Raw genomic sequence first — 55,930 nt, forward strand, 5'->3', positions numbered from 1 at the left:
GGAAGAGCGGCTGGATGGCGCCGCCGCGTACCGCCTCCTCGGTGAACAGATAGGCCGTGCCCATCAGTACGCCGAACGCGACACCGGCCCGCGTGAGCGGGGCCGCCAGCGCGGCGGCCATCGCGGCCGACCGCTCGTCGTGGATGCCACCGGCGAAGAGCACGGTCAGCTCGGCGGCCGTCTCCTGACCGCCTTCGGCGCCGGCCCCGGATTCGGCGAGGAATTCGAGCAGGACCTCGGTCTGCGCCTCCCACAGCGGGAAGCTGTTGCGCGGCCCGACATGGCCGCCGCACTCGGCGCCCTCGAAGATGAACCGGCGCGCGCCCGCCGCCAGGAACTGCCGCAGCAGTCCGGGGGAGGGCACATGCAGGAAGGTCGTGATGCCCTCCGCCTCCAGCGCCGCGGCCTGGGCAGGCCTGCCGCCCGCGACGATCGCGTGCGTGGGCCGCAACTCCCGGACGACGTCGAGCTGCGCGGCCTTGATCTCCTCGTCGGCGAAACCGAGGATCCCGACGCCCCACTTGGCGTCGCCGAGCGCGTCGCGGGTGCGCCGCAGCATCGAGCGGGTCCGGTCGGCGTTCGCCAGGGCGAGCGCGAGGAACGGCAGACCGCCGTCGGCCGCGACCGCCGCCGCGAAGGCCGGTTCGTCGCTGACGCGCGTCATCGGCCCCTGGGCGATGGGCAGTCGGGTGCCGAGTGCGCGCGCCCCGGCCGACCCGGCGGCCAGCGCGGCGGCCGGCGCGTCGTCGGTGAAGGTGTCCGCCATGGCGGACGCGATGCCGCGTACCGCCTCGGCCACCGTGGACCAGCGCTCGGTGAAGGAGGCGGCGAGGAAGGCGTCCTGGCCGAGGGGGACGAACTGGGTACGGAGATCGTCCGTACCGATCCTGGAGGCGAACTCGGCCCGGTCCGAGGGGAGTTCGGGGGCACCGGGGCCACGGCGGCGCAGCACGCGCGTCCCGTGGTGAAGCACGGTCTCCGAGCCGTCGAGCCCGGCCAGCACCCCGGCGAGCTCGGTCGGCAGACCTGCCTCGTCGAACAGCGCGAGCTGGGTGTCGAGCACGACACCGGCCGCGCCGCCGGCGACTGTCGCCGCGGCGGTGTGCGGTCCGATGCCGCCGCAGGCCCAGACCGGCAGATCCAGGGCCGGTTCGGCGAGCACCTGCTGGAGCAGGACGAAGGTGCTCAGCTCGCCCGCACGTCCGCCGCTCTCCGAGCCGCGCACGATCAGCCCGGCCGCACCGGCCTCGGCGGCGCTCAACGCCTCCGCCAGGCAGGTGACTTCGACCAGGACGCGGAGGCCGGCGAACTCGGCGGGCGACCGCGCGGGGTCGGCGAGGAGCACCGTGTCCACGAGTTCGGGCAGCTCGCCGGCGGTCGCGGAACAGCCTTCCCGTACGCGGACGCCGAACGGCACGGACGACCAGCGACAGGTGCGGTCGAGCAGGTCGACCGTCTCGCGGGGGTCCTCGACGGGGAGCTCGAGGACGCCGATCGCGCCGGCTGCCGCGGCCGTGGCGGTCAGTCGTGGGGACGGCCGTTGAAGAGGGTTGATCACGATGACCGAATGCGGCAGGGAAAAGTCGTTGGACCAGGAAGGTCCTGGAGTCCGCATGAACTCTCCAGTTGCGGGGGGGCAGTTGTGGGGATTGGCAGTTAAGTAGCCGCGCTTCCCCAGAGTCAACCGATCGCAGAGAGTCACCATCCCCATTTTTCGAACATCTGTGCGACTTTGACGCGCGGCGGATTCCGGCGGACGGGGGGTCAGGGGGCGTTCTTCATGCGCGTCATCCGTGGATCATGTTGTTGATATCGACCTGACATGCTCGCGGAACGTTCGCGGCGCGTCCGCGTCCGAGGCTGTGCTCCAGATCACAATAACTTTCTCGATGGGTGTCCGGTTCCGGCCTTATGGCTACGCAGCGTCATGATTTTCCGGCTGGTCGGCCCGATGACCTTCACGAGACCGTTTGGCCAGCTCAGCGCCGCGAAATGGTCGGCGGAGGCGCTTTTGGAAACCTTCTTTCGCAGCGTTCCGACACTCAATGTCCACGGAGAGACGAAAGATCTGGCGACGGAGCGCAGCCGAGAACCACCCCGGCGCACCGCCGCGAGGCAGCACTCCGCCCATGACCTCACGTTCTTCCGCTCCCACGCGTCTGCGTACCGAAGGTGAAACGCGGTACGCGAGGGAGGCCGACACCATGGGCATGGACAGAGCCACGGACACAGGCGCAGACGGGTGCGCGAGGGGCGGAACGGACATCGCTCACGCGGTCGTCGAGACGTCGCTCGGCGGGCTGACCGTGGTGGCGTCGGGCGGCGCGATCACCGGCCTGTACTTCCCGCACCACTGGTACATGCCGTCCGGGGCGAGCCTCGGCAGGCGCGTCGACGTGCAGGAGGACACCCTGCTCACAGAGGCGGCGGCCCAGCTCGGCGAGTACCTGGACGGCGAGCGGACCGCGTTCGACCTGCCGACGCGGACGGACGGGGACGCGTTCCAGGAGCGGGTCTGGGCGATGCTGCGTGAGATCCCGTTCGGCGAGACCACCACCTACGGCGAACTCGCCGAACGGCTCGGGAACAAGGCGCTCGCGCAGTCCGTGGGCCAGGCGGTCGGCCACAACCCGATCTCCATCATCGTGGCCTGCCACCGGGTGGTCGGCAGCAACGGGAAGCTCACGGGCTTCGCCGGCGGACTGGAGCGCAAACAGCGCCTCCTGGAGATCGAGGAGCCGCGGACCGTGAAGGAGGCCAGGCTCTTCTGAGGGCGGCCCACGGACGCCGGACCTCACGTTCCGGGGGGCTGGGACGTCTACGGAATGATGGACATGAAGAAGCCTTTCGAGCGGGTGGTCGCGGAGCACGCGGACACCGTGCTCCGCGTGTGCCGGGCGGTGGTGGGCGTCCACGACGCCGATGACGCCTGGTCGGAGACGTTCCTCGCGGCGATGCGCGCCTATCCGGACCTGCCGGACGACGCCAACGTGGAGGCGTGGCTCGTGACCATCGCCCACCGCAAGGCCATCGACCTCACGCGCGCCGGGCAGCGGCACGCGGTCCCCGTGGCGGACCTGCCCGAGCGGCCGTCGACCGTCGGCCTGCCGGGCGGGACCGACCACGACCTGTGGCGAGCCGTCAGGGCACTGCCCGGGAAACAGCGGCAGGCGGTGGCGTACCACCACTTCGCCGGACTGCCCTACCGGGAGGTCGCGGAGATCGTCGGCGGCACCCCCGAGGCGGCACGGCGCGCCGCCTCCGACGGCATCAAGGCGCTCAGAACCACCCTCGCGGAGCGGGACCGGGGCGCGTCCGGAAAAGCGGACGCCGACGCCGGTGCCTGCGCGGACACCGACCCGCGCGCCCGGCCCGAGCCCCGCGGGAACGCGAAGCCGAAAGGAGCGACACCGTGAACGACACCACCCGTGACCCGGACCTCTCCACACTCCTCGCCCGCGCCGGCGCGGACCCCGAGACCCTCGCCCGGCTGCACACCAGGCTGGAGGACGCGGCAGGCCGCGACGGCCTGCTGGACGTCGCGTACACCGTCGTCGACAGCCCCGTGGGCCGCCTGCTGCTCGCGTCGACCGAGCAGGGCCTCGTCCGCGTGGCCTTCGACAACCAGGACCACGACAAGGTCCTCGACACCCTCGCCACGACGCTGAGCCCCCGGGTGCTGCGCGCCCCCGGACGCCTGGACGACGTCGCCCGCGAGCTCGACCAGTACTTCACCGGCGCGCGCAGGACGTTCGACCTGCCCCTCGATCTGTCGCTTTCGCGCGGGTTCCGGCAGCTGGTGCAGCGTCACCTCCCGGAGATCGCCTACGGACGCACGCTGAGTTACGCCGAGGTCGCGCGTCTCGTCGGCAACCCGAAGGCGGTCCGAGCGGTCGGCACGGCCTGCGCGACCAACCCGCTCCCCGTCGTCGTCCCCTGCCACCGCGTGCTGCGCAGCGACGGAACGCTCGGGGGTTACGCGGGCGGTCCCACCGCCAAGTCGGTGCTCCTGGACCTGGAGGCCGCGGCCCGGCACCACGGTGGGTGAGCGGCGCGGCCGGGTCCCTGGCCGCGTTCGGCCACAAGATTGGCCGAGTCCAGCCACCCGCTGGCCGAGTCCGGCCCTGCTTGGCCGGGTCCGGCCGAATGGCGTCTTTCGGACTGCAACATCCCGCCCCGCCCCTCCAGAATGGCAGGCGCATGACATGTCATGACAGGGAATCGGGGAGGGAACATGAGTCCGTACCGCATCGAGAGACCGTTCCGAAGAGCGATCCGCACCGCCGCGTCCGCCGTCGCGGCGCTGACCCTGCTGCTCGGCTGGTCCGCCGCGACCGGATCGACGGCGTACGCGCAGGAGCCGGCCGCCGCGACCGCCCCGACGACCCTGAGCGGCAAGGTCGTCCAGGTACGCGGTGGCAATGTCATCTACAGCAGCGGCGGCATCCGCTGCACCGTCGGCTTCAACGCCCGCACCAGCGCCACCTTCTTCGGCCTGGTGTCCGGGCGCTGCGCCCAGGGCACCTCCAACTGGTACGCGGACGCGGCCCTGAGCGTGTTCGTCGGCACCACCGCCGGATCGAGCTTCCCGGGCAACGACTACGCCCTCATCCGCTACATCAACAGCTCGACGGTGTCCTTCCCCGGTGAGGTCGCACTCGGTGGCGGTGGCAACCAGGACATCACCGGCGCCGCGAATCCGACGGTCGGTCAGTCCCTCTGCCACACCGGCCGGACGACCGGCGTCCACTGCGGCACCGTCACGGGCGTGAACCTCACGGTCAACTATCCCGAGGGCTCGGTGAGCGGACTCTTCAGGTCCAACATCTGCTCCGAGCCCGGCGACGCGGGTGGTCCCGCGTTCTCCGGAACCACCGCACTCGGCATCATCGTCGCCTCGTCCGGAAACTGCTCATCGGGCGGCGTCACCTACTACCAGCCGGTCGTCGAGTGGCTGTCGGTCTACGGTCTGTCCCTCTACTAGGTCCGTGTCTTCGAACTGGCGTCGTCCGTCCGCAGGGCGGGGCCCGCGGCGTCCGGTGCGTGCGACCGCAAGACGGAGGATCGCATCCGCACCGGGCGTACTCGGGCGAGTCCGACAACGCGGCGGGCGGGCGTGCCAGGCGTCGTGAGCCAGACGCCGGTCTGAGGACAGGACCCGGGTCCGCCGGACAGGACCCAGGTCTGTCCAGGGGGCTCCAGGGCTACCGCGGGCGGCGGCGATCGGTGTCGCGTACGAGCGCCGGGCGCTTGTTGTCGAACCGCCAGTCCGGCACCAGATACCGCATCGCCGTCGCGTCGTCGCGGGCCCCCAGTCCCAGGCTCCGGTACAGCTCGTGCGCCGCCTCCACCCGCTCCATGTCGAGGTCGACACCCAGCCCCGGCCGCTCCGGCACCTCCAGCATGCCGTCCTTGATCTCGAACGGCCGCGTGGTGAGCCGCTGGCCGTCCTGCCAGATCCAGTGCGTGTCGATCGCCGTGATCTCACCCGGAGCGGCGGCCGCGACATGCGTGAACATCGCCAGCGACACGTCGAAGTGGTTGTTGGAGTGCGACCCCCACGTCAGCCCCCACGCCTCGCAGAGCTGCGCCACCCGCACCGAACCGTTCATCGTCCAGAAGTGCGGGTCGGCCAGCGGGATGTCGACCGCGTCGGCGCGTACGGCGTGACCGAGTTGCCGCCAGTCGGTGGCGATCATGTTCGTCGCGGTACGCAGCCCGGTGGCGCGGCGGAATTCGGCCATGGTCTCCCGGCCCGAGTAGCCGCCCTCCGCGCCGCACGGATCCTCCGCGTACGCCAGGACGTCGCGCAACTCGCGGCCCAGCGACACGGCTTCGGCGAGCGGCCAGGCGCCGTTCGGGTCCAGGGTGATCCGCGCCTCCGGGAATCGCTCGGCCAGTGCCCGTACCGCCTGCGCCTCCTCGTGCCCCGGCAGCACGCCGCCCTTGAGCTTGAAGTCCTGGAAGCCGTAACGCCGCCTGGCCGCCTCGGCGAGCCGGACGATCGCCTCCGGGGTCAGCGCCTCCTCGTCGCGCAGCCTCAGCCAGTCGTCCCGCTCGTCGCTGCCGTCCCGGTACGCCAGGTCGGTGCGGCCCCGGTCACCCACGTAGAAGAGATAGCCGAGCACGGGCACCCTGTCGCGCTGCCGCCCCTCGCCCAGCAGCGCGCTCAGGGGCAGCCCGAGGTGCTGGCCGAGCAGGTCGAGCAGCGCGGATTCGAGCGCGGTGACCGCGTGCACCGTGACCCGCAGATCGAAGGTCTGGGCGCCGCGTCCCGCCGTGTCCCGGTCACCGAAGCGCTCGCGCACGGCGCGCAGTACGGCGTGGTGGTCGCCGACGGACCTGCCCACGACCAGGTCGCGCGACTCCTCCAGCGTCGTCCGGATGCCCTCACCGCCCGGCACCTCACCGACCCCGGTACGCCCCTCGGAGTCGGTCAGGACGACCAGATTGCGGGTGAAGTGGGGGGCGTGCGCGCCGCTGAGATTGAGCAGCATGCTGTCCCGCCCGGCGACGGGCACGACACGGACGGAGACGACCTGCGGCGGGCGGGCACCGGATGCGGGGGCGCTCAATGGGAGTCCTTCCGGGATCGGTGCGGGATGCGGCTCTCGCTACCGAGGAAGCTAGGACGCGCACGCATACAGGTCAAACACTTGTTTCGTATGCTGCGATACCGAAATTGAATCGGACGTGCCGGCCCGGAGACTCACAGATGCCGGAGCAGGGCGTGCAGCGCCGGATTGTCGTTGCCGGTGCGCCAGGTGAGCGACAGCTCGACCGGCGCCGGGGATGCCAGGTGTACGTCCCTGAAGACCACGCCCGCGTAACGGAGTTGGGTGGCGGCCTCCGGGACCAGCGCGATGCCCCAGCCGCCGTTCACCAGGGCGAGGATGCTGTGGACCTGGCTCAGATACTGGCTGAAGGCGGGGGCGATGCCCGCGGCCCGGAAGACGCTGATGAGCAGTTCGTGGAAGTAGCGGGACTCCTTGGTGGAGTACATCAGTACGTCCTGCCGGTCGAACGCGGCGATGTCGAGCGCGCCGCCCCCCTCGGCGAGCGGATGGCCCGCGGGCAGCGCGGCCACGAGCCGTTCCTGAGCCGCGGGCCGGGAGCTCAGCTCCGGGCTGTTCACCGGAGGCCGTACCAGCCCCAGATCCAGGCTGGACTCCGTCAGCGCGTCGAGCTGGTCGCCGGTGACCATCTCACGCAGGACGATCTCCACCCCCGGCATGACCGCGCGGGCGGTGTCGAGGACCTTGCCGAGCATGGAGTACGCGCTGGCGGCGGTGAAACCGATGGCGATGGCGCCCGCCTCGCCCGTGGACACCTGACGTACGGCGATCGTTGCCTGTTCCGTCTGGCGCAAAATGCGGCGGGCCTCGTGCAGGAACGCGCGGCCGGCGGGCGTCAGCCGTACGGAACGGTTGGTGCGGTCGAAGAGCTGTACCCGTAGCGTCGACTCAAGGAGCTGGATCTGACGGCTGAGCGGCGGCTGGGTCATCTGAAGCCGCTCGGCGGCCCGCCCGAAGTGCAGCTCCTCGGCGACGGCGACGAAGTTGGTCAGCTGGACGAGGGTGAACAATGATGCTCTCCCGGTATTGATGGATTCGAATGCGGTGCAGGGTGAGAATCGTTTGGTGATCCTAGCCCCGGACCCGGACCCGGACCCGGCCCACGCCCACCGCCGGCCGACGAGACCGTCCTTGAAGGAGATGCACATGAGCGTCCGCCCGCCCGTACCGCCGTTCGACCGCGCCGCCGCACTCAAGAAGGTGCAGGCCGCCGAAGACGCCTGGAACACCCGCGACCCCGAGCGCGTCGCCGGCGCGTACACGGTCGACTCCGTCTGGCGCAACCGCGACACCTTCGTCACCGGCCGCCCGGCGATCGTGGAGTTCCTGAGCGCCAAGTGGTCGCGCGAGATGGACTACGCGCTCCGCAAGAACCTGTGGGCGTTCGACGGGGACCGGATCGCGGTGCGGTTCCAGTACGAGTGCCGCGACGGCGGAGGCCAGTGGTGGCGCAGCTACGGCAACGAGCTGTGGGAGTTCGACGAGAACGGCCTGATGCGGCGCCGCGAGGCGAGCATCAACGACCTGCGGATCGACGAGTCCGAGCGGCGCGTACTGGGCCCGCGCCCGGAGAGCGAGCACGGGGTCGAGTTCCCGATCCGGTGATGCGGCGCGTACGGCTGCCCGCTGCCCCATCCCCTCCATGAGGCCTGTGACGCCCGCTGTCCTATGCCGCGCGGGTGGCGATCCCCGGGTACGAGAGCACCAGACCGGACTCGTCGTAGACCAGCCGGCAGCGGAAGTCGAAGACCGGGGCCGCGTAGTCGTAACACTGCCGCGGCCCCTCGTCGGCGGCGCGCCGGTACTCCTGGTCGAGCCGTTCGACGGACAGGTCGAGTGCGCGTACGTACGCGGCCGGGGCCGCCGTCAGCGTCCCGACCGGCAGCCGGAAGCGGTGCACGGGAAGGGCGTTGGTCATGGCCGACGACTCCAGATCGACATCGAGACACCCGTCGAGATACGGCGCCGGCGCCCCGTCCACCCGCCAGTGGCCCGCGCCGTCGGCTTGGAGCACGGTCGAGCGCGTTCCGGCCTCGGACCGGCAGGTGACGACGGCCCGGCGCGTCACCCAGCCGGTGTCCAGGGTGATGTCGTAGTCCACCGTCCACGTCCGGCCGTCCTCCACGGCGGTGGTGCACCCGACGACATGCAGCCACTCCTGCCCGTGCGGTGTGTGCTGGTCCCGCCGTACCTCGCCCGAGCGCCGGAAGTAGACGACCTCGAAGCCGTGCCGCGCGTGCTCGTGCGCCCATGCGGCGGTCGCCGGAGGCGGTACGAAGGTGCTCATCCCCGTACGGTTTCACGGCCCGCCCGCCCGTGGGAGGCGGACGCGCTCATCCGCGGGGCCGCGCGATCACCCGAGAGACGGCCGGATGCCGCGGCCGGTCATGAAGGCCACGATCTCCTTGAGCCCGGGGGCGTAGCCGTTCGTCGTGTCGACCTCGATCCACGGCGCGTCGACCGCGACCCGGTCGAATCCGTCGTGGCCCCGGACGTGTGCCGCCGGATCGAGCGGCGACGCGGGTTCGTGCGCCGCGCGTACCGGATCCTCCTCGGCCCGGCGCAGCCGCCGGGCCGGCGCCACGTCCGCGTCGACCGAGCAGTGCACGATCCGGATCTCGGCCCGCTCCCGCAGACCCTCCAGACCGGGCCGCCACAACCGGTCCTGGAACGCGGCCTCCGCGACCGTCGTCACCCCGGCGCCGACGAGCAGTTCGAGCACGCCGAAGAAGGCGGGCAGTGTGCGGAGGTTCAGCGCGTCGCCGAGGTCCGGCGTGCAGCCCGGCGTGGCGTGGACCATGCCTTCCTTGATCTCGTCCCGGCAGACGGCGGGGCAGCCCACGGCGCGTGCGATCTCGTGCGCGAGCGTGGTCTTGCCGGCGCCCGGAGGCCCGCTGACCACGATCAGCGTCGGTTTCGAACCCAGGCCCGTGTCCAAGTGCGTCTCCGTGTTCGTCTTCGCGTTCGCCACGCTTGCATTGTGAAGGGAGACCGGACGTGCGCGCCGTCGCGGTCCCGGGGCGCTGTCAGAATGTCCGCGTGATCGTGAGACTCGCGCGTGAGCGGGATCTGGCCGGTTTTCTCTGCCTCGCCGCCCAGGTGGAGCACTGGTTCGGGCCGATGGTCGATCACCCCGGCTTCAGTGCTGCCGTGGCCGAGCACATCCGTGGCTCAAAGGCCCTCGTCGCAGTCGGCCCGGACAACGGCCCGGATTCGCAACCGCCGCTCTCCGGCGGGCTGTTGTTCGGGTCCGACGCCCCGACCTTCCACATCCACTGGCTCGTCGTCTCGCGGCAGGCGCGCGGGCGGGGAGTCGGTGCGGCGCTGATGGCCGACGCGATGAAGAGGTACGTCACGCGTCCCGGCACCGTCGAGGTGGTCACCTTCGGAGCCGACCATCCGGGCGCCGCCGACAGCGGCGCCCGTGTCTTCTACGAGCGGCTGGGCTTCACCCCCGCCGAGGTGACCGATCCCGGTCCGGAGGGCGGCCCACGACAGGTCTACCGACTGGCCGTCAGCTGACCGCGTTGGCCTGAACAGGCCCACGGGGCACGCCAGTTGACGCCGTCACAGCCGGAGGGCGGGTCATCGGGCGCGTGCTCACGGTGACATAATCCGGCGCATGACATCTGGCACTCCCAAGCCGCAGATCGACACCAGCAAGCCGCACCCCGCCCGGCTCTACGACTACTTCCTGGGCGGCAAGGACAACTACCCGGTCGACCGGGAGTTGGCGGAGAAGCTGGCCAAGGGTGCGCAGCGGGGCGCGCAGATCAACCGGGAGTTCATGCACCGTGCCGTCGCCTGGGCGGCCAGGAGCGGGTTCGACCAGTTCCTCGACATCGGTACCGGCATACCCACCCAGCCCAACCTGCACCAGATCGTGCAGAAGATCGTCCCGTCCGCGCGGATCGTCTACGCGGACAACGACCCGGTCGTGCTCCGGCACGCCGAGGCCCTGCTGATCAGCACGGACGAAGGGGCGACCGACTACGTCGAGACCGACGTGCGCCGGCCGCACGACGTCCTCGAACACGCCCGCCGTTTCCTGGACTTCGACCGGCCCGTCGCGCTGTCCCTCGTCGCGGTGCTGCACTTCCTCGGGGACGACGACGATCCGTACGGCGTCACCCGGACCCTTGTCGACGCCCTGCCGTCCGGCAGCCTCCTGGTGATCTCGCACGGCACCGCGGATTTCCTGGACCCCGAACAGGCGAAGAAGGTCACCGGCACCTACCGGTCCGGCGGCATCACGCTGCGGCCCCGCACCAGGGCCGAGGTCGAGCGGTTCTTCGAGGGGCTGGACCTGGTGGAGCCGGGTCTCGTCCGCGCTCCCGAGTGGTACAAGGACACACCCGCCCCGGCGAACGAGGAGAGCGGCTTCTACGTCGGAGCCGCGCGCGTACGGTAGCCCGCCGCCCGCCGCCCGCCGCCCGCCGCCCGCCGCCCGCCCCGCCCGGCCGACGTCCGAGTCCTCTCAGCCGTCCGACGCCGGACCCGCGTTCCGCCGTACCCGCAGCTCGCGGAGTTCGTACAGTCCGACACAGGCCGCCAGCACCGCCACGCACCCGGTGAAGATCAGCCCCGAGACCCGCAGACTCAGCAGCAGCGTCAGCGCGCCGATCCCGATCACCGGCAGCGAGATGCCGACGTACGCGACGACGAAGAACGTCGAGATCGTGCCGCCACGCGACTCCTGCGGCGCCGCCGCGCCGATGGCCGTGATGGCGGCGCGGAACGCCAGCCCCTGCCCCAGCCCGGCACAGATCACGCCGATCACCAGCAGTGCCAGCGACTCCACGAGCAGGGAAGCGCCCACCAGTACGACCCCCGCCACCAGCACCAGGCTGCCGCCCGGCAGCGCCCTGGCCGCACCCACCCGGCCCATCAGGGACTGTCCGACCGTCGAGGCCAGGAAGACCGAGAACACGACGGCACCCGCCACGGCCAGATTGGGCTCGTCCAGAGTCGTCGCGACGAACGTGGGCGACACCGCCGTGCACAGTCCCAGCAGCGCGAAGCCGGCGAACGCGGCCAGCGCCGCCGGCGCGAAGATCCCGCGCACCTGCGGGGGCACCTTCAGCCCCCGCGGATGGAACCTCGGCCGCCGCGTCCGGTGCTCGACCGGCTCCGGCAGGAACCAGGTCAGGACCATGCCCACGATCGCGAGCCCCAGAGCCGCGGCGAACGGCAGTCGCAGCGGCAGCGGCGCGTACTCCGCGAGCAGTCCCGCCAGCAGCGGGCCGCATCCCAGACCGCCCATGTTCGCCGCCGTGGCGGCCAGCCCCGCGCGTGCCTCACGGCCCGGGGGCGCCAGATCCATCACGGTGGCGGTCGCGGCGCCGCTGAACAGCCCGGCCGCGAAGCCCGACAGGAGGCGCCCCGCGAAGAGCAGGGGCAGCCCGCCCTCCGACAGGAAGCACACCGCGCTGGCGACGGAGAGCGCGAGCCCGATGAAGAGGACGGGCCGACGGCCGATCTGGTCCGAGAAGTCGCCCGCCAGAAGGAGTACGGCGATGACCCCGAAGGCGTAGACGGCGAAGACCACCGTCACCATGAACTCGGAGAAGCCCAGTTCCTCGCGGTAGAGCCCGTACAACGGGGTGGGCAGCGTCGTACCCAGCATGCCGATCGCGAAGACGACCGCGGCGCCGAGATAACCGACTGAGAACCCTCCGGTGGTGCGCTGCGGCATGGGCGCTGAGTCCTCACTGGGCGAAACGGGCTGTTCCTCCCCATATCCTCGGTGTGGCGGCACGGCGTGTCCAACGAAGGTCACGCCGCCGTGAACGCCAGCGAGACGTTGTGCCCCCCGAAGCCGAAGGAATTGGCGACCCCCGCCGTCCAGGTGCCCCGGCGCGGTCCGCCGGAGACGACGTCCAGGTCGATCGCCGGGTCGAGCGTGTCCAGGTTCCTGGTGGCCGGCACCGTGCCGTCCCGCAGCGCGAGCACCGTCGCCATCGCCCCCAGGGCCCCGGAGGCCCCCAGCAGATGGCCCGTCATCGACTTGGTCGCGGTGACGACCGGATGTCTGCCGACGGCCTCGGCGACGGCGTCCGCCTCCGCCACGTCGCCCTGCGGGGTGGATGTGGCGTGCGCGTGCACGAGTCCGACGTCGCGCGGGGAGAGTCCGCCCGACCTCAGGGCCGTACGGATGGCCCGTACCTGCCCCGTGGTGTCGGACGCGGTGATGTGCCGACCGCTGGACGTCACCCCGGCACCGGCGAGCACCCCGTGGGCGCGAACGCCGCGCGAGCGGGCGAACTCCGCGCGCTCCAGCACCAGTACGGCCGCGCCCTCGCCCAGGACGAAGCCGTCGCGTGCCGCGTCGAAGGGGCGCGACGCGCCCGCCGGATCGTCGTTGGCCTTGGACAGTGCCGTCATCTGTGCGAACCCCGCCAGGGGCAGCCCGTGAAGACACGCCTCCGTACCCCCCGCCACCACCACATCGGCGCGGCCGAGCCGGATCAGATCGAGACCCATGGCGACGGCCTCCGCCCCGGACGCGCACGCGCTCACCGGCGTGTGCGCCCCGCCGAGCGCCCCCAGATCGATGCTCACCCAGGCCGCGGGCCCGTTGGCCATCAGCATGGGCACCGTGTGCGGCGACACCTTGCGCGGACCGGACCGCTCCAGGATGTCGTCCTGGCCGAGCAGGGACAGTACGCCTCCGACGCCCGTACCGATCACGACCGCGATCCGCTCCGGATCGGCCCCCGGACGCGCCGCGTCGGCCCATGCCTCGCGGGCGGCGACCAGCGCGGCCTGCTCGCACCGGTCCAGCCTGCGGGCCTCGGTCCGCGCCAGCGCCGTCGCCGGGTCCACCCGCAGCCGGGCCGCCAGCCGGACGGGCAGTCCGGCCGCCCAGTCGTCGTCCAGTACGCCGATCCCGTTCTCCCCGGCCCGCATGGCGGCCCATGTGGTCGCCACGTCACCGCCGAGAGGCGTGGTCGCCCCGAGGCCGGTCACCCACACCTCGGGGTCCGCCCCGGCTCCTGCGTGCGACCGTCCATCCGCCCGGCCGCCGGTCATCGAGTCGGTCATCGGTCCAGCTCTCCTCGCGTCGCCGTCATGATCCGCACCGTAGCCAACCAACCGTCTGGTCGGCAATGTAGGGTTCCGCCATGCCCCGCACCGAACAACTGGCAGGAACCCGCACCCGGCTGCTGGCCGCGGCCCGCGACGAATTCGCCGCCCACGGCATGGGCGGCGCACGCGTCGGCCGGATCGCCGAGCAGGCGGGCGTCAGCAAGGAACGGATCTACGGCTACTTCGGCAGCAAGGAGAAGCTGTTCGCCGCGGTCGTCTCCGAGGCCCTGACCGAGCACGCCGAACTGCTCGGACCGCCGGCCGGCGACCCGGCCGAGTTCGCCGGCCGGATCTACGACCTCCACCGGCGCAACCCCCAACTGCTGCGCCTGATGATGTGGGAGGCCCTGTACTACGACGACCGGGTCGGACTGCCCAACGAGCAGCCGCGCACCGCCCGCTACCGGGACATGGTCGCGACGCTCTCCGGCGCCCTGGGCACCGAGTCCGACAGCGAGGCGGCGAGCACGCTCCTCGCGCTCATCGGCCTCGCGATCCTGCCGACCGCGTTCCCGCAGATCACCCGGCTGATCCTGGGGCCGGCCGCCGACGACAGCGGCGGCGGCAACGGCACCCGCGCGGACACCGGCACCGGCACCGACGCCGATCTGCGGGCCCATATCGTCCAGTTGGCGCGCCGGATGGTCTCGTCCTGAGGACGGGCCCCGATGCCGGAATACACGCCCATCGGGTGAATCGTATGTTTTAGATGCGATTTCTTAATATTCGCCCCATGGCGTGTCCCCCCGGCCCGGCAGGCAACCGCCAGGCAGCGTTGGGCCATGACACAGACCAAGGCCGTCGCGACCGGCCTGCGAGAGACGAGCCGCCCGGCCGGGGACTGGACGGCCGGCGGCGGTCTCCTGTGGACGGCGGTCGTCGCCGGCCTCTACACGATCGTCCAACTCGTCTTCGTCGTACCGGGATCCGGGCTCGGCTGGGACGAGACCGTGTACACCAGCCAAGTCAGCCGCGCCGCCTCCGACACCGCGTTCTTCAGCGCCCCCCGGGCGCGAGGCATCACCTTCCTCATCGCGCCGGTGACCTCGCTCACCTCCTCCATCGACGTGCTCCGCGTCTATCTGGCGCTGCTCTCCGGCGCCGGACTCTTCCTCGCCCTGTGGGTGTGGCGGCGCCTGCTCCCCGCATCCGTACTCGCCCTGGCCGGGGCCCTGTTCGCCGGACTGTGGATCACGGTCTACTACGGGCCGCAGGTCATGCCGAACCTCTGGGTCGCCCTCGGCTGCCTCTGTGCCGTCGGACTCTTCCTCCGGGCCGCACGCGATCGCACCGACCGCACGGCCCTTGTCGGACTCGGCGTCGCTGTCGCCTTCGTCGCGCTCATGCGCCCCACCGACGCCTTCTGGCTCTCCGCGCCCCTCGCACTCATCGCGCTCGGCGTCCGGCGATGGCGCAGGTGGGCCCTCCTGGCGGCGCTCGCCGCGGGCGGGGCGGTCGGCTGCGCGGAGTGGATCATCGAGGCGTACGTCAGTTACGGCGGGCTCTTCACACGGCTCGCGCGGGCCAGCGAGATCCAGGGCCATCTGGGCTGGAACCTCGTCTTCGGCGACCATATGCGCTCGCTCGACGGGCGGTTGCTCTGCCGTCCCTGCGACGTCCGCTGGCGGCGGCCGGCCACCGCGATCTGGTGGTTCGCACTGCCGCTGCTCACCCTCGGCGGGGTACTGGTCGCCGCGCGCCTGCGGCGGCTGCCGCTCGTACTGGTGCCGACGCTGGTAGGCCTGTCGATGGCCGCGCAGTACCTGCTCCTGATCGGATACGCCGCGCCGCGCTTCCTGCTTCCCGTGTACGCGCTCCTCGCGCTGCCCACCGCGCTGTTCCTGACCTGGCTCGTCAGGACCGCGCGGCCCCGAGGGCCGGTCGTGGTCCTGCTCGTGGCGGCGGCGGTCGCGCATCTGTGGGTCCAGGGGTCCGTCGTCGGCGACCGCGCCGAGCGCAGCCGTGTCGACCGGGGCAAGTTCGACCGGATCGCCGCCGAGTTCGCACGTCAGGGTGTTACGCCGCCCTGTGTGGTCAGCGGAACGGAGGCGATCAGGGTCGCCTTCCGGATCGGCTGCGCGTCACGGCAGACCGGCGGTCACGACGGGAGCATCACCCCTTCCGAACTCGTCGCCGTGGCAAGCGAGAAGCCGGTGGCCTTCGTGGTCGCGGGACAGGACGGGCCCCCGGCGTACGCCCGCGACTGGCGGGTCGAGCGGATCCCCGACCTGCCCGGACTGCGGAACTGCCGTGTGTACCTGTCACCGTCAGTCCGGGCCGTACCGGGCGCTGTCGGCCGTGGCCTCAGTGCGCACCACGGCCGGCCGGTCAACTCGCCCTTCGGAGACGGGCGATGAACTTGACCTCGATCGGCAACTCGGCGCGGACCCGGCGGGAGCAGGAAGCGGCGGTCGCCGCGCTCCGCTTCACGTGCGACGTGCTCTGGTCCCTGCTCGACGCGGTCGACCACGGGCACGCGGCGGAGCGGCCATGACCGGACGGCCGGACGGCCGGACGGCCGGACGCCGAACCGGACTGGAAACCCGTGCTCTCCAGGTCCGTTGGAAAACGCCGGCCGAGGGGTGCCGATCATGGTGCTCGCCACCTGCGGATCCGGTCGCCCCTACGCCGCCTTGCGCACCGGCCCCGCCACCGCGTCGGCCGCGTCGGCGTCGATCACGCAGAGGACGCCGACGGTGCTCCGACCGGGCCGCCCGCCCGGTCGGCGCGGGCTCAGTCCTTCCCGCGGGCCCGCTGGAAGCGGTCCCGGCCCTCGGCCAGTTCCACGAGCGGCTCCGGGTAGTCGTACCGGGCCCGTTCGCGTCCCGGCAGCTTCCACGGCTCGTGGACGGCCGCGCCCGCCAGCCCGCTCAGCTCGGGCACCCATCGGCGTACGTAACGGCCGTCCGGGTCGTAGCGCTTGCCCTGGATCACCGGGTTGAGCACCCGGTTGGGGCGCGAGTCCGTGCCGGTACCGGCCATCCACTGCCAGTTGAGCTGGTTGTTGGCGACATCGCCGTCCACCAGCAGCTCCAGGAAGTGCCGCGCGCCGATCCGCCAGTCCACGTACAGCGTCTTGGTCAGGAAGCTCGCGGTCAGCAGCCTGCCCCGGTTGTGCATCCACCCCTCGTGGAGCAGCTGGCGCATGGCGGCGTCCACCACCGGATATCCGGTACGACCCGCCTTCCACGCCTCGATCTCCTCGCCGGCGGACTCCGCGGACCGCCAACGGTCGTGCTGGGTGCGGTAGTCGACCGACGAGGCGTCGGGGCGGGCGGCCAGCACCTGGTGGTGGAAGTCCCGCCAGCACAGCTGCCGTACGAACGCCTCGGCGCCCGCCCCGCCCGCCCGCCGTGCCCGCTGGACGAGTTCGGTGGGGGACAGGGTGCCGAAGTGCAGATGCGGCGAGAGCCGCGAGGTGAAGTCGCCCGCCATGTCGTCATGGCCGCTCTCGTACGTCGCGAGCCCGCCGCGCTTCCAGGCGGCGAAGCGTCTGCGCCCGGCGCTCTCGCCTCCCGCGGCGAGACCTTCCGAGACGCCCGAGGTGTCCGCGCGCGCCGGCACGCGGTCGGAGCCGACCCCCGCCGGGACCCGTACCGTCCGGGGCGCGGGGAGCACGTCACGGAGGCGTTCCTGCGACCAGTGCCGGAAGTAGGGGGTGAAGACCGCGAAGTGATCCGAGCCGGCCGGCGTGACGGCGCCCGGCGGGAGCGCTGTCAGAGTGGCGTCGTGGACGTACAGCCGGCGGCCGTCGGACTCCAGCGCGAGACGCAGTCGCTCCTCGCGCCGCTGTGCGTAGCGGCTGACCCCGCCGGCCGTCCGCACCTCCCCGGCGCCGACCTCGGCGGCGACCTCGCACACCGAGTCCACGACATCGCCGGTACGTACGACGAGCCGCCCGCCGCGCGCCCGGAGCCCGTCGTCGAGATCGGTCAGACAGTCGGCGAGGAAAGCACGCCGGTTGGGCGTGGCGAACCCGGCCGACACGATGGCCTTGTCGAGGACGAACAGCGGCACCACCTCGTCGGCCCCGGTGACGGCGGCGTGCAGGGTGGGGTTGTCGTGCAGACGCAGGTCGCTGGTGAACAGGACGACCGAGACGCTCATGCGGCCACTTCCCCTCGTACGGGCCACTGGTGCCCGTATCTCTCTCTGCTCACGGCGTCAGCATGCCGTGCGGGCGCCGTCCACCCGGCCATCGGGTCGGCCGGTTCACCCGAAGAGACGCATCCCTGACGGGTTGTCCGGCATGTGGCCCATGATCATGGTGCACTGAGGCGTCATCAGAGCCGCGCCGGGGACCGCGCATCCGATCCGCCACTTCCGATCCGCCACTTCCGATCCGAAGGAACGGTGTTCCCGGCCGTCCGACGCGAGGAGAGGAGACGCGATGCGCGGCAGTGAGGCGGGGCCACTCCTCCCAGGAGGACGACCGCGGGTCCCGCGGACCTCCGGGGGCAGCCGATGAGGACACTCGACGGACCCACCGACCACGTCGTCGTGGTCGGCGCCGGACTCGCCGGGCTCTCCGCCGCCCTGCACCTCCTCGGTGCCGGGCGCGCCGTCACCGTGGTCGATCGCGGTACGCGGCCCGGCGGCCGGGCCGGTCGCGTCGAACGCGGCGGCTATCACCTCGACACCGGCCCCACCGTCCTCACCATGCCCGGCCTCGTCGAGGACGCCTTCGCCGCCGTCGGCGACAAGCTCGCCGACCGGCTCGACCTCATCCCCCTGCATCCCGCCTACCGGGCGCGGTTCGCCGACGGCAGCGCACTGGACGTCCACACCGACGGCGACGCGATGGCGGCCGAGGTCGAACGCTTCGCCGGATCCCGCGAAGCGCACGGCTACCGGCGGCTGCGCCACTGGCTGGAGAAGCTGTACGCGGTCCAGGCACGTCGTTTCATCGACGCGAACTTCGACTCGCCGCTGTCCCTCCTCCACCCCGACCTCGTGCGCCTCGCCGCACTCGGCGGCTTCGGCCGGCTCGACGCGCGCATCGGGTCCTTCATCTCGGACGAGCGCCTGCGCCGGATCTTCTCCTTCCAGGCCCTGTACGCCGGAATCCCGCCCGCCAAGGCGCTTGCCGCGTACGCCGTCATCGCCTACATGGACACCGTCGCCGGGGTCTGCTTCCCGCGCGGCGGCATGCACGCCCTGCCCCGCGCGATGGCCGACGCGGCGGCGGACGCGGGCGCCGACTTCCGTTACGGCCACGACGTCACGCGCCTGGAGCGGTCGGGCGGCGGATCCGGTGACCGGATCACGGCCGTCGTCACCGGCCACGGGGACGACCAGGTGCGCATCCCCTGCGACGCCGTCGTCCTCACACCCGACCTGCCCGTCACCTACCGTCTGCTCGGCCGGCCGCCGCGCCGCCCGGTGCCGCTGCGGTTCTCGCCGTCCGCCGTGATCCTGCACGCCGGCACCGACCGCACCTGGCCGGGGCTCGGCCACCACACCATCTCGTTCGGACACGCCTGGAAGCGTACGTTCCGGGAACTGACGCACACCGGGAGCCTCATGAGCGACCCGTCCCTGCTCATCACCCGTCCCACGGCCACCGACCCCGGCCTCGCCCCGCCGGGCCGCCACCTGCACTACATCCTGGCGCCCTGCCCCAACACCCGTATCGGGCCCGGCGTCCGGGAGTGGGCGGACCTCGGCCCCCGCTACCGCGACAGCCTCCTCGCCGAGCTCGAACGCCGGGGACTGGACGGACTCGGCGCGGCCATCGAGGAGGAGTGCCTCGTCACCCCCGCCGACTGGGCCGCCGAAGGACACGCGGAAGGGACCCCGTTCTCCGCGGCGCACACGTTCGCGCAGACCGGCCCCTTCCGGCCGCGCAACCTGGTGCGCGGCACCACCAACGCGGTACTCGCCGGATGCGGCACCACCCCCGGAGTCGGCGTCCCCACGGTCCTGATCTCCGGCAAGCTCGCCGCCGCCCGCGTCACCGGTACCGGTACCGGTGACAAGGCGGCCGTCCGCGTACCGAAAGGACGGCGCGCATGACCGACCGTGAACTCGACGCCGCCGGCATCGGCGACCCCGGTCTGCGCGTCGCCTACACCCGGTGCCGCCGGCTCAACGCCCGGCACGGCAGGACCTACTTCCTCGCCACCCGTCTCCTGCCCGTCGAACGGCGCCCCGCCGTCCACGCGCTCTACGGCTTCGCACGCTGGGCCGACGACATCGTCGACGACCTCGACAGACCCGCGACCACCGCCGAACGGGCGGATCAACTGGGCGCGCTCCAGCAGCGGTTGGCGGACGGGCTGCGCTCGGGCCGCAGCCGCGAACCGGTGATCAGGGCGCTCGCGGACACGGCGAGGACCTACGGCATCGACCACCGGCTGTTCCGCGACTTCCTGACCGCCATACGCAGCGACCTCACGGTCACGGACTACGCGACCTACGACGATCTGCGCCGCTACATGCACGGCTCGGCCGCCGTGATCGGCCTCCAGATGCTCCCCGTGCTCGGCACCGTCGCACCGCGCGAGGTGGCCGCCCCGCACGCCGCCGCGCTCGGCGTCGCTTTCCAGCTGACCAACTTCATCAGGGACGTCGGCGAGGACCTCGACCGCGGCCGCGTCTACCTCCCCGCCGATCTGCTCGCCGCGCACGGGGTCGACCGCGAACTGCTGGAGTGGAGCCGTACCACCGGCGCGCGGGACACACGGATCACCGCCGCCCTGAAATCCGCCGTCGCTCTGACCCGAGGCGTCTACCGGCACGCGGCGCCCGGCATCCGGATGCTCGACCCGGTGGCCCGCCCCTGTATCCGCGCGGCGTTCGTCCTGTACGGCGGGATCCTCGACGCCGTCGCCGACGAGGGGTACGCCGTGCTGCACCGCCGCGCCGTCGTACGGCGCCGACGGCGGGCGGCCGTCGCCGTCGACGGGCTTCTACGGGTGGCGGCGGCCCGGACCAGAGCCGCCGTGCGCGAGGGGGCCGTATGAGCACATACGACGACGGCGCGCGGGGACGGACACCCGGCGGCGGCGGGTGGCTCGGCCGGTACCCGTTGCGGCTGCGCCGTGAAGCTGTCGACTGGGCTCATCAGAAGCCCAGTTGGCGCGAGGCGCGACCGGCACTCATCGCGGGGGCGTTGAAGCGGGCGCTCGCCGGACCGTCCGGCAACTGGTACGTGGTCGGCGCCGCCCGCGACGTACGCCCCGGCCGCCCGCTCGGACGTACCGTCGCGGGCACCGAACTGGTCCTGTGGCGCGAGGAGTCGGGGCGTCTGGTGGCGGGCCCCGGCGCCTGCCCGCACCTCGGCGCGCCGCTCAGGAACGGCCGGGTGCACTGCGGCACCCTCATCTGCCACTGGCACGGACTCGCCCTGGACGGTGGGCCGTTCGCGGGCTGGGAGCCCGTCCCGGCATACGACGACGGGGTGTTGGCGTGGGTACGGCTCGACCGGGCGGGTGGCGGGAGCCCGTCGGACCGGCCGGCCGTCCCGCCCCGGCCCGAGGCCGCCGGGGCGGTGGACGCCGTCTACACCGGCTTCGGGGTGTGCGAGCCCGAGGACGTGGTGGCCAACCGGCTCGACCCCTGGCACGGTGCCTGGCTGCACCCGTACTCGTTCGTGGACCTCACGGTCCTCTCGACGCCGGGGGAGGGCGATGACCCCGGTGCGGGCGACGGCTTCGCCGTGGACGTGTCCTTCAAGTTGGCGGGCCGGGCCGTGGTGCCCGTCCGCGCCGTGTTCACGGCGCCCGGACCGCGCACGGTCGTCATGCGCATCACGGAGGGCGAGGGCCGGGGCTCCGTCGTGGAGACACACGCCACCCCGGTCGGCCACGACGACCGCGGCCGACCCCGAACCGCCGTGATCGAGGCGGTCGTCGCGGCCTCCGACCGCCCGGGGTTCGCCGCGGCACGGGCCGCCGCTCCCGCGCTGCGCCCACTGATGCGCGCCGTCGCGGGCCGCCTCTGGCGCGACGACCTCGCCTACGCGGAACGCCGCTGGCACCTGCGCAGCACGGGCCGGTTTCCCGGCTGAGGCGTGTCCGGAGAGCCCCGCCCGGCCGGCGGGGGCCCGGCACGGCGCCTCTTTCCCGTAACCCCCGAGGGGGGGACGGAAGGCACCCCCCGCGCTCTCGGAGTCGGCCGAGTACGGCCCGCCCATCCACCACGCCGGTCCTCCGCCTCGCGATGCACCGCTCCACGCCACGGGCCGACGGCGCTGTGCTTTCCGGGCACGCCCCGGGCCGTCGGCCGGGCCGGCCGGGCTGCCCCATCGAGCCCGTCCGGTGTTCGAGGACCAACCGCCCGGCATAGGTATCCGTACTCATGTTCCCGTGCCGGCCGCCCGGCAGGGTGTTCCGTATGAGCGACCTGCCCATCGCGCCTCCGGCCCTCGACTCCGCCGGCCCCTCGGTGAAGTCCCCCGTGCAGCGGGGCGCCGATGTGGGTGTCTCGTGCGGGCTCGTCCTCCTTGAGCTGATCGCCCTGGCCGTGATCGTCGTCCTGTGGCCGTTCTTCGATCATTTCGACCTCGACCCCGCCACGAGCGTCGAACCGCACTCCCTCTGGCGCTATCTGCCCGCCCTCGGCGCCCTCGGCGTACTGGCGTTGGTGGCCGCGGTGATCGCCTCCCGCGCGCGGGCCACGGTCACCGCGGTGGCCCAGGGCGTGATGGCCGTGCTCGTCGTCTTCGCCTTCTTCGCCGGAGCCGCGCTGCAATCCCACCAGGACGAGAAGGAGCGTCCCGTTCCCGCCCCGACCGGGCCCGTGGGCTGCCGCAGCGGCGGCGACAACACCGAGTGCGCGCGGTACGGCGGGTGACCGCTCAGGAGGCGCGCCGTGTCAGCCGCACGAGCGCCCGCAGGCCCGCCGACCGGCCCCGGTCCGGCACGGTCCACAGCGTCTGACCGCGGACGCCCCACCGCTCCAGCAGCGCGTTGGCGGCCAGAAAGCCCGTGGTCGCCGCGCGTTCCATGAGCGCCACCGGGAGGTCGGTGCGGACCAGATCGCCCGCCACCACGACGTCCGGGTCGGGTGTGCGTACGGTGGGTCGGTCGCCGTAGCCACCCACCGGGAACAGCGGGCAGTCCGAGCGCCACTCGTGGAGCGCGTCGACGGTCCTCGCGGACCGCGTCTCCGGATACACCCGGTGCAACTGCTCCACCAGCAACCGCTGTTGGGCGGCCCGGTCGGTGCCGGGGGCGACGGCGTACGCGTGCAGCTCGACCACCGAGCCGCCGGTCCCGGCCGCCCACCGCGCCGCCTCGCCCTCCCAGCGCTCCAGCACGCTCACGTTGTCGAGCCCGCCGAATCCGCTGGTCCCGAGGAAACCGGGCCGGTCCGCCGCCACCGGACGGTCCAGCCACAGCCGCGACACCAGGAACGGCGGGGCGTCGCGCAGCCTGCCGATCCGGGCCCGCCACCGCTCGTCGCACAGCCGGTGCGATTCGGCGACCAGTTGACGCAGTCCGCCGCTGTCCAGCGCGAGCACCACCGCGTCGTACCGCCGTGGCCGCCCGTCCGCCGTCACCGTCAGACCACCGCCCGGCGCCGGAGCCACCTCCTCCACCGCCGTACCGGTGCGCAACCCGGCCCCGAGCCCCGTGAGATACGAGCCCAGCGGCTCCCACAGAGCGGCCGGGAAGGGCTCGTTGGGGACATCGAACAGCAACCCCTCGCTCGACCCGAGGAAGTAGATGTGGAACATCAACACCAGTTCGGCGGCGGACAGTTCACCCGGATCGCAGAAGAAGCTGCGGGAGAACACCTCGAACGCCAGATGCCGCGCCGCCTCGGGGAAGCGGATCGCGGACAGGAAGTCCTCGGCGCTGACCCCGTCCAACTCCTCGTACACCCGCGGCACTCGCACATCGAGGAGGGGCAGCGCGGCCCTCGGATCCATCCGGGCCAGATCACGCCAGCCGAAGGTGGGGCTGAGCGCGACGAAACCCAGGGCGCTCCACGGCGGTGTGCGCGGGACGCGCGCGAAGCTGTCGTACAGCTCCCTGCCGCCGCCGTGGCGCAGCGGATAGTCCGGCAGCCCGGAGAGCATACGGAGGCCGGGATCAGCGCGCCGGAGCAGACCCCGGAGGTTGTAGTACTGGCGGAAGAAGGCGTGGAATCCCCGGCTCATGGTGACCGTCGAACCGTCGGCCAGCGTGACCGGCCGGCCCGCCAGCCGCCCGCCGAGACCCGGTTCACGCTCGTACAGCGTGACGCCCACCCCCCGCTCCACGAGCCCGGTGGCGGCGGCGAGCCCCGCGATGCCGCCCCCGACGACCGCCACGTGCGGTGCGTCGCCGCCGCCGAACCGGTCGCGCCCCGGCGCCGGCCGGACCACTGTGGCGCGGCGATCCCGGCCACGGCGCGGGGCGGTCACACCCGTGCCGTCCGTCCGGCGTCCGGTGGTCACCGCGCGTCCCCGCTCCCCGCCGCGCGGCTGCCCACGAAGGTGTGCGCGATGCCCGTCTGCCAGCCCGGCATCGGCAGCACCCGGACGGACCCGAACCCGGCGCGCCGCAGCCGGTCACCGAAGGCCGGCGCGGTGTCGAACTCGACCACGCTGCGCCACAGATGGCGGTAGAGGTCCGCGTCACCGGCGAGCCGCGCCGCGGGCAGCACGACGCCCTTGCACACCGCCGTCCAGACCGCGTGGTCCACGGGGCGCCCGCCGAGCGCGTACTCGTGCACCCCGATCCGGCCGCCCGGCGCCAGCAGGGACCGCACGAGGCCGAGCGCCCGGTCCGGCTCGGTGAGGTTCCGGAAGAGGTACGCGGCGAAGACCCCGTCGAACGGACCGGTGACCCCCGCCTCGCCCAGCCGCTCCACGGGCGCGTGGACGAACGAGACGCTCGACGGCCACGCCTTGGCGGCCGCTCGCTCCAGCATCCCGGCCGACGCGTCCACGGCGACGATCTCGGCGCGCGGCGCGGCGGCCAGCAGCGCGGCCGTCGACGCGCCTGTCCCGCACCCAAGGTCCAGCAGCCGCAGCCCGGCGCCGCCACGGGGCGGTCGCAGACGCCGGGCGGAGCGTCTGAGGTGCGCGTGATAGCCCGGGTTGACGGAGACCAGCCGGTCGTAGGCGAGCGCGGCATGGTCGAACGCGGCGGACAGTTCGGCGTCGTGCAGGAGCGTCATCCGACGGCCCTTCCTCTCGGTGCCCGGCGGGGCAGCCAGGGCAGTTCGGCGACGGTGCGCAGCATCGGCCCCACCGGGGTGCGCAGGCCGATCGTGAAGTCCTCGTACGGGCGGGTGCCGCCGTCGAGGAAGCGGAGCAGCCGCTCCATCGGCACGCGCCGGAACAGCCCCTCGAAGAACTCGGCGCCCTCGACCCGGCCGCTGTCCAGTCCCCGCAGCAGCACCGCGTCCATCGCCCCGGCCCGCGCCGGGTAGGCGGGCGGCGGCTCGGGCACCCGTCCGGCGAAGTACGCGGCGGCGACGGCGCGGGCCTGTCGCTGAACGGCCGCGAAGGTGTAGCCGGTCGACGGGCGCGTGGCGCCGCCCGCGGTCCCGATACGGAACACCGAACGGCCCGCCCGGCGCGGGAAGCGGCCGTCGGTCATCGGGATGACCCCCTGCTCGGTCGCGGTCACCTCGAAGGGGCCCAGCCCGAGCACCCGTTCGGTGTAGTGCGTGAGTGCCCGCTCGTAGCCCGCGTCGTCCAGCACCGTGCGGGAGAACTCGGTGTACTCGACCAGCGCCTCGTGGGCGTTGGTCGGCAGGACGTATCCGAACGACAGTCCGTGCGCGGGCTGCGGGGTCCGGAAGTCCATCAGATCGGCGATCCGGGGATCGAACACCGGCCGTTCGGTCCGGACGAACCAGCCGCGGAAGTGCTGGAGCAGCGTCGTCCGCGCGGGCGGCAGGACGCGTGGCGGACGCGAGTCGAACACCCAGCGGGCGCGCAGGGTCAGTTCAAAGCCGTCGGCCGCGACGCCCGTCACCTCGGCGCCCGACGCCACATCGCTGATCCCGTCGATCCGCGCCGTCACGCGGCGCGGCGCCCCGGGCCCGTCGAGCCGACGGGCCAGCAGCGCCTCGAAGGAGCCCGACCGCAGCATCTTGTAACGGAACGGAGCGGGCCGCCCCATGCTCACGGCCCCGTCCCGTCCCCGTACCCGCAGCGACTCCCACGAGGCGGTCAGCGCACCGTCGAAGTCGCCGGGTGACGCCTCCCAGAAACACCAGGTCCGCTCCGGCGGCCTCAGCGGACCGGCGGGCGCGTCGATCAGCGTCACGCCGGGCACCGGGTGGCCGGGGGGAGGGGTGCGGAGCCGGTACGCGAGCGAGAGACCCGCCGCGCCCGCGCCGACCACGATCACATCCGTCTCTCGCACCACCGCTCCCTCGCACCGCCGCTTCTGACGTCCCGGCATCAGCATTCCGCATCGGCGGCCGACTCGGACGCAGGCGCCGCGGGGCGGCGGGAGGTGTTACGGCGAGACGGGCGGCAACGTCAGGTCCGTGCAGCCGTGTTGCTCGGCCCTGCGTTCGGCGAACGCGGTGAGGGCGTCCCTGGCGAATTCGTCCACCGGGCCGTCGACGTACACGTACTGCGTGGGATCGACCCGGAACAGGGCCCGGGGACCGTCGCCGGGGCACTTCGCGGTCGCCCAGTAGGAGCCCTTGGCGCCACCCGCACCACGCAGGTGCGTCCGGACGTCGGGGTCGTCCGAGCGCAGACGCTGCGCGAACGGTCCGAACGCCGCCTCGAAGTCGAACAGATGCACGGCCTCGGCCTTCGTCTCGCCCAGTACACAACGCTCCAGAGGCGCCGTCCCGCTCTCCGGGGCGTCCTGGATCCAGTGGACGTAGTCCTGGTCGCGCAGCGGGATTCCCGCGCATGTCCCTTTCGCGGCGAAGGGGGACGTGCGCTCCGCCGGAGCGGGCAGCCGCGGGATGCTGCCGCCGGCCTTCGCTTCGCAGTCCCAGTCCTCGGCCGCGTTGACCGCGGTCGCGGCCACGAACTCGGCGATCCCGCGCGCCCGCTCGGAGTCGCTCGCGTCGTACATGTCGTCCAGGTCGTCCACGTCACGGTCATTCGCCGTCACGAAGACCGCGCCGGCCTTGTTGCCGCAGTTCAGAACGACCGCCGTGTTGGCGAGATCGGTGTAGCCGCGCCATCCGCCGCCGAGCGGGATCGGTGGTGAGTCACCCGACACCTCGTCCAGCCGCTGGAAGGCATCGGACTTCTCCCAGTACTTGGCCGTCGGGTCGGGGACCCGGGCGATGGTGAGGTCGAGACCCGCGACCGTGCACGAGTCGAAGTCCCCGTCGGGGCCGCCCCTGCGGTGGTCCAGCGTCAGCCGCGTCCCGTCCTTCCCGGTGTACCAGGCGGACTCCTCGTACGGGATCAGCCCTTCGCAGAAGGATTTCAGGCTCTCCTCGTACCGCCAGCCCTTGCCTGTGTCGCTCACGCGGTACCACCCGTAGCCGGCGGCGACCACCAGTACCAGCGACAGCGCCAGGTAGGGGGCCCAGCGGCGTATCGCCTTCACTGACCGACCTTCATCTCTGTGTTTCTCTCTGCTCGAAGCGGTGGACGCGCACGGGTGCCCGCTCCGGGGGCGGCACGGCGGCCGGTCCGGGCTGATCTCCGCCCGGTGGCGGCGCACCGCGGCATACACCCCCGATGTCGCGACCACACGCCTTCCGGTTCCCGGCGGATGATACGTGTGGGCCCCCGACCTCCCCGAAGTCGCCCCGGGGGACGCCCGATTCGTCGGCGGACGCCGGGCCCGGAGGTCGTGACGGGCGGCCGTTCAGGACGGGCAGGCGTCCGCGTCCGCGCCGCGGTACGTGCGGTACACGGGCGCCGGGTCGCGCCCGCCGGTCCGTCGCGGATGCTCGACGACGGGCACGGGTTTGCAGGCGGCCCACTGGTCGTTCGCGTCCGGACCCTCGAAGCCGTACGTCCCGGCGGCGCCCACCAGACAGGAGTTGCAGGTGCTGCCGGAGATGCTGGGAATGACCAGCGTGTGGAAGACGTCGTCCTTCGACGGCAGGTAGGCGGCCCCCGGCGTCCGGGTGTCGTCCTCGTTGATCTCGGTGAACGTACGGTCCACGGCGTCGGCGAGCAGGGTGAAGGCGTCGTGGTACATGACGGCGTAACCGTCGTCGAGCGGTTTGACGCCCAACTCGTGTGCGTCGTCCAGCGCGCGGAAGCCGTCGAGGAACCGGCCCAGCGCCTTCTTCGGCTCGGACCCCTCGGCCCACCACCGCGGGTCGACGGCGGACGCGTCGACGATCGTGGCCCGCGCCTCCTCCAGCCACCGGGTGGACTCGTCCGTGGTGAGGGTGGGCTCCAGCCCTATGCCGACCTTCAGGATGCGCAGCTCCGAGGTGCGCCCGCAGGTGCCTTCCTGCGCGAGGCGCGCGACGAAGGCGGGCAGGTCCTGGTCGCGGCCGGCGAAGAAGACCGTGTCGGACTTCTCGTTGCAGATCTTCTGTACGGCGTCGGTGAACCGCTGCGGGATGCCCCGGGCGGTTCCGGACGAGCCGATGAAGTTGGAGCTGTGGTTCGACAGGTCGTACGTGTCGTTGAAGTGCCGCTCGAAGACGGCGCGCAGATTCTTCGAGTACACGTCCTCGTCGCGGTTGTCCCACACCAGGAACCCCTTGCGGTCCGCCGGGTTCCTGTCCAGATAGAGCTTCAGCGCGCGGGTGAACTGGTCGTTGTTCGGGGAGGTCTTGAAGAAGTACGTGGAGTTCATGTCGGCCGAGGTGATGACCGGGCCGACGGTGGGGATCTTGAGCTTGCTCAGCGCCCGGATCGTGTCCCGTGTCTCCGCAGTGCTGCTCGGGATGCCGGTCACCCCCACCAGCGGTGAGGCGGTTTCCTCCGACAGTTCGGCCAGCCGCTCGACGACGGGCTCCCAGGCGTCGAGGTTCCGGCCGTCGGGGGCCAGCAGTAACTGGTAGCGCGGTCCGCCGAAACTGTTCGCCTGACGCTGCGCCGTCAGTGCCCCGGCGAGTCCCCGGCGGATCATGTCCGTCGTCATCGCGCTGTGCTCGTCCGCCGTGAAGGGCATCATCAACGCGATCCGTACGTACGGGATCCTGGGCCCGCTCGACGGGTCCTCCCAGCCCTTGCGTACACGGGCGTTCTCGTCCGCGACGGCCCGGATGAGGCTCGCGACCTCCGGGTCGGCCTCGAAGACACCCTCGGTGACACCCACGCAGTCACCGCCGATCTCCTCCAGCTCGTCACCGCACGGACCGGGACCCCGTAAGAGAGAGACCACGAGCGCGATCACGGCTGCGGTCAGCGCCACGAGACCGAGTACGGCCAGCCACTCGACCGGGCCCCACTCGCGGGGATGACGACGGAACAGACGGACCAACATGCTTCCTCCTCACTCGCCGGGGATGGGCAACGGGCGTTTCCTGCGGGCCGCGACGGGCCAGCTGCGGGCCGCCTGGCCCAGCACGGCGTGCCAGGACCGGTGCCGCGGCGAGAGGAACGCCAGCTCCTCGCCGACCGCCTTGCACATGTCCGGGTCCGGCTCGGCGTGCGGCTCCGACACATGCCACAGGGCGTGCAGCAGCCGGTTGACGCAGCGCTCGATCTCGTCCAGCTCCGCGTACCGGCCGTCGTGCGCCCCGAGCGCGACCTGTGTCCGTTCGTCGAACCAGTCCCCGGCCGGCGGAGTCGGTGGTGTCGGCGCCGTCGCCGCGTACCGCAGGCACAACACCCAGTGCGCCGCGGCCTGTTCGTCCTGCTCCGACTGGAACTCCTCGGCCAGCGCCGCGACGACCGTCTCGGCGTTCCCGGCGGCGAGCGTGTGCCGCAGCGCGTCCGCCTCCCCGCTCTCGCCCCGCTGGGCGTGGTGTATCCGCAGGAAGCGGTGGATCTCCTGCCAGCCCCGGCCGTCCTCCACCCCGCGCGACGTACGCCGCGCCTCGTGCACCAGCAGGGTCTGCAACAGCATGTCCGCGACCAGCGGCTCGTCCGGGCTGGTGAGCCGCTGCCACTGCTGGTCCTCCAGATAGTCGGTCGCCGAGTTCGCGGGCAGCTGGTCGGGTCCCTGGAAGCGCAGATGGGCCGCCAGGGCCTCCGCCGCCGTGCTGTCACGGGCGAGGGAGAGCAGCGTCAGCCGGTCGCGCTGGCGCCGGTCCGGCAGCAGCCGCTCCAGAAGCACCTCGGTGACCGCGCGCCCCTCCTTCGTGGTCAGTTCGAGCAGCCCTCGCGGCTCCACGCCGGCACCCCGCCCGGTCGCGTCCAGGACCGCCGCGCACAGCACGGTGGTCGCCGCGGGATGCCCGCCCGTCAGCGAGTGCACGGCGGATGCCAGATACGGGTGGAGCGGCCGGGCCGGCCGGTCCGGCACCAGCAGCGGCAGGATGTCGTCCCGGCTCAGCGGGGCGAGCGGCACGGCGAGCAGACCGGCGGACGGCGCGCGGCCCCGGCGCTCCCAGCCGGAGGACCGCACCACGTCGACGAGTTCCCGCCGGATCGCGTCGTCGTCGTCCTCCGGCAGCTCACCGAGCCGGGTGGCCACGACGACGAGCTCCTCGTGGTCGGGGCGTTCGGGCAGCGCCCGGTTCTTCAGGAGCAGATCGAGGAAGGTCCGGCCCGCCGTGTGGTGGGCGTCGTCGAGCAGCACCAGCGGCCACGGCTCCCGGTTCCACCGCTGGAGCCGTCCGTAGGAGGCGGCGATGTCGTGCAGGAAGGCGGCCATCAGACTCTGCTCGGCGAAGTCCCGGTAGTCACCGCCCTGGTGGAACCACTCGCCGAGCAGCGGCAGCGGATCCTGGCCGTCCGTGCCCGGCGGGAAGCGGCGCCCGTACCAGTCGCGGGCGGGACCCGGACCGTACCGCTCGGTGTACTCCGCCATCACCGCGTCCGTGACCGCCTCGCCGTCCCGGTCCCGGTCCCGGTCCCCGTCCCGCTCCGCGCCGTCGCCCGCCGCGTCCTTCAGCCGGCCCTCGACCGCGGTGGCCCAGGTGTGCCGCAGCGCGTCCTCGTCCCCGTCGGCGAGCCGGCAGGCCCGCAGCAGCCGGGCGTGCAGCAGACACGTCGCGTCCCGCTGCTCCGAGTTGTCGCGTTCCCAGCCGGAGACCGCGAACAGGCCGGGAGTCAGGACCGGGAAACGACGCCGCAGACCGGGCGCGAGAGCGCACACCAGCTCCGCCAGAACCCCGACGAGGGTCGACGCGGTGGCGGCGGCGCCGTCGTCCGGGGCGTACGGCAGGGTGCCCGACTCGGTCGGCACGACCTTGACATGGGCCAGCGGGAGCCGGTCCCGGTAGTGCGACGCGAGGTCGGCCAGGACGGCGCTGCGCCCCATGCCGTGGTGGCCCGTGACCAGGACCACGGGCAGATCGCCGTGGTGTTCCCGGGGCGTACGGGACCTCTCGTCGTATGTCAGACCGGTGAGGCGGGGGACCAGCGAGCGCAGCAGCGGATCCCGGCCGTGGAGGGGGGACATACCCGAGGAGCGCATGTGATCGCGTCACGCACCCTTCGTCCGTCGCCGTTTCCCGAGACACAACCGTCGATTTCCCTACCAATGAAGCCCGGAATCAACGAACTTACCGGTCGGGTAAGCGCTCTCGCCAGGCCGACACCACACTCTGTCACCCGGTTGTGACAGGTGGGACCGGCCGGCGCACGCGTCCGGGGACGGCTTCAGGGATGCGGATGGATGTCGAGTTCGACGTTCTCGGGAAGCGCGTCCGCCCCGCGGATCTCACCCGCGTAGGAGAGCCGGACCAGCCGGAGCCGGCGCAGCCCGGCCAGGGATCCGAGGTCAAGCTCCGAGACCTGCGACAGATGGATTTCCTCAAGTCCCGGAAGTCGCCTGGCGATTCGCCGCAGCGGCACCGCCGCGCCCGGTCGGGCCCGCACCGTCAGATGCGTGACCTGAGGGATCTCCGTACGCGGCGCGAACAGCAGCATGCTGAGCTGCTGCGGCGACAGGGTCAGCCGCCGCATATCAGGCAACTCGCCGAGCAGGGAGCCCCATTCGTCGGGCGTCACGCGATCGCTCGCGTCCTGGAGCCGCAGCTCCTCCAGCCCTCGGCAGCGCACGATCCCCGCGAGCTGCGCGGCGGCCGGCGGCAGGGACAGCAGACGCAGCTCGGCGGCGCGCGGCAGGTCGGTCAGACCGCGCCACGGCACTTCCGGCCCCACCAGCAGCCCTTCGAGCGCCGGGCAGTCCGACAGCTTCAGCAGCGGCTCGAACTGGGGGAGATCCCGCAGCTCCAGCCGCCGCAGTCGCGGCAGCCGGGTCAGGGGTGTCGGATCCTTCACGTTCCGGCACCCCTGGAGCGCCAGCGTCTCCAGCTCCGGATAGACGGACAGCACGTCCAGGTCGTCCAGTTGGAGCGTGTTGTGCAGCCGCAGCTCACGAAGCCGCCGCGGATTGAGCGCCGTGCGGATCTCCTCGGGACCGAAGTCACCGTGCAGGCCTACGCGTCGATAGCCGGACATGGTGCGCAGGGCGTCCAGCTCGGCGTGCGAGCGAACCGTCACCGTCTCGTCCGGCGCGGTCTCCAGGAGCGGCCGTACGATCTCCTCCGCGTACACCAGTGTGTCGAACCGGTCCCAGTGGTCGAGGAGTTGGGCCCGCACGGCGGACTGGGTCGTCTCCAGGAACTCACGGAGCCGGGGGATCGCCGCGTCACCGCCGATCTGGCATATCGCGTGGACGGTCGCGAGCTCCTCGTCGCCCTCCAGATCCTTCGCACGCGGCAGCAGGCCGAGCAGCAGCGGGCCGGTCTGGGCCAGCGATCTCGCCTCGCGCAGACTGCGCGGAGGCAGCATCCGCGCCGCGCGGTCCTCGATCGCCTCACGGACCGTCGGCTCCAGACGCGTCGCCTGTTCGAGGGAGGCGAGGGCGAGGAGACGCAACCGCGCCTGCACCGCCGCGTCCTTCTCCCGGTCGCCCCGCTCCCGCAGACGGGTCAGCAGGTCGGCGCGTTCCTGGTGTCTCGCCTGTGCGACGGCCATCTGAACCACGTCCTCCCACTGGTCCAAGTGCGCGTTGTTCACCAGCATGCCCGTGTCGCGCTCCTCCAGCACCGCACGGGCCCCGAGGAAGTCCTGAAAGGTCCGGTGGATGAAGCTCACCGCACCCGCGGCGGGCTCCCGCAGCAGGCCCGAGCGGTCCAGCAGGTGCTGAAGCGCCTCTTCCGGCGTACCGACCTCAGCCAGGCGCGGTACGGAGGGCTGGAGCCGGCGCACCACGTCCACCGCGTCCGCCAGTTCCAGCTGTGTGCGCTCGTTGCGCAGCAGCCAGTACGCCAGCCGCTGGAGCGGTTCCGTCGCGGACTTCTGGTCCAGCTCCGGGCGGTGGCCGGGCCCGTACACCTCGCGCTCCAGGTCGCGCCGCTCCAACAGCATGGACAGCGCCGCCTCGTACAGCGAGGCGCGGCCCTGCGGCAGGAAACCGCGGCGCTCCCGGTGCAGGGCGCACATCAGCGCGCACATCAGCGGGTTGGTCGCCAGCCGGCTCAACTCGGGGCTGCTGCGCAGCGACAGCGTCAGCGATTCACCCAGCTCCCGCGTCGCCCCGGCCGCCGTGTGCCAGCGCCGGATGAACTGCCGCATGTCGGCCGGGCGCATCGCGCTGAGCGTGTACTCCTGGAAGCCCTCGCGCGCCAGCCACTGCCGGTCGAGTGCCGAGGGGCGCGAGGTGAGCAGCCACAGATTGCCCGGGAAGACGGCGATCAGCTTCTTGAGCCAGGCCCTGGCGCGGACCCGTTCGGCCTTGGGGATCTCGTCGGCGCCGTCGATCAGGAGCAGGCCGCGCCCGTGCTGCAACACCCGCGCCGCCCATCCGTCGGGCTCGGTGCCCACCAGCGGACAGCGGATCCAGCGCAGGAAGTCCTCGGGCATGGGCAGTTCGGCGTCCTTGCGCACCAGCGCGCGCAGCGGCAGTACGAACGGCACGCGCCCGTACAACTGCGGCAGGCCGCCGGGCACCCGGTCCTGCTGCGCCGTGGTGAGGGCCAGCCACTGGACGAGCGTCGTCTTGCCGGTGCCCGCGACCCCGCGCAGCAGGACCCGCTCATGACTGGCGAGAAGCGCCTCGGCGGGGCCGCCGGCGCGCTCCGCCTCCGAGTCCCGGTCCCCGCCCGGCTCCCCGCTCGCCATGGGCACCGGGTCCGTGCCACCCCGGTACGGCATGGCCTCCAGGCTCAGGTACGCGGACTCCAACGGCCAGTCCTGGCCGTCCGGTTCGCGCAGGTCGACGCCGTAGATCGTGAGACGGCCGTGGCTTTCGACGACATAGCGCGCGTACGCCTCCTCGAACTCGGTGTCCTGGCGGCTGATGTCGGGCAGCCGATCCAGCAGCCGGTCCAACTTCTCGCTCTGCTCGCGCAGTTCGCGGCTCTGCTCGATCTGGGCGCGGGCCGCGAAGCCCGCCTGCCGGCTGAAGAGGCGTACGAGATGCACGCACGCCGTCTCCAGAAGACGGTCGTGGAAGCGGGCGGCGTCGTCGCTGAGGAGCCGTCGGGTGTCGGGGCCCGCGCTCCTGGACAGCTCGGCGGCCAGCCGTTCGGGTCCCAGCGCGAAGGCGTGCACGTCGTCCATGTCGAGATCGCCGAGCGCGTGCAGGGTACGGGTCAGGGCCTGGCCGACGGCGTCGTGCTCGTCGGCGCCGACCGGCGGGTCGTGGGGTCCGGCCGCGCTCACCGCGCGGCGCACCAACTCGCGGGCGAGCTTGTGCAGATCGTCCTCGGTGAGGGTGCGGTGCTCCTTGGTGAAGGCGACCAGCCGGCGGATCGGGATCGGCCGGTCGCCGAACTCCGCCTCGGGCACCTTGTTGGCCGGTAACAGCAGCCGTTTCAGCACCGGCACGACCACCGCGGACGCGATCCGCAGCCCCACCACGCCGCCGTCCACAGCAGCCCCCTCCCTCACCCGCGTCGCCACGCCCCCGTGCGGGGCCGGTGCGACCGTACGGGGCCCGCGGGCCCCGTACCCCGCCTCAGAGTAGCGGCGAAGGACCCGCCGGGGTCAGGGCTCGCAGAGGTCGCGCGGCGCCCGCGCGCCGTCGCACTCCCCGCGCGTACCGCCCACGGCGATCGCCCGGCCGTACCGGGCCCCGGCTGTGCCGGTGGACGGTGCCCCGGGGGCGGCGTACCGGCCCCGGGGCACCGGGGGAGCCGCGGACGCCGGTCGGTTGCCGTGGGGGGTCCCGGCGTCCGCGACTGGTTCATGGCGGTCCTGTCCGATCAGGCGGTCGGCTTCGCCTGATCGGACAGACACTAGGCAAGAGGCCGGGCCCATGCGCAGGGCCTCAGGGCCCACTCGCGGGCCCAGCGGGCGGAAAGGGCCCCCGTCCGGGCGGCGTTTGGTGCCGGTTCGGGTGTCTTGGGTGTGGGGACGGGTGCGGGGCGACGGGCTCGCCGGGGATCGGCGTACCGCGTCGGCGCGCAGTACCGTGGAGTACACGAGGGCCGCCGGACGTCCCGCCGAGGGAGCGCCGGGCCCGGGAACGTCGTAGGTGGAGAGGTGCTCCGTATGGACTCGGATCGTGCTGAGCGTCTGACGGCGGAGCTGCGCTCGCGCGGCGTCATGGCGCACATGGTGCACGCGGGTGTCTACGAGTTCGGTATCCGGGTCGTCCTCGACGACAGGATCGAGGCGCTCTGGGACATGGACGGGGCGGCGGGGCTCGACGCGGAGATCGTCAACGAGGGGGCCCTGATCGGGTTCGTCCCCCATGTGCCCGGGTCGGAGGACTACAGCGAAGAGCAGCTCGTGAACTGCATCGCCACCACGAACTACGCCCTGGACGCCCTCCAGCGACCCGCCGAGCGTACGGAGGGGCGGACGGCGCCCGTCCGCTCGCCGGACCAGCCGCCGCAGGCGACACCGCCGGCCCCGCGACGCCGGTGGCGTGCCCACTGGATCAGGCGGGGCCCGCGCTGACCGGGACGGAGGCGGACGGGGAGCGGACGCCGCGGATGAGCCGGCATGCGCGCCCTCGCCTACGCCGCCTCGCTCCAGCAGCCCGTCCTCGTCATCCACGTCAGCACGGGCGTCGCCGAAGCCGAACGCTTTTGGGACCAGTGGCTGTTGTGGGGCGACCATCTGCCCCCTCCAGGAGCTCGTCTCCCCCTGTCGCGCCGTCATCGCCCCCCTCGTCAACTACAACGAGGCCCTGCACCGCCGGCGGCCCGACCTCACTCTCACCGTGATCCTCCCGGAGATCGTGGTGAGCCAACGGCGCTGCAGCGCGCTGCATGGCCGCACCGCGCCCCGGCTGCGCCGGGCGCTGCGCCCGCTGCGCAAGGTCGTCGTCACCACGCTCCCGTTCCATGTCTGACGGCGGCCCGGCCCCTTTGGTATGTTCCCGACATGAACAAAAGAGGAGTGGACGGCAGCGCGGGGGACGCGGACTACGGCGCCATCGGTGGTGGGTACAGCGACCACCGGCGGCCCGACGAGCGGATCGCCGCACGGATCAACGAGGCGCTCGGGCTGTCGCGGACGGTCGTCAACGTCGGGGCGGGGGCCGGTTCGTACGAGGCGGCCGACCTGGAGGTGACCGCGGTCGAGCCGTCGGCGTCCATGCGGGCGCAGCGGCCGGCCCATCTTCCCGCCGCCGTCGACGCGGTGGCGGAGGACCTGCCGTTCGGGGACGACACCTTCGACGCGGCGATGGCCACGTTCAGCATCCACCAGTGGAGCGACTTCGAGGCGGGGCTCCGCGAGATGCGCCGAGTGGCACGCGGGCCGGTGGTGGTGCTGACGTGCGACCCCGATCTGGTACGGGAGTTCTGGCTGTACGAGTACGCGCCCGCGGTCCTGGACACCGAGGCCCGGCGCTACCCGTCGATCGAGACCATCGCCCGGACGCTGGACGGCGAGGTGTTGGTCCGGCCGGTGCCGATCCCGGCGGACTGCACGGACGGCTTCAACGAGGCGTACTACGCGCGCCCCGAGCGGCTGCTCGACCCCCGGGCCCGGCAGGCCTGTTCGGCCTGGAGCTTCGTCGACGCCGACGAGCGCGAACGGTACGCCGAAGCACTCCGGCGCGATCTCGACTCGGGCGCCTGGGACCGGCGCCACGGCTCGCTCCGCCGACAGCCCTTCCTGCTGGGGTCGTTGGTACTCATCCGGGCGATCCCGTCGTAGCGGTCGTAGCGGCCGTGGTGCGGGCCCCGGATGCCGTGACGGCGGGCCCGCCGCGCCTCCTTTGGTGCCGGATATTCGGTTGCCCCGCTCCGCACGGCCGGTTTTCATGGCCGAGGACATGGCGGCAGACGACAAAGGCGGTGTGCACCGGATGGGTACGACCCGGTTGGAACCGATCTCGTGATCGAGGTTGGTTCATCTCGGCGCTGATTTCCGATCAGCGACCAGGCGAGGCGAACTCCCTCGACGCGAGACGGACACGAGACCCCGTTGTCCTTTCCCGCGTCACCCGAGGAGTCCACCCAGCATGGCCCGTGACAACACGTCCCGCACCAGGAGATCCGGATCCCGCAACACCTCACGGCGGGCGCGTACGGAAGCGCGCGCAGAGTCGTTCCGGTGTCTTCAGTGCGGGCTCGACGTCCCGATGAGCGCGCCCGGTACCGATCACCGCAACCACTGCCCGAACTGTCTGTGGAGCCGTCGTCTCGACGACACCCCCGGCGACCGGCAGGCGGACTACGGTGCCCGGATGGAACCGCTCGCCATCTCCGTGCGCGGCGACGGCGAGTGGGTCCTCGTCCACCGCTGCACGCACTGCGAAGTGATCCACGCCAACCGCACGGCGGGCGACGACAACGCCCTGCCGCTGATCCGGCTGGCCGTGCGCCCACTGGCCCAACCACCGTTCCCCTTCGAACGGTTGAGTGGCCTGTAAACGGCAGGGCGATCACAGGCGCCGGACGGGCCGATCCCGGCCCGTCCGGCGCGTCCGCGCGGCGTTCTCCCCGTGTGGGCCGAGGAACCGCCCCAGCTCCCGGACGAGTTGGTGGACGGGTACGGTGCCGTCCAGCAGCAGTCGCGCGTACCTGGCCATCGGCTCGACGTGACGCTCGTGCGCGGCCCGGCCGTGGGCGAGGTAGCCCAGAAGCCCGGCGCGGGGGTCCTCGTCCGCGCGCAGCTTGCGCAGGGTCTTCCTCGCCAGCCGGATGTCGGCGGGCACGTCCACGTACACCGTCCACCGGGCCCGGTCGCGAACGTAGGGGAGCGTCAGGGCGAACGTGCCCTCCACGACGACGAGTCGGCCCATGCCGAGCGCCGCACCGATCGCCTCCTCCACGCGTGCGCGGTCCATCGCGGCGGGGTCGCTGAAGTCGACGCTCACGCCCTCCCCGTCGATGACGGGCACGCACGGGGCGCGCGCGGTGTCGTGGTGGAAGCAGACGTCGAGATGTACGACCGCTGTCGCGGGTCGCGCCGCCGCCAGCGCGGCGGCGAGCGTCGACTTCCCGGAGCCGGCGCCGCCCGCGAGGGCCAGCAGGGGCGGGGAGGTGCTCGGCACGTGCCTCTCGATCCGTACGAGAAATGCTGCGCGAGATATTCGGATGATGCGACCGGCGGTTGTCGGCTACTGTCGTTCAAGTCCGGTCGGCAAGAGGCCAATTCGCCTTGGACCGGGATCCGGACCACAAAATCTCACACGCAGCATCTCCCGGTGCGCAGGCCGCGGCTACTTCTTCGAATGAAATCACGCCGCACGCCGTCTTGATCTCGGGGGACATCGGCATCGGAGCGCCCGGTGCGCAGGCGACGGATACTTCTTTCTCTCAAAAAGGGGACCCGGGTTCGAATCCCGGCGGTCCGGCTTCCGGCCGGACTGTGGTGCAGCGGCCCAGCATCCATGTCTCCGTCGCCGACTTCGACCTCGGGCGCCCGATGCTGTTTCCCGTTCACCCACGCCGCCGGCCGGCGGCGCCGGCGACGACCGGATCCGGGCGCCGGCGGCGTATCTCGCCGTACGGGGCGTCGGCGCTGAGCCGACCGGTGGTGAGTGCGCTGTTGCGGCTGTTTCTCGACGAATGGCGGCGGCACGGCCACGTCAGGGAGAGCTGTCCGGCCACCGACGGGGAGAATCTGACGGCTCCGCAGAGGCGCTCGGACGGACTGATGGCACGGGGCGGTCTCTTCGCGCAGCCACTTCCAGGACGAACTCACGCGCGCCGGGGCCGGACCGGCCCGGCCCGAGGTCAAGGGGTACTGATGAGCCGTCGGAAAGGCTTTGCCGAGGGGGAGGGACGGGCGGACGGCCGTGCGCTGCTGGCCGGGGTCACGGTCCCGTTGGTGACGCCCATGGACCGCCCCGGACAGCCGTCCGCCCCGGCCGCCGACGCTCTGCTCGTCGCCCTTGCGGAGACCGGGGTGCACGGTCTCCTGCTCTTCGGCAGCACCGGAGAGGGGCCCCTGCTGCCCACGGCGCGGTTGGCCGATTTCGCGATCGGGGTGACCAGGCGCTGGCGTGAACTGAGTGACGGCGGAACGGTGTTGGTCAATGTCACGGCGCCCGGCACCGCCGAGGCGCTGGCGAGGGCGGAGGCTGTCCTGCCCGCCGCGCCCGACGCCCTGGTGCTCAGCCCGCCCCTCTACTACCACCATCGGCACGACGAGATCGTCGCCCACTACGCGGCGACCGCCGGACTCGACGTCCCCGTCATCGCCTACAACGCCCCCCGCTACAGCAACCCGCTGACACCCGCCCTGCTCGACGAACTGGTCGAACTGGCGCACCTCGTGGGCATCAAGGACAGCTCGGGCGATCTCGCGCTGGTCGCTCACGCCGTCGCGGCGGCCCGGCGCCGCGACGACTTCGGCGTCAGTCAGGGCGACGAAGGCCAGGCCCTCGACGCGCTGCGGCTCGGCGCCGACGGAGTGGTCCCCGGAGTGGCGAATCTGGCGCCGTCGCCGGCCGTCGAGCTGTTCCGGGCCCACCGCGAGGGGCGGTACGACGACGCGCGGCACGCCCAACTCCTCATCGAGGAGGTGCTGGTGCTGCACACGGTGCGACCGGGTGTGCCGGCGGTGAAGGCCGTGCTGGCCGAACGCGGACTGTGTCCGCTGCACGTGGCCGCGCCCTTCACGCCCTGCTCGGACGCGGAGCGCCACGCGCTGTTCGCTCTGCTGGCACCGCTCGACGCGTATCTCGTACACGCCTGATACGTCGGTCGAGCTGAGCGACGCCACCGGCGGCGGTGGTGCGCACCGGCCCGCCCCCGGCAGGCGCGAGCGACGCTACGTCGACACCTCGGCCCGTGCCGCCGCGAGGAGCGCGTCGGAGAGCGGATCGCCGCTGACCGCGCGGGCCAGGATCAGCGCTCCGACCATCGTGCTGAGGCGTACCAGGCCGTCGTCCCCGTCCCCGTCGTCCGTGGTCATGCGCTGCGCGAATAGCCGGACCCCCTCGGCGTAGGTGTGCCGCGCCGCACTGCCCGCGGCGCCACGCGCCATGTCCACGGCCAGACCCGCCGTGGGGCAGCCGCCGGCCATGTCGTCGCGGTGCTCGGAGGAGAGGTAGTGGCCGATGAAGGCGCGGCGCGAGGCTTCGGGGTCTGCGTCGGTGGCCGCGTCGTCGGCCGTCGGCCGGCCGGCGAGCTGTTCGTCGACGCCCTCGAACGCGCACGCGGTCGCCTCGTCCACGAGGGCTTCCTTGGAGTCGAAGTGCTTGTAGAAGCCGCCGTGGGTGAGACCGGCCGCCTTCATCAGGTCGGCGACGCTGACTCCGTCGGTGCCCTGTTCACGGAAGAGCCGGGAGGCGGTGTCGACGATGCGCCGGCGGTTCTCCCGCGCCTGTTCCTTCGATACGCGGCCCATGGCCACCTCCCTGAATAAATGTTCGATGACATCTATCGTACGCCTCCGCCCTTTCATTTTTAGATTATGGATGTAATCTAAAATCTCGCAACGACCGGACGGAGGTCGTTCGCCTCCGACACAGGGGATGACGATCATGGAACTGAACAACGCGGTGGCGGTCGTCACCGGCGCCAACCGAGGGCTTGGCCGGCGGATAGCCGAACAGCTGCTGGAGCGCGGGGCCAAGGTGTACGCGGGAGCCCGCCGCCCCGAGACGGTCGACCTGCCCGGCGCCGTACCGCTGCGTCTGGACATCACCGACCCGCAGTCGGTACGCGCCGCCGCGGCCGCCGCCCCCGACGCCACGCTCCTGGTCAACAACGCGGGCATCTCCACCCACACACCGCTGGTGTCGGGTGAACTCGACCGGGTCCGCCTGGAGATGGACACCCACTTCTACGGAACGCTTCAGGTGACCCGCGCCTTCGCGCCCGTCATCGAGGGCAACGGCGGTGGCTCGATCCTGAACGTCCTCTCCGTGCTGTCGTGGATCCACCCGGCCGGTTACGGCGCCTACAGCGCGGGCAAGGCGGCGGCCTGGTCCCTCACGGACTCGATCCGCGAGGAGCTGGCACCGCGCGGCATCCAGGTGTCCGCCCTGCATGTGGGCTACATGGACACCGATATGGCCGAGTACGTCGACCCGGCGCAGAAGACCGCCCCGGCCTCGGTCGCGGCGCAGGCCCTGGACGGGCTGGAGAAGGGCGCTCCGGAGATCCTGGCCGACGATCTGACGCGCCAGGTCAAGCAGGGGCTGGGCGTGGTGACCGGCTGACCCCGGCCCCCCTCGACGGCGCCGCGGTCGACGACCGGGACGGCGCCGAAGAGTCAGGCGTCCATGGGCTCGGCGTAGTGCCGGAACTGCGTGCGGTCCCGATGCATGCCCCGGAGCGTCTCGGCCAGCACGGACGGGGCCTTTCGGGGATCCCCGGCGGTGATCGCGCCGGGGATGATCAGCTGAGCCGTGTGGATGCGCTCATCGGCGAGAGCGTCGTGCAGCATCCGGGCGTAGACGCTCTCGGCCGCGAAGGCGATCGAGGTGCCGGCACGGTCGGGGTGCGGCTGGACGGCGCTGCCGCCGTTGACGAACAGCAAGGTGCCCCGGCCGAGGGAGCGCATACCGGGAAGGACCTGGCCCACGGCCGTCATCGGTCCGACGACCGAGAACGGCAGCGGGCCCTCGATGTCGGCCGGGGACGTCTCCGGCACGGGCTTCATGTACTCCGGGTGCGGGATGGGGCTGTACTGGAGGACCTCGACGGGGCCGAGGGCGGAGGCGGCGGACTCCAGGGCGGCGGAGAAGGACGCCGGGTCGGTGACGTCGGCGGCGAAACCGCGCGCGTTCACGCCCTCGCCGCCGAGGTCGCTGGCGAGGGCGTCGACGTGCTCCCGGGTGCGGGACAGCAGGGCGACGTCGAAGCCCTCGCGCCCGAAGCGCCGCGCCACGGCGCCGCCCAGACCCGCGCCGGCTCCGACGATGGCGATGGTGGTCATGTGGGTTCCTTGTCGTGAGGGCCGGGGTGCGGGGGAACCGTCGTGGTGTGGCGGTTTCGCCGCGTCACCGGGGGACGAGCCGCAGGGTCGCGGCGCGGGCGGTGTCGGCCACTATGGGGCGGACGTAGGTGTCGCTGTAGCGGCCGTACTTACCGTGGTAGGCGGCGTCCAGCCGGTCGTTGAGAGCCGGGTCGGTCTCCTCGACGAAGGTGACGTCCTTGTCCACGCCGCCGGAACTGATATGTCCCGCGTGCTGGGCGGTGGCGGCGCGGTACCAGGTGCCGCCGCGGCCGTGGAAGGCGCGCACAAGCAGATCGTCGCCGTCGCGGACCACCCAGACGGTCGTCGGCTCGCCCTGTGTGTCGTCGCCGCGCAGAGGGGCGAGCTCAAGTTCGTCGGCGTTCTCGATCCGGTTCAGTTCGTCCTGCGTCCAGGTGGCCATGGCGCGGTCTCCTTCGCGACGGTTTCGGTGTGACGACCGGCTCGACGCCACACTGGCCACCATGACTCCCCTCGCGCGCCGCAACGAGCCGGGGGAGTTCAGCGAGGCCCGGCGGGCCGCGCGGGGCCCTTGGGCGGGGCCGTGGGCAGGCGTCGTGGCCGCTGCTCGCCGTCCCGGCGTGAATACTCCATCCGGATGACGGCGCGCGGCCCCCCCGGAGACGAGAAGCACCTCAGCGCGCGGCGCGGCACCCCAACTGGCGAGGGCATGTCCGAGAGGCCCGAGGCGCCTTCAGAGCCGTGGCCACGGCCTTCCGGCGAGCCGTTCGATGTCGGTGTTGAAGCGCTTCAGATACGCGGCGAACGCGGCGATGTCCTCCTCCGGCCAGTCGGACATGACCCGGTCCAGCGCTCGCACGATGCCCGCCCGCTCCTTGTCGAGTACGCCGGCGCCCTCGTCCGTGATCCGGAATTTGCGGGCCATGCCGCCGTCGGGGTCCGGGATGCGCTCCACGAGCCCCGCGCGCATCGCCGCGGCCGTCTGCCGGTTCAGGGTGGAGGCGTCGAGTCCGAAGGCGTCGCTGAGTTCGCCGATCGACATCGGCCCCTGGAGCCGAACGCGGCTGAGCAGGATGTAGGCGCTGCGCTCCAGTACGGCGTCCTTGCCGCGACCGCCTCTCTGGTTCAAGAACGTGTGGCGGCTGAGCAGCATCTGCTCGTACTCGACCTCGTGCGTGGCCCCGACCATGCCTGTGTCGCCTCCTGCCTCTCTCGCCGGGCCATTGTCGCACCGCGTCCGAACGGCCCGGACATCGTCGTTCATGAGTATGCAGCATGCATGTAAAGTGCTTGATGCATGCGATATGTATGATGCACATGCTCATTCCGAATCAGACAGCCCTAGGAGTCCCTCTTCATGGACGCCCCTCAGCCCACGTCCCGCTCGGGCGCGTGGTCGCCACGCTGGCGCTCGCCGGCACGACGGCCGCGATCATGCAGACACTGGTCACCCCGCTCCTCGCCGATCTGCCCAGGATCCTCAACACCTCGGCCTCGAACGCCACTTGGGTGATCACGACGACCCTTCTGGTGGCGGCCGTCTGCGTGCCGGTCGTGGGCCGGCTGGGCGATCTGCTCGGCAAGCGCCGCATGCTCCTCGTCTGCTCGGTGCCGCTGATCGCGGGCTCCGTGGTGTGCGCCCTGTCGTCCTCAGTCCTCCCGATGATCATCGGACGCGGTCTCCAGGGCATGGGTATGGGCATGGTCCCGCTGGGCATCGCCCTGCTGCGTGACGTCGTCCCGACGGAGAAGCTCAGCTCGTCCATCGCCCTGGTCAGCGCCTCCATGGGCATCGGCGGCGGACTCGGCCTGCCGATCGCGGCGGCGGTCGCCCAGTACGCGAACTGGCGCGTTCTCTTCTGGGGCTCCGCCGTACTCGCCACGGCCATCGCCCTGCTGATCTGGTTCCTGATCCCGACCGTGCCGGCGGGCGCGAAGGGTCAGCGGTTCGACGCGATCGGCGCGTTCACCCTCGGCGCCGGTCTGGTCGGTCTGCTGCTCGCCATCTCCAAGGGCGGCGACTGGGGCTGGGCTTCGGGCACCACGCTCGGTCTGTTCGTCGCCGCCGTCGTGCTCCTCGTCGGCTGGGGCGCCTGGGAACTCCGCACGACCGACCCGCTGGTCGACCTGCGCACCACGGCCCGCCCCCGGGTCCTGCTCACCAACATCGCCTCGATCTTCGTCGGCTTCGCGATGTACGCGAGCATGCTGGTGATGCCGCAACTGCTCCAGTTCCCCGAGGCCACCGGCTACGGCCTGGGCCAGTCGATACTCGCGTCCGGTCTGTGGATGGCGCCCGGCGGCGTGATGATGATGATCGTCTCCCCGCTCGGCGGCAAGCTCACCAACGCCTACGGCCCGAAACTCACGCTCCTCAGCGGAGTCCTGGTCATCGCCGCGGGCTACGGGCTGTCACTCGCGCTGATGGGGTCCGCCTGGGGGATCATGCTGGCCATCATGGTGATCAACAGCGGTGTGGGTCTTGCCTACGGCTCGATGCCCGCGCTCATCATGAGCTCCGTACCGCTCTCCGAGACCGCCGCCGCGAACAGCTTCAACGCCCTCATGCGCTCGCTCGGAACCTCCGTCGGGGCCGCGGTGATCGGTGTGGTCCTCTCGCAGATGACGACCGACATCGGCGGCTTCGGCATCACCTCCGCGAGCGGGTTCCGCACCGGCCTGGTCATCGGCTGCGCCGTCGCGCTGGTCTCCGCCGCGATCGCGGCCGTCATCCCGGCGGTACGGAACGTCGCGGGCGCCGCGGACAGGACCCACCTCGTCTCCGAGTCGGAGAAGAAGTCCACCGTCCAGGCGTGAACGCCCCCGGTCCGTGGCCCGAGTCGGGCCCGGAGACCGGATCTCGGGGGCAATGCCGGGAGTGGGTCGGTGTTGTGGTTTTCTTGTGTGTCCAGCGAGTCCGGCCGGGATCGAGGCGGAAGCGCGAGTGGCACCAAGAACCGCCAAGGGCCGGTCTGTTGCCCGGCCGGCGACACCAAAGGGGATTGTCATGTCGAACGTCACGGTGATGGCCGCCACCAACACCGGCCGCCACGTCGCTACTTGGGCCAACACCCTTGTCACGGCGGTCAAGCGTCGCGGTGACAGGGGTCAGGGCGCGGTCGAGTACGTCGGTGTCATCGTCCTGGTGGCGCTCATCATCGCCGCGATCGTCGGCTCGGACGTCGACAGCGCGATCGCCGACGGTCTCACCAACACCGTCGGCGAGATCCTCGGCGAGTGATCGCACACCTGATCGCGCCCACTGAATGCTCCGGCCGTGCGGGTGCCCGGGGTCGGCGGGGCAGGCGAGGACATCGAGCTCGCCCCAGCGGCCCACCGTGACCTCGGTGGGCGCACGGACCCACGCCTCGGCCAGGACCCGCCGCTCCCGGTGAATGTCCGAGGGGCGCCGGCCCCGCCCGCGACTGTGAGCCTCGGTACACACCGGCCACGCCTCGTCCACGGGCCACGGAAGCGGCCCGCCCACGGAACTGTCCGCCGCCGTGGTGCTGCCGGGTCGCGGGTGCGGCCGCGTGGTCGTACCGCGGTGGCCGGCCAACTCGGGGAAGAGCGCCTCGACATCGAGCGGTCGCGGCTGGGTGGTCCTGGTCATGAACGCGACCCCGGACGTGCGGTCGACGACGAAGGAGCCCGGGGGAGGGGACGGGGGCGGCCGTCACTCACGCGGTGTCCTTCGCCAACGGCGCGGGGACACCGTCACGCATGTCACCGCCGCCGACGCCCAGAGCAGCGGTACGGCCATCGCCCAGGGGGCCGAGGCCGCGTACACCAGTGCGGCAGAGGTCGCGCCCGCGGCGAGGGTGACGAGGCGGGCCAGGGAACCCATGTCCGCGCGGCCGACGTACCCGGGGCCCGTGGCGCGGGCGACCAGGCGGGTGAGGATGCCGGTGAAGTACGTCCCGGGGCCGCCGGCCGCGCCCGCACCCGCCAGCGCGGCGGACTGCACCCCCATGGCGGCCGAGACCGCGACGAGCACCACGTCACGCCACGGCTGCGCGGGAGCCCCGTCGGCCGCGGCCCAGCCGGCGGCGACGGCGGCCAGGAGTACGACCTCGGCGGCGAGCCACCCCACGACCGCACGGGGCCAACGGGACTCCGGCTCCTCCGGCCGCCGCCGGGTGAACGGAGCGACGACCGCGACCCCCGCCACATATCCCGCCAGCGCCAGCGGCGGCGCGGCCGGTCCGCCCTCGTCGCCGGTGCCCGTGAAGGACAGACCCAGCAGCACGAGATTGCCCGTCATCACCCCCGCGAAGACCCGTCCCAGCGCGATGAACGCCAGCACGTCCACCGCGCCCGAGGCACCGGCGAACAGAATCAGCGCGGCCCACTGGGCACGCCCCGGACGCACCGGTTCGGTCGGTGACAACGCCGTCCCCCCTCCGCGTCCGCTGTGGCCGCTGTCTGAGGAGGTCACCGATACGGTGCCGGGGCCCGCCCCGCACCACGCCGAGCCGATGCCGCCAACCCGCTCACCCGTCCGGCGGCGCGCGCCCCCGGCGGACGCGCTAGCTGTCCTTGGGCTCCTCGGCGTTGCGCCAGATCGTGAGGTCGACGCTGATGTAGGTACTCGCGTCGCTCGCGCCCGACTTGCCGCGGTAGGTCACCACCGCGACATGGCCCGCGTCGCTGAGCAGGCACATCTGCGACCCGCTGCTGAGCTGGTCGAGGCCGATCTGCTCGGTGAAGCGTGTCTCCGTGCGGCAGGTCGCCAGCGAGCCCTTCTGCGAGTTGTTCAGCAGGATGAGCTTTCCGTTGGCGGTGCCGACCGCGGTGTCGCTCGGGGACGACTCGTAGTGCACGTAGTAGAGATCCGCGTCGCCGTAGGCCACGTCGTCACCCTCGGTCGGGCGGGGCGGAGAGTCGGCGAGCATGATCTGGTAGCTGTGCGTGATGTCGATGCCCTTGTACGAGACCGGCTTCGGGTCCTTCCGCTTCTCCCCGCCGTTCGAACCGCTGCTGCTGCCGGAGGAGTCGGCCCCGCTGTCCTTGTCCTCGCCGGACCCGTTCGGCAGCAGGGAGCCGATGACCCCGAGGACCACCAGCGTGCCCACGATCGCCCCGGTGACGATCAGCCCGGTGCGCTTCGGCTTGGGCTGCGCCGGAGGCACGTACGGAGCGTGGATGACCGGCGCAGGCGTGTGGTAACCGGGCGGCGGGGTCTGGTAACCGGGCGCCGGCGTGTGGTGCGTCGGGTATCCGGGGGGCGGGGTGTGATGGCCCTGCGTCGGGTGGCCGGGCAGTGGCGGCGGTGCGCCGGGAACTCCCGGCGCGCTCTGCGCCGGCGCGGCGGGCGTGGCGAACCCCGTCGGCGCGTACGGGTTCACCGTGCCCGGTGCCGGCGGCTGCCCGGGGGCCGGGTGGTGCGGGGAGAACTGGGTCGGAGTCGGTGCGGCGGCGGCGGGGTCTTCGCCGGCGGTGTCCGGCGGATTCGACCTGGTGCTTCTCGACATCGGCCTGCCGGGGCGGGACGGATTCACCGTCCTGCGGGAGATGCGCGAGGCACGCGAGGCACGCGTCACGCTGCCCGTCATCGTGCTGACGGCCAGGGACTCCGTACGCGACACCGTGGCCGGGCTCGAAGGCGGCGCCGACGACTGGATGACGAAGCCCTTCCGCTTCGAGGAACTGCTGGCCAGGGTCCGGCTGCGGCTGCGCACCGCCGCGCGGGCGCCGGAGGTCACCATGCTGCGCAGCGGCAGCCTCAGCCTCGACCTGAGGACGCGGCGGGCACGGGCCGACGGGCGGACGGTGGACCTGACGGCCCGTGAGTTCGTGCTGCTGGAGATGTTCCTGCGCCACCCCGGACAGGTGCTGTCGCGCGAACAGATCCTGTCCCACGTCTGGGGCTACGACTTCGACCCCGGCTCCAACATCGTGGACGTCTATGTCCGCGCCCTGCGACGGAAGTTGGGCGCGGAGCGGCTGGAGACGATCCGGGGCATGGGCTACCGCATGCCCTGACCGGCCTTCGCCCGAGTCGGCCGGTGTGTGATCGCGGTCGGGCGCCCGGGGCGCGCCGAGGTCGTTCAGCAGGCGCAGGTGGTGTCACTGCCCAACGACGCCGTCACGCCCTCGCTCACCGAAGCCTCGTTGAGGATCCGCCGGTCGGCGGGTTCGGAACGCCAGATGAAGCGTCCTTCACCCAAGGCTCATTCGGACCTCACGGCCCGCCCCCAGGCTGATCGTCGTGCCTCTCACTCTCCGACAGACCGCCGGCCTCGGCGCCGTTCTCGGTCTCTGCTCCCTGCTCGTCCTGCCCGGCGGCCTCTCCGGCCTCGGCGGCGACGCGCGGCTCACGCTCGTCGTCTTCACCCTCGCCACGTACACCTGGATCGCCACCTCGGTGGACGACACCTATGTCGCGCTGGGCGCGGGACTCGCGCTGACCGCGACCGGGGTGATCAGCAGCGAGACGCTCTTCGCCACCCTCGGTGACGAGACGGTGTGGCTGCTGATCTGCGCGTTCGTCCTGGCCGCCGTCACCAAGACCGCACTCGCGGGCCGCGCCGCCGCGTTCCTGGTCGGCGGGGCCGGCACTGGGTACCGTGGGCCTCAGGGACGGTCTGCGGACGGCGCCCTGGCCGCTGCTCCTGTTCATGGCCGCCACCATGGCGATGGGCATAGCGCTCTCCGAATCGGGGGCGGCCGACTGGCTGGTGGGCTGGGTGCCCGGCGGTTCGGCGATGCCGCCGTGGATGTTCCTCGCCGGTGTGGTCGTGATCAGTACGGCGGCCCACCTGGCGCTCTTGTCCCGTTCCGCCAGGTCCTCCGTACTGGTCCCGCTGGTCGTCGCCGCGGCCATCGCCGCCGGCGTCAACCCGGTCGCCGCCGCGTTCGCCTCGACCGCCGCCGCCGGTTTCTGCCACACACTGCCCGCCTCCGCGAAGCCCGTCGCGCTCTTCGCGGACCTGCCGGGCACACCCACGTACACCCCGCGCGATCTCCTCCGGCTCTCGGCCGTGCTCGCGCCTCTCACCGCGGCCCTCGTGCTGCTCTTCGCCCTCGCCGTCTGGCCACTGCTCGGCGTGCCCGTCCACCTGGAGACCCAGCCATGAGCTACCGCGTCGTCATCGCCCCCAGTGGGTTCAAGGAGTCCCTGTCCGCGGCTCAGGTGGCCGAGTCCATCGCCGAAGGCGTCCTGCGGGTGATCCCCGACGCCGACATCGACCTGATCCCGCTGGTGGACGGGGGAGAGGGTACGGCGGAGGCGCTGGCCCTCGCGGGCGGCGGCCGGCTGGTGCCGTGCACCGCGACCGGCCCGGTCGGGCAACCCGTCCCGACCCACTTCGCGCTGCTCGGCGAGAGCGGCCCCGGCCCCGTCACGGCCGTCGTGGAGATGGCCGCGGTCGCCGGTCTCTCCCTCGTACCCGCCGATCTGCGCGATCCGGGCAGCACGGCGGTCAGGAGACCGTGGCTTCCCGGCACGAGCTCCGTCAAGACTTTTGAACGTTCCAATCGATGCTTTTAACGCTCCAACCGGCCTCTGTGTACGGGTAGATGACGGCACGTCATGGAATGTCGGGAGGGCCTCGGTCGGCCCCTTTCGCTACGACGCCGGGTCGGTCAGGGATCGGGCGAAGTGGGCGAGCGTCCGGAAGTCGTCCTCGCGCAGGCCGATCCGGGGATCGACGTGGTGCAGAAAGCCCGGCCCGCGATGGTGGGTGCTCACGTACGCCTCGTCCAGGGCGTTCTGTTCATCGTCCACCCAGGCGAACGGGCGGCCGTCCGCGTACTCCACCAGGGGGACGGTCTTCCAGTGGACTCCGTCGGGGCGGTCCCGGAACAGGGCGCCGCCGAAGTCGACGAAGGGCAGTTCGGGCAGGCCGAGCACCGGGCCGATCCATCGGTTGGCCTCGTCCATCCATGTGGTGGCCCAGCACAGCTCGTAGCCGAGGCGCAGCAGGGCTCGCCCGTGATCCGGGTTGAGCCAGACCCGCAGGGGGCGCAGCCGGGACGAGAGCCCTCGGGGTTCCGCCGAGGCCCCACGGTTCCAGGGCACTCTGAGCGTGGTGTAGCCGACGGGGCGCCTCTCCGGCTGGGCCGCGTACGGATTCAGGGGTCCGTCGACGTCGAGGAACAGCAGCGGGCGCATCACGGTCGGAAGCGTAGCCGCGCCGAGCGCTCCTGAGCCGACACGGTGGTCGGGCGCGGCGGGCACGGCGGGTACGGCGGGTACGGCCCGGCAGGGCGGTCATGACGGTACGGCGGCGGGGCCACGGAGAGCGATCTCTCCGTGGCCCCGAATCCGCCCGGGTGCCGGACTAGAAGTAGTGCTTGCGCCCGCCGACGGCACGGCCCGTCGCGCCGAGAATCCACAGGACCGCGCCGGCCACGACGAGTACCCCGCCGACCGTTGTCAGCAGGGAGATGCCGACGAGCATGCCGATGATGAGCAGAATGAGACCGAGGAGAATCATGGCTGTTCCCTAACTAATGGATGTTTGATGGCGTGCGGACCTCTCCTGCGCGGCGGCGCCGCCCCCTGGCCCGCGGGCTCGTCAGCTCCGGCCGGGTGGCCCGTGGACTCGTCAGTCCGGGCCGGGTGAGATCTGTGACGGCTGCGTGATCGCCGCCGTCGGTTCCTGTTCGTTCGGTGTTGGTCCGGTGTCGTTCGACCATCGTGTGCCCTGCGATCGGTCACCAATGCATGCTCTGCTCATCTGTTCCTGCGAGGGCGATATCCTCCGGTCCATGCCGACACCTGACCCTTCGGCCCACCGTGGCCTCCTCACCGAGCGCATCGCCCGCCAGCTGGAGCACGACATCCGGTCCGGGGACATCGCCGTCGGCACGAAGCTGCCCTCCGAGCGGGAGCTGGCTTCCCAGTTCGGGTCCAGCAGGAACGTCGTGCGCGAGGTGCTGCGGCGGCTGGAGGCCCAGCATCTGATCGAGGTGGCCCCCGGGCGGGGTTCCTTCGTGCTGGAGCAGAGCTCCGGGCAGGCCCGGGGGTACGACGCCCTGTACCGGGCGGGCCGGCCGACCGTACGGCAGCTCATCGAGGCCCGGCTGCCGCTGGAGGTCGAGACGGTGCGCCTCGCCACACAGCGGGCGAGCGCCGAGGACGTCGAGATCATGCGGGCCGCGGTGAACGCGCTGGAGGCGTCGACCGATGTCGTCGTCAAGGCGCAGGCGGACATGGAGTTCCACGACGCCGTCGCGACCGCCAGCGGCAATCCCGTGCTGCGGATCATGCTGTCCTCGATCAGCGGGATGATGTTCGAGATGATGCTCCGCTCGAACTCCGATCCGTCGATCGCCGAGCCCGGAGTCCCGCACCACCCCGAGATCTTCGCGGCCATCGAGGCCCGCGACGTCGAGCTGGCCTGCGAGCGGATGCGTTCCCATCTCATGCTCGGTCTGCGTACCTACGGCGCGGATCTCGACATCCCGGTCAACGTCATGGCCCAGCACCACATCGACGCGCTGCTGGCCGAGTCGGAGGGGCGCCGGGGCGGGACCCGGTCCGAGCAGTCGGCGCCGGGCGGCGGCCCTACTCGCTGAGGCGTGTCCGCAATGTAGCGCCGTCCCGCCCGCGGGGCGGGGCCCGCGGGCGGGACGGCGCGGTGCATCGCGAGGCGGAGGATCGGTCTCGTGCTGGGTGTACCCGCCCGACTCCGGCAACGCAGGGGGCACCTCCCGTGCCCCCTCGGGGACTCCGGGGGAGAGGTGCCGTGCCAGGCATCTCGCGGGCCCGGCGGGACTTTCCGGACACGGCCTGGCGGTTGAGTCGCTTTCCCGCCTCCCGAGGGAGGGGGTGGCCGGATTTCATCACTCCTGTTAATCTCCCCTGCATTCGGTTGAACTGGTCCTACCAGTTGGACCAGAGTGAGCCGGAGATCGAGAGAGACGAGGACAAGGATGTCCACGAGCCGCCAGTCCCTCAGCCGCCGTTCCTTCGGCCGGCTGGCCGCCGGCGTCGCGGGTACGGCAGGTCTCGGGGCGCTCGGCGCCTGCGCGCCCCCGCGCGGGAAACCGTCCGCGAGCACCCCGCTGCGGATCATGGCGATCAACCACGTCTGGTCGCAGGCGATCCAGCGCCGTACCGAGGAGTTCGAGGATCGGATCGGCCGCCGGGTCTCCATCACGATGCTCACCGCCGACCAGCTCGCCAGCAGCTACAACGTGAAGCTCAACGCATCCGGCACGGACGTCGACGTCATGATGGTCCGTGCCCTCCAGGAGCAACTGGTCTTCGCGCACAACGGCTGGCTCACCGACCTGACCGATCGCGTCGAGCGGGACAAGGACTTCGCCTGGGGCGATTTCCAGCCGGCACCGCGTAACGCGTCGGTGACCGCCGGAAAGGTGCTCAGCGTGCCGGTCGTCACCGAGCGCCCGGCGCTCTACTACCGCAAGGACCTCGTCGAAGACCTCGGCGGACCGCCCAAGACCCTCGACGCGCTCATGGACGCGTCGCTCGAACTCGCGGACCGCGGGAAGAACTTCTTCGGCTACGTCGGACGCGGCCAGCGCAACGGCGCCGTCTCCCAGTGGTCGAGCTTCCTGTACTCGTACGGCGGGGACTTCGTCGTGGACGGCAAGTCCGCCATCGCGAGCCCCGAAGCCCTCACCGCGTACATGTACTACGGAAAGCTGCTCGCGAAGGCGGGGCCGCCGGGCGCGACCAACATGAGCCTCGAACAGGCCATGCCGATCTTCGCGCAGGGCAAGGCGGCCTTCTACATCGACGCCGACGCGATCTACAGCAGCTTCCTCGACCCGAAGATCTCGACAGTCCGCGAGAAGGTCGGCTTCGCCCCCTTCCCGGCCGGACCCGCCGGTGCCCACCCGCACAACATCCCGTCCTGGAGCCTGGGCATCAGCAAGTTCTCGCGGCTGCGGGACGAGTCCTGGGAGTTCATCCGCTGGGCGTCGAGCCCGGAGATGGTCGCCGCGATCCAGGCCGACGGAATACCCGGCGCCCGCACCTCCGCGTGGAACGACCCGAAGACCCTCGCCGCCTTCCCGCCGGAACTGGCCGAAACCATGCGCGTCAACGCGGAGCGCGGGATCGGCTACGACCGGCCGCGGGTTCTCCAGGTGAGCCGGGCCAGGGACATCATCGGCCGGCCACTGGTCGCCGGCATCCTCGGCGAGCCGGTCGAACCGGTCGTCCGTGACGCGAACGCGGAGTTCGCGGATTTCCTCGTCCGCGACAACCGCCACAGGGAGAACTGATGTCCCGGACCGACGTCTCCGAGGCCCGGCCGGCCGTCCTGGCCCCCCGGCCGACGCGCACCCGCCCGCCCCGCACCTTCGAACAGGCCAACCGGCGGCTGAAGTGGACGATGCTCGCGCCCGCGCTGCTCTTCGTCGGCGCCATGATCATCTTTCCGCTGGTCTTCACCCTCAACCTGAGCTTCACCGACGCCTTCGGGGCGGTGAACGCGGGCAAGAAGAACGTGGGCCTGAGCAACTTCACCGACGCCCTCGGGGACGCCCGCCGCTTCTGGCCCGCCGCCCGCCGCACCGTGATCTTCACGATCGGCGCGGTCGCCCTGGAGACGGTGCTGGGACTCGCCCTCGCGATGCTCATGCGCAAGGCGTTCCGGGGCATGCGCTGGGTGCGCACCGTCCTGATCATCCCGCTGCTCACCACACCGGTCGCGATCGGCATCCTCTGGCTGCTGATCCTCGACCCGACCAACGGCATCGCCAACCACCTCCTGTCCTCGGTCGGCCTGCCCCGCCAGGAGTTCCTCGGCTCGGTCGGGCAGTCACTGCCCACCCTCATGCTCATCGACGTGTGGCAGTGGACACCGATGATGACCCTGCTGCTGCTCGCCGGGCTCACGACCCTGCCCCAGGAGCCCGAGGAGGCGGCCCTGGTCGACGGGGCGAGCGCCTGGCAGCGCTTCCGCTACGTGATCCTGCCGATGCTCGGCCCGACGCTCGCGACCGCCCTCGTCCTGCGGGCGGTCGACGCGCTGAAGACCTTCGACATCCTGTACGCCACCAAGGGCGCGGGCGGCGGCTCCGACTTCGAGGCGGAGACGCTCAACGTCTACGCCTACGGGCTGACCTTCGACTACCAGGAGTACGGACTCGCCGCCGCCGTCCTCGTCCTGTTCACGCTGTTCATCATCGGCGTCGTGGTGCTGCTCCGCCGCCGTGCCGGAAGGGATGCCGCATGAGTGCCGTCGTTTCTCCCTCCGCCGGGCGCACCGCGCCACCCCCGGCCGCGCCACCGCCGGGCCGACACAACAGGCGGCGCCTGTACGGCTCGTGGCTGCGCGGGATCGCGATCGGCATCGTCACCCTGATCTTCGCGCTCCCCGTGATCTGGATGTTCGCCGCGGCGTTCAAGACCAACGTCCAGGTCACCGACCCCACCGTGGGGCTGTGGTTCACACCCACGCTCGACAACTTCCGCAGCATCGTCGAAGCGGGCCAGATCGTGCGCTCGATGGGCAACTCCCTGCTCGTCGGCGTCGTCTCGACCCTGCTGTCGGCGGTGATCGCGGTGCCCGCGGCCTGGGCGGTCGGCCGCTTCCGGATGTTCCGCACCGGCTCGCTGATCCTCGTCGCCCGTATCGTCCCGGCCATCTCCCTGCTCGTGCCCTGGTACTACCTGTTCGCGCAGGCCGGGCTGGTCGGCTCCTACACCGTGCTGATCCTGAGCCATATGTTCGTCTCGGTGCCGCTCATCATGTGGATCATGACCAGCTTCTTCGCGGGGCTGCCGGTCGAACTGGAGGAGGCCGCGCGCACCGACGGGCTCTCCGCCTTCGGCGCCTTCTGGCGGATCGCACTGCCACTGGCCGCGCCCGGGACGGCGACCGCCTCGCTGCTGGCCTTCGTCTTCAGCTGGAACAACTTCATGTTCGCGCTCGTCTTCGCCGACGACGACACACAGACCGTCCCGGTGACGCTGTTCAACTTCATCTCCTACGCCAGCACGGACTGGGGCGGTCTGATGGCCGCCGCGACCCTCATCACCGTGCCTGTCGTACTGGCCGCCGTCCTGGGGCAGAAATACCTGGTGGCCGGACTGACTTCCGGCGCGACGAAGGGCTAGGGGGCCTTTCGGATCCGGCCACTTCCCCCGTTTTGTCCAGCCCGTACTCGTACAGCCGTCCCCTTGGCGGCTCGGAAAGAGCGAACACCATGAAGATCGTCGACGCGAAGGTCGTCGTCACCAGCCCCGGCCGGAACTTCGTCACCCTGAAGATCACGACGGACGACGGGCTCACCGGTCTCGGCGACGCGACGCTCAACGGTCGGGAGCTCTCGGTCGTGAGCTACCTCCGCGACCACGTGGTCCCCCTCCTCACAGGGCTCGACCCGCACAGGATCGAGGACATCTGGCAGTCGCTGTACCGCGGCGCGTACTGGCGGCGCGGCCCGGTCACGATGGCCGCGATCGCCGCGGTCGACGTCGCCCTGTGGGACATCAAGGCCAAGGCGGCCGGACTGCCCCTCTACCAACTGCTGGGCGGCGCGAGCCGGGAGCGGGTGGGCACCTACGGGCACGCGAGCGGACGGGATCTGCCGGAGCTGTTCGACTCGATACGCGAGAAGCTGGAGCGGGGCTACCCGGCCATCCGCGTCCAGACCGGCGTACCGGGCCTCAAGACCGTGTACGGCGTGGGCGGTTCCGCAGCCGGCGCGGACGCCGAGCCCGCGCATCCGCGTCCGGTCGTCGAGGACTGGGACACCGCCGCGTACCTGCGCCACCTCCCCACAGTCTTCGAGGCCGTACGGTCGGAGTTCGGCGCCGAACTGCCCCTGCTGCACGACGCGCACCACCGGCTCACCCCCATCCAGGCGGCCCGGCTCGGCAAGGACCTGGAGCCGTACCGGCTGTTCTGGCTGGAGGACTGCACGCCCGCCGAGAACCAGGAAGCGCTCCGTCTGGTGCGCCGGCACACCACGACCCCGCTCGCCGTCGGCGAGGTCTTCAACACGGTGTACGACTACCAGACCCTGGTCACCGAGCAGTTGATCGACTACGTACGCTCCGCGGTCACCCACTTCGGCGGGGTCTCGCCGC

Annotated in this window: 51 protein-coding genes and 4 pseudogenes (2 of these 55 only partly in view); 30 read left to right on the forward strand and 25 right to left on the reverse strand. The window is 71.9% G+C overall.

What is annotated here, in order from left to right; translation table 11 throughout:
* Positions 1 to 1,615 carry the 5' portion of a type I polyketide synthase gene (locus SSPS47_RS32390; protein WP_164254000.1) on the reverse strand. Its footprint begins 5,312 nt before the window's first position, so 1,615 of the gene's 6,927 nt are visible here — the first part of the coding sequence; the start codon lies at positions 1,613 to 1,615; its stop codon lies off the left edge, out of view.
* Positions 1,616 to 2,210: 595 nt separating this feature from the next.
* Here SSPS47_RS32390 and SSPS47_RS32395 point away from each other — a divergent pair.
* The 4 genes from SSPS47_RS32395 (at position 2,211) to SSPS47_RS32410 (ending at position 4,984) form a co-directional block, all read left to right on the forward strand.
* A complete protein-coding gene (locus SSPS47_RS32395; RefSeq protein WP_164255258.1) occupies positions 2,211 to 2,771 on the forward strand; it encodes a methylated-DNA--[protein]-cysteine S-methyltransferase in 561 nt (186 codons plus the stop codon).
* A gap of 63 nt (positions 2,772 to 2,834) precedes the next feature.
* A complete protein-coding gene (locus SSPS47_RS32400) occupies positions 2,835 to 3,416 on the forward strand; it encodes a sigma-70 family RNA polymerase sigma factor (RefSeq protein ID WP_164254001.1) in 582 nt (193 codons plus the stop codon).
* Positions 3,413 to 4,048, forward strand: a complete 636-nt coding sequence (locus tag SSPS47_RS32405) for a methylated-DNA--[protein]-cysteine S-methyltransferase (RefSeq protein ID WP_164254002.1) — start codon at positions 3,413 to 3,415, stop codon at positions 4,046 to 4,048. Before SSPS47_RS32400 ends, SSPS47_RS32405 begins: the two co-directional genes overlap by 4 nt.
* Before the next feature lie 186 nt (positions 4,049 to 4,234).
* On the forward strand, positions 4,235 to 4,984 hold the full coding sequence (locus SSPS47_RS32410) for a S1 family peptidase (RefSeq protein WP_164254003.1): 750 nt from the start codon (positions 4,235 to 4,237) through the stop codon (positions 4,982 to 4,984).
* A 220-nt stretch (positions 4,985 to 5,204) separates the two neighbouring features.
* Here the strand turns inward: SSPS47_RS32410 and gudD are convergent, their stop codons facing one another.
* Positions 5,205 to 6,575: a glucarate dehydratase gene (gene gudD / locus SSPS47_RS32415; RefSeq protein WP_164254004.1), complete on the reverse strand. Its 1,371-nt coding sequence runs from the start codon at positions 6,573 to 6,575 to the stop codon at positions 5,205 to 5,207.
* A gap of 134 nt (positions 6,576 to 6,709) precedes the next feature.
* Positions 6,710 to 7,585: a LysR substrate-binding domain-containing protein gene (locus SSPS47_RS32420; RefSeq protein WP_164254005.1), complete on the reverse strand. Its 876-nt coding sequence runs from the start codon at positions 7,583 to 7,585 to the stop codon at positions 6,710 to 6,712.
* Between the two features lie 136 nt (positions 7,586 to 7,721).
* Between SSPS47_RS32420 and SSPS47_RS32425 the strand changes: the two genes are divergently transcribed.
* Complete coding sequence (locus SSPS47_RS32425; protein WP_164254006.1) at positions 7,722 to 8,180, forward strand: nuclear transport factor 2 family protein; 459 nt, start codon at positions 7,722 to 7,724, stop codon at positions 8,178 to 8,180.
* 61 nt (positions 8,181 to 8,241) lie between these two features.
* Here the strand turns inward: SSPS47_RS32425 and SSPS47_RS32430 are convergent, their stop codons facing one another.
* Complete coding sequence (locus SSPS47_RS32430) at positions 8,242 to 8,862, reverse strand: putative glycolipid-binding domain-containing protein (protein WP_164254007.1); 621 nt, start codon at positions 8,860 to 8,862, stop codon at positions 8,242 to 8,244.
* A gap of 66 nt (positions 8,863 to 8,928) precedes the next feature.
* On the reverse strand, positions 8,929 to 9,546 hold the full coding sequence (locus SSPS47_RS32435; RefSeq protein WP_239065154.1) for an AAA family ATPase: 618 nt from the start codon (positions 9,544 to 9,546) through the stop codon (positions 8,929 to 8,931).
* 68 nt (positions 9,547 to 9,614) lie between these two features.
* On the opposite strand from SSPS47_RS32435, the gene SSPS47_RS32440 reads away from it, so the two are divergent.
* Both SSPS47_RS32440 and SSPS47_RS32445 read left to right on the forward strand, forming a co-directional pair.
* Entirely contained in the window at positions 9,615 to 10,097 is a 483-nt protein-coding gene (locus SSPS47_RS32440) for a GNAT family N-acetyltransferase (protein ID WP_164254008.1), read from the forward strand.
* Between the two features lie 100 nt (positions 10,098 to 10,197).
* Complete coding sequence (locus SSPS47_RS32445; protein WP_164254009.1) at positions 10,198 to 10,986, forward strand: SAM-dependent methyltransferase; 789 nt, start codon at positions 10,198 to 10,200, stop codon at positions 10,984 to 10,986.
* A gap of 66 nt (positions 10,987 to 11,052) precedes the next feature.
* On the opposite strand, the gene SSPS47_RS32450 is transcribed toward SSPS47_RS32445, so the two are convergent.
* Together SSPS47_RS32450 and SSPS47_RS32455 are read right to left on the reverse strand one after the other, a co-directional pair.
* A complete protein-coding gene (locus SSPS47_RS32450; RefSeq protein ID WP_164254010.1) occupies positions 11,053 to 12,270 on the reverse strand; it encodes an MFS transporter in 1,218 nt (405 codons plus the stop codon).
* A gap of 80 nt (positions 12,271 to 12,350) precedes the next feature.
* Complete coding sequence (locus tag SSPS47_RS32455; protein ID WP_164255260.1) at positions 12,351 to 13,607, reverse strand: beta-ketoacyl-[acyl-carrier-protein] synthase family protein; 1,257 nt, start codon at positions 13,605 to 13,607, stop codon at positions 12,351 to 12,353.
* A 92-nt stretch (positions 13,608 to 13,699) separates the two neighbouring features.
* Here SSPS47_RS32455 and SSPS47_RS32460 point away from each other — a divergent pair, with 92 nt between their 5' ends.
* The 3 genes from SSPS47_RS32460 (at position 13,700) to SSPS47_RS32470 (ending at position 16,158) form a co-directional block, all read left to right on the forward strand.
* A complete protein-coding gene (locus SSPS47_RS32460; RefSeq protein WP_164254011.1) occupies positions 13,700 to 14,320 on the forward strand; it encodes a TetR/AcrR family transcriptional regulator in 621 nt (206 codons plus the stop codon).
* Positions 14,321 to 14,446: 126 nt separating this feature from the next.
* A complete protein-coding gene (locus SSPS47_RS32465; protein WP_203557984.1) occupies positions 14,447 to 16,021 on the forward strand; it encodes a hypothetical protein in 1,575 nt (524 codons plus the stop codon).
* A complete protein-coding gene (locus SSPS47_RS32470; RefSeq protein WP_164254012.1) occupies positions 16,018 to 16,158 on the forward strand; it encodes a hypothetical protein in 141 nt (46 codons plus the stop codon). The genes SSPS47_RS32465 and SSPS47_RS32470 overlap by 4 nt, the downstream gene beginning before the upstream one ends.
* 239 nt (positions 16,159 to 16,397) lie before the next feature.
* Here SSPS47_RS32470 and SSPS47_RS32475 read toward each other — a convergent pair whose 3' ends face one another.
* Positions 16,398 to 17,771 carry a deoxyribodipyrimidine photo-lyase gene (locus SSPS47_RS32475; protein WP_164254013.1) on the reverse strand — a complete coding sequence of 458 codons (1,374 nt, stop codon included), beginning with the start codon at positions 17,769 to 17,771 and terminating at the stop codon, positions 16,398 to 16,400.
* A 357-nt stretch (positions 17,772 to 18,128) separates the two neighbouring features.
* Between SSPS47_RS32475 and crtI the strand changes: the two genes are divergently transcribed.
* The 4 genes from crtI to SSPS47_RS32495 all read left to right on the forward strand — a co-directional run bounded on the left by crtI (position 18,129) and on the right by SSPS47_RS32495 (position 22,460).
* Complete coding sequence (crtI, locus tag SSPS47_RS32480; protein WP_164254014.1) at positions 18,129 to 19,679, forward strand: phytoene desaturase family protein; 1,551 nt, start codon at positions 18,129 to 18,131, stop codon at positions 19,677 to 19,679.
* Complete coding sequence (locus SSPS47_RS32485; RefSeq protein ID WP_164254015.1) at positions 19,676 to 20,629, forward strand: phytoene/squalene synthase family protein; 954 nt, start codon at positions 19,676 to 19,678, stop codon at positions 20,627 to 20,629. Before crtI ends, SSPS47_RS32485 begins: the two co-directional genes overlap by 4 nt.
* Positions 20,626 to 21,675 carry a DUF5914 domain-containing protein gene (locus SSPS47_RS32490; RefSeq protein ID WP_164254016.1) on the forward strand — a complete coding sequence of 350 codons (1,050 nt, stop codon included), beginning with the start codon at positions 20,626 to 20,628 and terminating at the stop codon, positions 21,673 to 21,675. Before SSPS47_RS32485 ends, SSPS47_RS32490 begins: the two co-directional genes overlap by 4 nt.
* A 326-nt stretch (positions 21,676 to 22,001) precedes the next feature.
* Positions 22,002 to 22,460 carry a DUF6234 family protein gene (locus tag SSPS47_RS32495; protein WP_239065155.1) on the forward strand — a complete coding sequence of 153 codons (459 nt, stop codon included), beginning with the start codon at positions 22,002 to 22,004 and terminating at the stop codon, positions 22,458 to 22,460.
* Positions 22,461 to 22,464: 4 nt separating this feature from the next.
* Here SSPS47_RS32495 and SSPS47_RS32500 read toward each other — a convergent pair whose 3' ends face one another.
* From SSPS47_RS32500 to SSPS47_RS32530, 7 genes are all read right to left on the reverse strand, one after another.
* Positions 22,465 to 24,051 carry an FAD-dependent oxidoreductase gene (locus SSPS47_RS32500; protein ID WP_203557985.1) on the reverse strand — a complete coding sequence of 529 codons (1,587 nt, stop codon included), beginning with the start codon at positions 24,049 to 24,051 and terminating at the stop codon, positions 22,465 to 22,467.
* Positions 24,048 to 24,776 carry a class I SAM-dependent methyltransferase gene (locus SSPS47_RS32505; protein ID WP_164254018.1) on the reverse strand — a complete coding sequence of 243 codons (729 nt, stop codon included), beginning with the start codon at positions 24,774 to 24,776 and terminating at the stop codon, positions 24,048 to 24,050. Before SSPS47_RS32505 ends, SSPS47_RS32500 begins: the two co-directional genes overlap by 4 nt.
* Positions 24,773 to 25,975, reverse strand: a complete 1,203-nt coding sequence (locus SSPS47_RS32510; RefSeq protein ID WP_164254019.1) for a lycopene cyclase family protein — start codon at positions 25,973 to 25,975, stop codon at positions 24,773 to 24,775. Before SSPS47_RS32510 ends, SSPS47_RS32505 begins: the two co-directional genes overlap by 4 nt.
* A gap of 96 nt (positions 25,976 to 26,071) precedes the next feature.
* Positions 26,072 to 27,136, reverse strand: coding sequence for a hypothetical protein (locus SSPS47_RS32515; RefSeq protein WP_164254020.1), 1,065 nt, complete (start codon positions 27,134 to 27,136; stop codon positions 26,072 to 26,074).
* 264 nt (positions 27,137 to 27,400) lie between these two features.
* On the reverse strand, positions 27,401 to 28,984 hold the full coding sequence (locus SSPS47_RS32520; RefSeq protein WP_164254021.1) for an ABC transporter substrate-binding protein: 1,584 nt from the start codon (positions 28,982 to 28,984) through the stop codon (positions 27,401 to 27,403).
* 9 nt (positions 28,985 to 28,993) lie between these two features.
* Positions 28,994 to 31,069: an ATP-binding protein gene (locus SSPS47_RS32525; protein WP_239065156.1), complete on the reverse strand. Its 2,076-nt coding sequence runs from the start codon at positions 31,067 to 31,069 to the stop codon at positions 28,994 to 28,996.
* A gap of 200 nt (positions 31,070 to 31,269) precedes the next feature.
* Positions 31,270 to 34,491: an NACHT domain-containing protein gene (locus SSPS47_RS32530; protein ID WP_164254023.1), complete on the reverse strand. Its 3,222-nt coding sequence runs from the start codon at positions 34,489 to 34,491 to the stop codon at positions 31,270 to 31,272.
* A 621-nt stretch (positions 34,492 to 35,112) separates the two neighbouring features.
* On the opposite strand from SSPS47_RS32530, the gene SSPS47_RS32535 reads away from it, so the two are divergent.
* The 4 genes from SSPS47_RS32535 (at position 35,113) to SSPS47_RS32545 (ending at position 37,450) form a co-directional block, all read left to right on the forward strand.
* Complete coding sequence (locus tag SSPS47_RS32535; RefSeq protein ID WP_164254024.1) at positions 35,113 to 35,523, forward strand: hypothetical protein; 411 nt, start codon at positions 35,113 to 35,115, stop codon at positions 35,521 to 35,523.
* A gap of 265 nt (positions 35,524 to 35,788) precedes the next feature.
* Entirely contained in the window at positions 35,789 to 35,920 is a 132-nt protein-coding gene (locus tag SSPS47_RS36340) for a hypothetical protein (RefSeq protein WP_343234915.1), read from the forward strand.
* A 32-nt stretch (positions 35,921 to 35,952) separates the two neighbouring features.
* The gene (locus tag SSPS47_RS32540; protein WP_164254025.1) at positions 35,953 to 36,732 is read left to right on the forward strand and encodes a class I SAM-dependent methyltransferase; all 780 of its coding nucleotides are present in this window, start codon (positions 35,953 to 35,955) and stop codon (positions 36,730 to 36,732) included.
* Positions 36,733 to 37,039: 307 nt separating this feature from the next.
* Positions 37,040 to 37,450: an RNHCP domain-containing protein gene (locus SSPS47_RS32545; RefSeq protein ID WP_164254026.1), complete on the forward strand. Its 411-nt coding sequence runs from the start codon at positions 37,040 to 37,042 to the stop codon at positions 37,448 to 37,450.
* A 12-nt stretch (positions 37,451 to 37,462) separates the two neighbouring features.
* Here SSPS47_RS32545 and SSPS47_RS32550 read toward each other — a convergent pair whose 3' ends face one another.
* The gene (locus tag SSPS47_RS32550; protein ID WP_164254027.1) at positions 37,463 to 38,074 is read right to left on the reverse strand and encodes a hypothetical protein; all 612 of its coding nucleotides are present in this window, start codon (positions 38,072 to 38,074) and stop codon (positions 37,463 to 37,465) included.
* A 698-nt stretch (positions 38,075 to 38,772) separates the two neighbouring features.
* Between SSPS47_RS32550 and SSPS47_RS32555 the strand changes: the two genes are divergently transcribed.
* Positions 38,773 to 39,723, forward strand: a complete 951-nt coding sequence (locus SSPS47_RS32555; protein ID WP_164254028.1) for a dihydrodipicolinate synthase family protein — start codon at positions 38,773 to 38,775, stop codon at positions 39,721 to 39,723.
* Between the two features lie 75 nt (positions 39,724 to 39,798).
* Here SSPS47_RS32555 and SSPS47_RS32560 read toward each other — a convergent pair whose 3' ends face one another.
* Positions 39,799 to 40,377, reverse strand: coding sequence for a TetR family transcriptional regulator (locus SSPS47_RS32560; RefSeq protein ID WP_164254029.1), 579 nt, complete (start codon positions 40,375 to 40,377; stop codon positions 39,799 to 39,801).
* A 136-nt stretch (positions 40,378 to 40,513) separates the two neighbouring features.
* On the opposite strand from SSPS47_RS32560, the gene SSPS47_RS32565 reads away from it, so the two are divergent.
* The gene (locus SSPS47_RS32565) at positions 40,514 to 41,194 is read left to right on the forward strand and encodes an SDR family oxidoreductase (RefSeq protein ID WP_164254030.1); all 681 of its coding nucleotides are present in this window, start codon (positions 40,514 to 40,516) and stop codon (positions 41,192 to 41,194) included.
* A gap of 53 nt (positions 41,195 to 41,247) precedes the next feature.
* On the opposite strand, the gene SSPS47_RS32570 is transcribed toward SSPS47_RS32565, so the two are convergent.
* From SSPS47_RS32570 to SSPS47_RS32580, 3 genes are all read right to left on the reverse strand, one after another.
* Positions 41,248 to 41,913: an SDR family NAD(P)-dependent oxidoreductase gene (locus SSPS47_RS32570; protein ID WP_164254031.1), complete on the reverse strand. Its 666-nt coding sequence runs from the start codon at positions 41,911 to 41,913 to the stop codon at positions 41,248 to 41,250.
* 64 nt (positions 41,914 to 41,977) lie between these two features.
* Positions 41,978 to 42,355: a DUF2255 family protein gene (locus tag SSPS47_RS32575; protein ID WP_164254032.1), complete on the reverse strand. Its 378-nt coding sequence runs from the start codon at positions 42,353 to 42,355 to the stop codon at positions 41,978 to 41,980.
* Positions 42,356 to 42,646: 291 nt separating this feature from the next.
* A complete protein-coding gene (locus SSPS47_RS32580) occupies positions 42,647 to 43,102 on the reverse strand; it encodes a MarR family transcriptional regulator (RefSeq protein WP_164254033.1) in 456 nt (151 codons plus the stop codon).
* 168 nt (positions 43,103 to 43,270) lie between these two features.
* On the opposite strand from SSPS47_RS32580, the pseudogene SSPS47_RS32585 reads away from it, so the two are divergent.
* Positions 43,271 to 44,730, forward strand: a pseudogene (locus tag SSPS47_RS32585) (MFS transporter).
* A gap of 190 nt (positions 44,731 to 44,920) precedes the next feature.
* Positions 44,921 to 45,154 carry a hypothetical protein gene (locus SSPS47_RS32590; RefSeq protein ID WP_164254035.1) on the forward strand — a complete coding sequence of 78 codons (234 nt, stop codon included), beginning with the start codon at positions 44,921 to 44,923 and terminating at the stop codon, positions 45,152 to 45,154.
* Positions 45,155 to 45,277: 123 nt separating this feature from the next.
* Here the strand turns inward: SSPS47_RS32590 and SSPS47_RS35825 are convergent.
* The 3 genes and pseudogenes from SSPS47_RS35825 to SSPS47_RS32600 form a co-directional block, all read right to left on the reverse strand.
* Positions 45,278 to 45,526: pseudogene (locus tag SSPS47_RS35825) on the reverse strand (hypothetical protein); the annotation flags it as partial.
* 63 nt (positions 45,527 to 45,589) lie between these two features.
* Positions 45,590 to 46,303, reverse strand: a complete 714-nt coding sequence (locus SSPS47_RS32595) for a YoaK family protein (protein ID WP_164254036.1) — start codon at positions 46,301 to 46,303, stop codon at positions 45,590 to 45,592.
* A gap of 139 nt (positions 46,304 to 46,442) precedes the next feature.
* Positions 46,443 to 47,045 carry a hypothetical protein gene (locus SSPS47_RS32600; protein WP_164254037.1) on the reverse strand — a complete coding sequence of 201 codons (603 nt, stop codon included), beginning with the start codon at positions 47,043 to 47,045 and terminating at the stop codon, positions 46,443 to 46,445.
* A gap of 184 nt (positions 47,046 to 47,229) precedes the next feature.
* Here SSPS47_RS32600 and SSPS47_RS32605 point away from each other — a divergent pair, with 184 nt between their 5' ends.
* The 3 genes and pseudogenes from SSPS47_RS32605 to SSPS47_RS32615 all read left to right on the forward strand — a co-directional run.
* Positions 47,230 to 47,898 carry a response regulator transcription factor gene (locus tag SSPS47_RS32605; RefSeq protein WP_164254038.1) on the forward strand — a complete coding sequence of 223 codons (669 nt, stop codon included), beginning with the start codon at positions 47,230 to 47,232 and terminating at the stop codon, positions 47,896 to 47,898.
* 226 nt (positions 47,899 to 48,124) lie between these two features.
* Positions 48,125 to 48,992 (forward strand): annotated as a pseudogene (locus tag SSPS47_RS32610) (SLC13 family permease).
* A pseudogene (locus SSPS47_RS32615) lies at positions 48,989 to 49,333 on the forward strand (glycerate kinase); the annotation flags it as partial. The pseudogenes SSPS47_RS32610 and SSPS47_RS32615, both read left to right, overlap by 4 nt.
* A gap of 150 nt (positions 49,334 to 49,483) precedes the next feature.
* Here the strand turns inward: SSPS47_RS32615 and SSPS47_RS32620 are convergent.
* Positions 49,484 to 50,032, reverse strand: a complete 549-nt coding sequence (locus SSPS47_RS32620) for a hypothetical protein (RefSeq protein WP_164254039.1) — start codon at positions 50,030 to 50,032, stop codon at positions 49,484 to 49,486.
* Between the two features lie 166 nt (positions 50,033 to 50,198).
* Positions 50,199 to 50,354 (reverse strand): hypothetical protein, encoded by a 156-nt coding sequence (locus SSPS47_RS35015; RefSeq protein WP_107433780.1) that lies wholly within the window; start codon positions 50,352 to 50,354, stop codon positions 50,199 to 50,201.
* Between the two features lie 274 nt (positions 50,355 to 50,628).
* Here SSPS47_RS35015 and SSPS47_RS32625 point away from each other — a divergent pair, with 274 nt between their 5' ends.
* From SSPS47_RS32625 to manD, 5 genes are all read left to right on the forward strand, one after another.
* Complete coding sequence (locus SSPS47_RS32625) at positions 50,629 to 51,438, forward strand: FadR/GntR family transcriptional regulator (protein WP_164254040.1); 810 nt, start codon at positions 50,629 to 50,631, stop codon at positions 51,436 to 51,438.
* A 357-nt stretch (positions 51,439 to 51,795) separates the two neighbouring features.
* On the forward strand, positions 51,796 to 53,115 hold the full coding sequence (locus SSPS47_RS32630) for a sugar ABC transporter substrate-binding protein (protein ID WP_164254041.1): 1,320 nt from the start codon (positions 51,796 to 51,798) through the stop codon (positions 53,113 to 53,115).
* Positions 53,115 to 54,071: a sugar ABC transporter permease gene (locus SSPS47_RS32635; RefSeq protein WP_147874605.1), complete on the forward strand. Its 957-nt coding sequence runs from the start codon at positions 53,115 to 53,117 to the stop codon at positions 54,069 to 54,071. The genes SSPS47_RS32630 and SSPS47_RS32635 overlap by 1 nt, the downstream gene beginning before the upstream one ends.
* Entirely contained in the window at positions 54,068 to 54,955 is an 888-nt protein-coding gene (locus SSPS47_RS32640; protein WP_164254042.1) for a carbohydrate ABC transporter permease, read from the forward strand. Before SSPS47_RS32635 ends, SSPS47_RS32640 begins: the two co-directional genes overlap by 4 nt.
* 89 nt (positions 54,956 to 55,044) lie before the next feature.
* Positions 55,045 to 55,930, forward strand: partial view of a D-mannonate dehydratase ManD gene (manD, locus tag SSPS47_RS32645; protein WP_164254043.1) — the 5' portion only. The gene runs 326 nt beyond the window's last position; 886 of the gene's 1,212 nt are visible here — the first part of the coding sequence; it begins with the start codon at positions 55,045 to 55,047; its stop codon lies off the right edge, out of view.

The organism is Streptomyces sp. S4.7 (assembly GCF_010384365.1).
Lineage (GTDB): Bacteria > Actinomycetota > Actinomycetes > Streptomycetales > Streptomycetaceae > Streptomyces.

Bases quoted from the DNA above. Each gene is read 5' to 3' on its own strand.
- SSPS47_RS32410 (WP_164254003.1), top strand. From the start codon at position 4,235: ATGAGTCCGTACCGCATCGAGAGACCGTTCCGAAGAGCGATCCGCACC.
- crtI (WP_164254014.1), top strand. From the start codon at position 18,129: ATGAGGACACTCGACGGACCCACCGACCACGTCGTCGTGGTCGGCGCC.
- SSPS47_RS32455 (WP_164255260.1), bottom strand. From the start codon at position 13,607: ATGACCGGCGGCCGGGCGGATGGACGGTCGCACGCAGGAGCCGGGGCG.
- SSPS47_RS32395 (WP_164255258.1), top strand. From the start codon at position 2,211: ATGGACAGAGCCACGGACACAGGCGCAGACGGGTGCGCGAGGGGCGGA.
- SSPS47_RS32475 (WP_164254013.1), bottom strand. From the start codon at position 17,771: ATGAGCGTCTCGGTCGTCCTGTTCACCAGCGACCTGCGTCTGCACGAC.
- SSPS47_RS32565 (WP_164254030.1), top strand. From the start codon at position 40,514: ATGGAACTGAACAACGCGGTGGCGGTCGTCACCGGCGCCAACCGAGGG.
- SSPS47_RS32445 (WP_164254009.1), top strand. From the start codon at position 10,198: ATGACATCTGGCACTCCCAAGCCGCAGATCGACACCAGCAAGCCGCAC.
- SSPS47_RS32555 (WP_164254028.1), top strand. From the start codon at position 38,773: ATGAGCCGTCGGAAAGGCTTTGCCGAGGGGGAGGGACGGGCGGACGGC.
- SSPS47_RS32495 (WP_239065155.1), top strand. From the start codon at position 22,002: ATGAGCGACCTGCCCATCGCGCCTCCGGCCCTCGACTCCGCCGGCCCC.
- SSPS47_RS32570 (WP_164254031.1), bottom strand. From the start codon at position 41,913: ATGACCACCATCGCCATCGTCGGAGCCGGCGCGGGTCTGGGCGGCGCC.
- SSPS47_RS32635 (WP_147874605.1), top strand. From the start codon at position 53,115: ATGTCCCGGACCGACGTCTCCGAGGCCCGGCCGGCCGTCCTGGCCCCC.
- SSPS47_RS32400 (WP_164254001.1), top strand. From the start codon at position 2,835: ATGAAGAAGCCTTTCGAGCGGGTGGTCGCGGAGCACGCGGACACCGTG.
- SSPS47_RS35015 (WP_107433780.1), bottom strand. From the start codon at position 50,354: ATGATTCTCCTCGGTCTCATTCTGCTCATCATCGGCATGCTCGTCGGC.
- SSPS47_RS32630 (WP_164254041.1), top strand. From the start codon at position 51,796: ATGTCCACGAGCCGCCAGTCCCTCAGCCGCCGTTCCTTCGGCCGGCTG.
- SSPS47_RS32560 (WP_164254029.1), bottom strand. From the start codon at position 40,377: ATGGGCCGCGTATCGAAGGAACAGGCGCGGGAGAACCGCCGGCGCATC.
- SSPS47_RS32485 (WP_164254015.1), top strand. From the start codon at position 19,676: ATGACCGACCGTGAACTCGACGCCGCCGGCATCGGCGACCCCGGTCTG.
- SSPS47_RS32640 (WP_164254042.1), top strand. From the start codon at position 54,068: ATGAGTGCCGTCGTTTCTCCCTCCGCCGGGCGCACCGCGCCACCCCCG.
- SSPS47_RS32590 (WP_164254035.1), top strand. From the start codon at position 44,921: ATGTCGAACGTCACGGTGATGGCCGCCACCAACACCGGCCGCCACGTC.
- SSPS47_RS32430 (WP_164254007.1), bottom strand. From the start codon at position 8,862: ATGAGCACCTTCGTACCGCCTCCGGCGACCGCCGCATGGGCGCACGAG.
- SSPS47_RS32535 (WP_164254024.1), top strand. From the start codon at position 35,113: ATGGACTCGGATCGTGCTGAGCGTCTGACGGCGGAGCTGCGCTCGCGC.
- SSPS47_RS32525 (WP_239065156.1), bottom strand. From the start codon at position 31,069: ATGTCCCCCCTCCACGGCCGGGATCCGCTGCTGCGCTCGCTGGTCCCC.
- SSPS47_RS32505 (WP_164254018.1), bottom strand. From the start codon at position 24,776: ATGACGCTCCTGCACGACGCCGAACTGTCCGCCGCGTTCGACCATGCC.
- SSPS47_RS32545 (WP_164254026.1), top strand. From the start codon at position 37,040: ATGGCCCGTGACAACACGTCCCGCACCAGGAGATCCGGATCCCGCAAC.
- SSPS47_RS32465 (WP_203557984.1), top strand. From the start codon at position 14,447: ATGACACAGACCAAGGCCGTCGCGACCGGCCTGCGAGAGACGAGCCGC.
- SSPS47_RS32625 (WP_164254040.1), top strand. From the start codon at position 50,629: ATGCCGACACCTGACCCTTCGGCCCACCGTGGCCTCCTCACCGAGCGC.
- SSPS47_RS32490 (WP_164254016.1), top strand. From the start codon at position 20,626: ATGAGCACATACGACGACGGCGCGCGGGGACGGACACCCGGCGGCGGC.
- SSPS47_RS32460 (WP_164254011.1), top strand. From the start codon at position 13,700: ATGCCCCGCACCGAACAACTGGCAGGAACCCGCACCCGGCTGCTGGCC.
- SSPS47_RS32450 (WP_164254010.1), bottom strand. From the start codon at position 12,270: ATGCCGCAGCGCACCACCGGAGGGTTCTCAGTCGGTTATCTCGGCGCC.
- SSPS47_RS32520 (WP_164254021.1), bottom strand. From the start codon at position 28,984: ATGTTGGTCCGTCTGTTCCGTCGTCATCCCCGCGAGTGGGGCCCGGTC.
- SSPS47_RS32580 (WP_164254033.1), bottom strand. From the start codon at position 43,102: ATGGTCGGGGCCACGCACGAGGTCGAGTACGAGCAGATGCTGCTCAGC.
- SSPS47_RS32425 (WP_164254006.1), top strand. From the start codon at position 7,722: ATGAGCGTCCGCCCGCCCGTACCGCCGTTCGACCGCGCCGCCGCACTC.
- SSPS47_RS32575 (WP_164254032.1), bottom strand. From the start codon at position 42,355: ATGGCCACCTGGACGCAGGACGAACTGAACCGGATCGAGAACGCCGAC.
- SSPS47_RS32470 (WP_164254012.1), top strand. From the start codon at position 16,018: ATGAACTTGACCTCGATCGGCAACTCGGCGCGGACCCGGCGGGAGCAG.
- SSPS47_RS32540 (WP_164254025.1), top strand. From the start codon at position 35,953: ATGAACAAAAGAGGAGTGGACGGCAGCGCGGGGGACGCGGACTACGGC.